Origin of the sequence: Vibrio proteolyticus NBRC 13287, assembly GCF_000467125.1 — a bacterium.
Lineage (GTDB): Bacteria > Pseudomonadota > Gammaproteobacteria > Enterobacterales > Vibrionaceae > Vibrio > Vibrio proteolyticus.
Genome location: NZ_BATJ01000004.1, coordinates 55,406 through 109,787, shown reverse-complemented (window position 1 = coordinate 109,787; position 54,382 = coordinate 55,406). Strand labels below are relative to the sequence as shown.

Genomic DNA, 54,382 nt, shown 5'->3' with positions numbered 1-54,382 from the left:
TAAACAGGCGTACTCGCGGCGTCAGGTGACGACGGCTGGGATACAGAATGTTCATGGTGGCATCCGGGAGGTGATAGTCCTCAAACAGTCGCACCAGACTGGGATCCTTGATCTCATCAGCGAGGAAGTTGGCAATCAAGCCTACGCCCATGCCTTGCTGGACCATTGACATCGCGCCCAGTGGGGCATTGCAGATGTGTTTCGGCCGAGTTTGGATTTCACAGCGCTGGCCTTGCGGGTTGGTCAGTGTCAGTCGATCCTGCGGCAGATTCAGCCGGGTTAGCGTGACCCAGGGGTGCTGCTCCAGATCTTTTAACTGTGTCAACGGCGGGGCGTCAGCCAGGTATGTCTGACTGGCGTACACGCCCATTTCAAACGGTGCCAGCTCGCGCCCGACCATGGAGCTGGACGTCAGTTCGCCCATACGAATGATCACATCCAACTGGGCGGCAACCGGATCCTGCAACCCGTCATCGAGCTGAATGTCGAATACCACATTCGGGTACTGCGCTGAAAAGCTGGAAATTAACGGGCTCAGCACATAACTGCCCACATCGATGGTGGTGCCAATCCGAATCACGCCAGCGACATCGCTGGACAAATGCTGGATGGCGGTCACGGCCTGCTCGGCCAGAGGCAACAGGCCATTACTGTGCTGATAAAAGGCGTGTCCTTCGGTGGTCAGGCTGATTTTACGTGTCGAGCGGTGCAGCAGGCGCACATTGAGGCGGCTTTCCAGGGAGCGGACCTGCTCGCTGACTTTAGATTTGGCCATGCCCAGTGACGCGCCGGCGGAAGTAAACGAGCCGCATTCGACCACTTTATTGAAGATGGCGATACGCTTTAACTCATTCAACATGTGATTGTTCCCTTCTTGGTAACCTTCGGTTCTTATTTTGTTATCTAGCCAACACCTGATATTCACCAAATAATGACAGCGCTATTTAGAGGGAAATAAACCATTTTGGTTTCCATGAATAGTCATCAAATAATAAATCGCCACCTCAATATGGTGGTATTGGGATATTTATTCCTAAAACCTACTGGAATTAATTATCAACTTAGCAATGTCAATCTTCTGAATATCAATATTGTGCAAATATTCTCGTTGTTTTTTGACCTTATCGCTCGGAAATAATGAGTACGGTGTTCTTTTATTTTTATAACGATGTGTAAAAGGAACGGGTGATGAATTATCAGGTGACCCAACTCAGTCCGTTTGGCGTCAAAATTGAGGCGGCCCAGGCAGGCCTACCCGTCAGCGTGGTGCCAATTTCGCTGTTGCGTGAACTGTTTATTGAGCATCAGCTGGTATTGCTGCGCGGTTTTAAAGCATTCGATCAAGCCGAGCAGTTTGCCGATTATTGTGAGCTGTGGGGCGAGATCAGCCTCTGGCCGTTTGGCAAGGTGCTGGATCTCGTCCAGCAAGCGCAGCCGGCTGATCACATTTTTGACAGCAGTTACATGCCGCTGCACTGGGACGGAATGTTCCGGCCTCAGGTACCGGAGTACCAGATTTTTCAATGTGTGCAGGCTCCACTCGCTGGTCAGGGCGGACGGACGACTTTCACCCATACCGCCAAAGTGCTGCAGCATGCGACCGAGCAGGAACGTGCGTTGTGGCAACGGGTAACCGGGCATTATCAACGTGAAATGGAATTTTACTCCAGTCATGCCGTGTCTGCGGTGATAGCCCGGCATCCTTACCGGGCGTATGAGGTGATCCGATACGCAGAGCCGCATTTTGCTGAGCGTGGCGAACTGATCAACCCGCCGGATGTGCGTTTTAGCGGCATTGAAGAGCAGCAACTGGCTGAGTTTCATTACAGCCTGCGTCAGGCTCTGTACGATCCGCGTCATTTCTATGCCCATGAGTGGTGTGGTGATGACGTGGTGATCACCGACAATTTTACCTTACTGCATGGCCGCGAGCGCTTTTTGTCCCACTCGCCGCGTCATATCCGCCGCGTTCAGGTGCTGAGCGATCCGCCGTTTGATAACCCGAATCTGGAGTCTTACCGATGAGCGACTATCACAGCGACATTCTGATCATTGGCGCCGGCCCGGTCGGACAGATGTGTCATTATCTGGCCCAGCGCTGTGGCTTGCGGTCAACCATCATCGATAAATCCGATGGTCCGCTGCAGGTCGGGCGTGCAGACGCCCTCAATGCCCGTACATTGCAACTGCTTGATATGGTGGATTTGTTTGCACCACTCTATCCGAAAGGCAAACCGTGCAACACCAGTTCAGTGTGGGCCGACGGGCAGTTTGTTTCGCGCCAATCACACTGGTGGACGGCGCTGCAGGGCTGTTTTTATCCCCATTTTCTGATGTTGGGACAAGCACATCTGGAGCAGTTGCTTGATGGCCTGGCGTTGGAACAGCACGCGGCGGTGTTGCGTGGTGTCTGTGTGCAGGATATTAAGCTTGACGAACAGGGCTGTGAGACTCAACTGAGTAACGGCGAACGTCTGCGCTCTCGTTACGTGATTGGCGCGGATGGGGGACGTTCGTTTGTACGACAGCATTTTGCGATTCCGTTTCAAATTGAACGGCCGCAAATTGTCTGGGCCGTGATCGATGGTGAGATTGAAACTGACTTTCCTAAGGTGCCGGAAATTATCGTGTTTCAGGCTGAAACCTCGGATGTGGCGTGGATTCCGCGCGAAGGAAAACTGGATCGTTTCTACATTCGCATGGATACCGAAGTCTTCACTCAACAAGAGGTGATCGTCCGCATCAATCGCGCCATGCACCCTCATTCGCTACGTTTTACACAGGTCGAATGGTTTTCGCAGTTCTCCGTCAAGGAGTCGGTGGCGGACCGCTACGATCATCAGCGACGCGTTTTTCTGGCGGGCGATGCCTGTCACATCCATTCGGTCAACGGGGGACAAGGGCTCAATACCGGTCTGGCGGACGCGTTTAACCTGATCTGGAAGCTGAATATGGTATTGCGTGGTCAGGCGGCTCCGGAGTTACTCGACAGTTATCAGGCCGAACGTCAGCCGGTGGCGCGCAGTGTGATTGACAGTTCCGGTGCGTTGGTGCGTGCGACCAAATATTCGGCTGGCGGTACTCACGCAGAAGATTATGTGCGCATCGTGGAGCAGCGTGCCGGCAACATCACCGGGATGGGCATCCGCTATGGTGACGAAGGTCTGAAAGGCACACGGGTGTATGACTTTGAGTTGCATTGCCCGCAGCACTCCTGCCGGCTTTATCAGTGGCTGGATTACCGCTCATTCACCTTGTTGCTGAGCGGTGACGCCGAACTGCCTTCTGAGTTGCCGCCACAGGTTCGCTGTTTGCGTGTTTACCCGCAGGCGATCGCTGATCATTACTGGAGCGACAGTCCCTATTATGCAGGGCTGGCTGTTTTGATCCGGCCCGATGGTTACATTGCTGCATCGGCACCTCTGACCCAGGCCGCCAAACTTCTGTCTGGTTTACCTGCTCTTTAATCGATGGCGAAGGGCACGGTGCAAACTGCCTTCGCTTTCTACAAGGAAACACTATGCTTGATCATCAACAGCAACAATGTGTGGATAACATTGCGTTTATTTTATTGGATCAGTTATTGGCACAAACCGACGCGACATTTCACGGCTATCAAACACTGAAAATGCAGATTAGCGATTGTGTCACGCAGCGTAAGCCCATTACGTTATTGTTACCTGCTTTTCCGTGTAAAACGAATAATTTGGATAAAGTATTGGGCCATCTGCCTGACCTGGGTGAATACCGGGTGTTACGCAAATTTATTCAAGCTATTCGCGATATTCAGTCGGTATATTCTCCTGGCGTCATGCTTTATATTTTTTCCGACTATCATACGTTTTCCGATTATATTCATGTCGATCTGGAGCATCATTATCGTTATTCCGATGGTTTACGTAATATGGTGGAAAATATGAACGCGAGTGACTGTGTGAAAATTATTAATTTTGAACACTTCCCCGCGTTCGATGACCTGAATGAATATCAGTATTTCAGTGGCTTAAAACAGCGTTTCGGTGATCCGGCTTACGAACAGGATTTTGCCCGCCTCAAGCAGCACGACCATGCCATGCACTGCACCTATCTGGGGCTGAAAAAGTTCATGCATCAGGATCAGAAACACGTATTGGTGACGCTGAGCCACAAAGCGCGCCGTGAGCGTCTGTCTGAGATGGCCAAGGGGATGATGGTGCAAGGGCGGGCGCTGGATAACTTCCTTAATGCGTATTTCAGCCACGCCATCCGGCTCAGCATTCATGAACATCCGATGCAGGGGCACAAATATTCGTTGTTTCTGTTCGAAGAGCGGGCGTTTAAAACGCCTTGGCACACGTGCGTACTGTTTGACGCCCGGCGTGGAGAGTTTGTGATCGATACCCAGCAGCAACATCGTCAGCAGGAAGGGGTCATTGTGCCTGTCACGTATCAGGGGACACTTTGGTGCCTGCTACGTTTGTACGTCAGTGATGCTGCTGACGCGCAGCTACTTGGATCGCTTCGTGCGACCTTGCAGGCAGAGCAATTCGGCCTGACACTGGAATGGCCTGATGAGATCGCACTGGCGTGCTTGCCACAGGCTCAGCTTCGCCAGTTGGCCCGTGCGTTTTCCGTGGTGCGTCTGCGCGGGGCTCGCCCGTTGTCCACGCCTGACCAGCTCGAACAGTGGTTGACGCCTAACGGAGAGTGCTTACCTGAGAAGGATGTTGCTTCGGCGCTGCAGGCGCAGTCTGCCTGGTTTGGTCTCAGTCTGCCATCGGACCATGCAGCGCGTGACTATTCGTACAGCGACACGACGCCGGATGAATGGGCGTTTTGTTGCACCGAGACGAGGGCGGAAGTGGCGTTGTGGGATGCCTCGCTGGCGGCGCTGCGCCTCAATGGTGCGCAGCGTGCGAGTTTGCAAACGACACTGGTCACCTACGCCGAGGCGCGGACATACCCGCTGGTGATGCGCGTTCCTCGCTATGGCTGGAGCCTGCGCTGGAGCCCGGCGTTGGTCACAGCGGTATCGTTCTCCGGTCAGAATCTGGATAGGGAATCGGTCACGGCGAGTCTGGCTCCGGCACTCGATCGCTCGGCGGCGCATCACGTGATGACGTTGCAAAGCGGGGACGTACTACTGGTGAACAATCACACCACTTTGATCGCAAGTGCTGTCGGGACCTGCGAAGGCGTGGTGGTCCGTCAGCCGATATCGGTCAATTCCCCCTGGCAAGCGCACAATCAGCCCACGGAAAGCCGGCTGCGGCAAACCAGCCCTGTCTGACTGGATTGAAAGCAACCAAAAAAACGAGCACTGGGTGCTCGTTGTTTCTCGGTGTGAGTGATCAAAACTCGTCGATACAGCGCTGCTGATCAAAGTAATCGACACGTCCGCGCTGGCCTTCAAATACCATTTTCACTACCATGCCACGGTCGACAAAGAAACGCAGGTCATCGCACGCAACCTGACGGCTGATTTTCTTGATTTCCACCGGTGCCCAGACGTAATCCATTGGCAGCGTGCGCGTAAACGTGATCAAGCCAGAGTCGTCCACGTTGATAAAATCGTCGTATTTTTCCAGTGCTTGTTGGGCCTGGGTGATCACAGCCTGATCCGCTGTGATGGCTGGGACGTGGCCCATGGTGGATTGACAGCCAGCCAGGATCAGACCGGCTGTGGCGCATAGAATGGCTTTTTTCATTAGATTACCCGACGTTGGTGGCAGACAATTAGTTAGCAAATCATCTGGTTATAATTAGGAAGCAAGGTATCATTTTTGGCATGAATGTTCAGGTGGTTACTGATTTTTTTGTGAAATGACGGCGGTTGCCGTGTATCGCGGCCAGCAGAATTGCACTGGCACACGCCAGTTTGGGCTTGCCTTTCCGTCTCGCTGTAGCACAATACCGCACCTGGCTGGCTCAGATAATGGATATCACTTTCACTATGCTGCTGATTATCGACAACTACGACTCGTTCACGTACAACCTCTACCAGTATTTCTGTGAGTTGGGGGCAGAGGTGAACGTCGTACGTAACGATGAGATTGATATTGCCGGGATCGCCGCCTTAAACCCAACCCATCTGGTGATTTCACCCGGCCCCTGCACGCCGAATGAAGCTGGCATCTCGCTGGCGGCGATTGAACACTTCGCTGGCCGTCTGCCCATACTGGGGGTTTGTCTGGGTCATCAGGCCATTGCTCAGGTGTTTGGAGGTAAGGTAGTGCGGGCACGTCAGGTCATGCATGGAAAAACCTCGCCGATTTGTCATACCGGTCGCAGCGTATTTCGCGGGCTCAATAATCCACTGACCGTGACCCGTTATCACTCGCTGGTGGTTGAACGGCACAGTTTTCCGGACTGTTTTGAACTGACCGCCTGGACGGAACATGACGATGGCCGTGTCGATGAAATCATGGGCTACCAGCATGTGTCGTTGCCAATTGACGCGGTCCAGTTTCATCCTGAATCGATCAAAACCGAGCAAGGCCATCAGCTTCTGGCCAATTTTCTGGCACGCTGAGGCAGGTGTCTTTCTGACCGCGATCACTTTTCTTAACATTTCTTTCATCAAAATTGCATCTGAATAAACACTGCAAATCTATTCGCCGCACATAGTGCGTCCCCACCTGAACGCCTGCTATCACTGAGTTGGCTGGTCTGCTGAGCCAGGGCGACGGAAAAAAAGCTTCATAAAAGCGGTGAGTTGATGCATAAATAATCATGAATAGTGACTGATAACGGGCGAAAGCGGCGTGAAAAAGAACAAATCACTATTGAAATGGTTAATTAAATGTAAATACAATGCTTCCGCAGCTTAAATGCAACACAAAATATGCTTTCAAGAAATTGATGGATAACACGCTGATCTGCTTGGCATGCGGTATCAAGAGGGAATGTGTAATGACTTTGGAAAATAAAGTAGAACGCGGTTTGTTTAATGAGGTAATGGTACCTTGTTATAACCCAATGGAGATGATTCCGGTTAAAGGTGAAGGTTCACGCATCTGGGATCAGGATGGTAACGAATACATCGATTTCGCTGGCGGTATTGCTGTGAGCTGTCTGGGGCATTGTCACCCGGCGATGGTGAAGGCATTGACGGAACAGGGCAATAAACTGTGGCACCTGAGCAATGTCATGACCAACGAGCCGGCGCTGCGTCTGGCGAAAAAGCTGACTGAAGTCAGCTTTGCGGAAAAGGTCTTCTTTGCCAACTCCGGGGCTGAAGCCAACGAAGCGGCGCTGAAACTGGCCCGCCGATACGCGGCGGATGTGTTTGGCCCGGAAAAATCAGAAATCATCGCCTTCAAACAAGGTTTCCACGGTCGTACCTTTTTCACGGTTACCGTCGGCGGTCAGGAAGCGTACTCAGACGGTTTCGGTCCGAAGCCAGGCGACGTAACGCACCTACCATACAATGACGTGGCGGCGCTTCAGGCCCACATCTCGGATCGTACTTGTGCCGTGATGATGGAGCCATTACAAGGTGAAGGCGGTATCGTGCCTCCGACGCCGGAGTTTGTTCAGGCAGTACGTGAACTGTGTGACAAGCACAACGCGCTGTTGATCTTTGATGAAGTGCAAACCGGTAATGGTCGTACTGGCCAGTTCTATGCTTACCAAGGGCTGGGGGTGACTCCGGATATTCTCAGCACCGCAAAATCACTTGGTGGCGGTTTCCCTATCGGTGCAATGCTGACGACCAGCAAACTGGCAGAGCACCTCAAAGTGGGCACTCACGGTTCAACTTACGGCGGCAACCCACTGGCGTGTGCGGTTGCGGAAGCGGTGGTTGATATCGTCAGTCAGCCTGACACCCTGGCGGGCGTCAAAGAGCGTGAAGCGCTTTTCCGCGACGGTTTAGCTAAAATTAATGATAAATACTCGCTGTTTAAAGAGGTTCGTGGTCAGGGCTTGCTTCTGGGCGCGGCACTCAACGATGAATGGCAAGGCCGTGCGCGTGACGTCTTGGTCGCGGCGGGCAAACAAGGATTGATGGTGTTGGTGGCTGGCGCGAATGTCGTGCGCTTTACACCATCACTCGTGATTACAAAACAAGAAATTGAAGAAGGCTTGGCACGACTGGAGAAAGCGATCGCTTCACTGGTTTAAGCCGGCTGATCGCCACATCGCTCTCATAGGATGAGGGGGTGTGGCGAATGCCTGGGGCCTAATGATTAGGCCCTGTTTGCATCTGGAGGGAATATTGATGCTAGTTGTTCGCCCTATTGCAATGTCAGACTACGATGCGCTGCACACCTGCGCGGTAGAGTCGGGTCATGGATTCACATCACTGCCGGTTAACGAAGAGCTGTTAACCAACCGCATTCAGCACTCAGAATACAGTTTCGCCAAACCGGACGTGTCCGGACCGGGGGATGAAGGCTACCTGATGGTTGGCTTTGACACCGACAGCGGCGAAGTGGCCGGGACGACTGGGATCGAAGCGTCGATCGGCTGGGATGTACCTTTCTACTCTTACCACATCAGTACCATTGTGCATTCGTCCCCGAAACTCGGGGTCAATAACGTAGTGAAACTGCTGACGTTTGGTAATAACTACACAGGTTGTTCGGAAATCTGCACCCTGTTTCTGCGTCCGCAATTCCGTCAGGGCTTGAATGGCCGTCTGATGTCTAAGTGTCGTTTTCTGATGATGGCGGAACATCCGCATCGTTTCTCGAAGACCATTTTCGCTGAAATGCGTGGCGTGTCCGACGCCGAAGGCAACTCGCCATTCTGGCAATGGTTGCAGGAACACTTCTTCTCCATCGATTTCACGATGGCGGATTATCTGACGGGCATTGGTAAAAAAGGCTTTATTGCCGACCTGATGCCGAAGCTGCCGATTTACGTCAATCTGCTGAGCAAAGAAGCGCAGCAAGTCATTGGTCAGGTTCACGAAAACACCCGCCCGGCCCTGCGTTTGCTGGAAAAAGAAGGCTTCACCTGTCGCAACTATGTCGACATTTTTGATGCCGGTCCAACGGTTGAGTGTGACCTGCGCAATATCGAATCGGTGCGTCACTCGATTCGCGCCAAAGTAACGATTGCGGAGCACGCCAGTTCACAGGACTTTCTGATCGCCAATACGTCATTTGAAAACTTCCGTGCCACGGCGGCAAAAGCGGCGTATGACAAAGAAAGCGAAAGCGTGATTCTGGCCCCGGATGTGGCCGAAGCGCTGCACTTGGCACCGGGCGATTATGTGCGCATGCTGGTGCAATAAAAGAGAAGGATAAACAAGATGACTCAATGGATTGCTGGAGAGTGGGTCGCCGGACAAGGCGAGCCGATGCATTCTCAAAGCCCATACAATAATGAAGTGATCTGGCAGGGCGACAGTGCGACGCCTGCGCAGGTAGACGCCGCGATCAAAGCGGCGCGTCAGGCTTTCCTGAGCTGGAAAAAACTCAGCTTTGAGCAGCGTGAAGCGATTGTGCTGGCGTTTGCCGAGCAAGTGAAGCAACACAGCGAAGAGATTGCCGAGATCATTGCCAAAGAAACCGGCAAGCCGTTGTGGGAAACGCGCACTGAAGCGGCGGCCATGGCCGGTAAAATCGCGATCTCGATCCGCGCTTATCATGATCGCACCGGTGAAGCGGCTCGCGAAGCGAACGGTAACCAGATTGTGCTGCGTCACCGTCCATTGGGTGTGATGGCGGTCTTTGGGCCGTACAACTTCCCGGGTCACCTGCCAAATGGTCACATCGTGCCGGCATTGCTGGCGGGGAATACGGTGGTATTTAAACCGTCAGAGCAAACGCCGCTGACCGGTGAGTTTGCCGTCAAGCTGTGGGAAAAAGCCGGCTTGCCTGCGGGCGTCATTAACCTGGTGCAGGGCGCGAAAGAAACCGGCATTGCGCTGGCGGATGCCAAAGGCATCGATGGCCTGCTGTTTACCGGCAGTGCCAATACTGGTCACTTGCTGCATCGTCAGTTTGCAGGCCAGCCTGGTAAGATGTTAGCGCTGGAGATGGGGGGCAACAACCCAATGGTGATTTCCGAGCACTACGGCGATCTGGACGCGACGGTGTACACCATCATTCAATCGGCGTTCATCAGTGCCGGTCAGCGTTGTACCTGTGCTCGTCGCCTCTATGTCCCGGTGGGAGAGAAAGGCGATGCGCTGATTGCCCGTTTGGTTGACGCAACCAAGAACATTCGTATCGATCAGCCGTTTGCCGAACCGGCACCGTTCATGGGGCCGCAGATTTCTCAGGCTGCGGCGAAAGTGATCCTGGACGCGCAGGCGAACTTACAATCGCTGGGCGGAGAAAGCCTGCTGGAAGCCATGCCGGGTGAAGCAGCGTTCGTCTCGCCAGGCATCATTGACGTCACTCACATCGCTGAGCTGCCGGATGAAGAGTACTTTGGCCCACTGCTGCAGGTGGTGCGCTACGCCACGCTGGAAAGCGCGGTTGAGATGGCCAACGATACCCGTTTCGGTTTATCGGCTGGCCTGGTGTCGACCGATGACGGCGAATGGGACTACTTTGTGGAGCACATCCGCGCCGGTATCGTGAACCGCAACCGTCAACTGACGGGCGCCAGCGGTGACGCGCCGTTTGGTGGTCCGGGCGCTTCAGGCAACTTACGTCCAAGCGCTTACTACGCCGCCGATTACTGCGCATACCCAATGGCATCAATGGAAGGTGGGGAAACGATCCTGCCGGCCACTCTGAGCCCGGGTTTAGAACTATAACGACAGTATTACACTCAGTTTCGTCACAGGTTGAAGGCTATCTGCGCGGCATTCTGGATATGCCGTCAGATAGCCTCCTTTCTATCTTGCCGGGCGATTAAATGGGCCGGTGAAGAGAGAGCACAATTCGATAACACGTTAACAACCCCGACAAGGAGGCGTTATGACGCCAGCTGTTTTATTTCAATCGCTGTGGAATGACTACATTCACCGTCTGTGTCCGTCCGCGGACAAAGTTCATCAACTGCTGCAGGAAGACGAGCCGTTGATCAATGATCACATAGCTCTGCGCACCTTTAATGTCGCACCACTTGGTATCGACACTCTGGCCAAACCGTTTCTGGCGCTGGGTTACACCCCGTGTGGCGACTATATGTTTGAGAGCAAGAAGCTGGTGGCCAAGCACTATGAACACCCGGATCCGCTGCAGCCAAAAGTGTTCATCAGCGAGCTGAAAGTGGAAGAGTGCTCGCCGGCGCTACAGGCCATCGTCGCCAATCTGGTTGCGCAGGTCGATGCTTCGGCGCTGGAAGGGGAAGCGTTTTTGTACGGTGGTCGCTTGTGGCAACTGAGTTATGCGGATTACCAAACGCTGGCGAAAGAGAGCGAGTATGCCTCCTGGCTGGCTGCGCATGGCTACGGTGCGAACCACTTTACCGTCAGTGTGAATCAGCTCAAGGCGTTCGATGAAGTGCAGCAGGTCAATGATCACCTGCGACAGGCAGGCTTTACCATCAATACCTCAGGTGGCGAAGTGAAAGGCTCACCGGATGTACTGCTGGAACAATCTTCGACCATGGCAGATAAAGTCGCGGTTCAGTTTAGTGAAGGCAGTGAGATCATCCCGGGTGGCTTTTATGAGTTTGCCAAGCGTTACCCGATGGCGGATGGTCAGTTGTATCCGGGTTTTGTGGCGGCTTCGGCGGATAAGATTTTCGAGAGCACCGACAGTCAGTCGTAACACGTTCGGCATGATAACAAAAAGCCACCTGACGGTGGCTTTTTTCAATTTGAACGTTGTTTTCTGGCGGGAAATTAACGCGTGCCGTATACCACGATGGTTTTACCGTGGGCAGAAATCAGATTCTGCTCTTCCAGCATTTTCAGGATACGACCAACCGTTTCACGTGAACAGCCGACAATCTGACCGATCTCCTGGCGAGTGATCTTGATTTGCATGCCGTCTGGGTGGGTCATCGCATCTGGTTGTTTGGCTAGGTTCAGCAGAGTCTGAGCAATACGACCGGTAACGTCTAGGAACGCCAGGTCACCCACTTTCTGACTGGTGACTTGCAGACGACGAGCCATCTGGGCTGACAGGCGCATCAGGATATCCGGATTGACCTGAATCAGCTGACGGAATTTCTTGAATGAAATTTCCGCGACTTCACAAGGAGATTTCGCGCGAACCCAAGCTGTGCGCTCCTGGTCTTCTTCGAACAAACCAAGTTCACCGATAAAGTCACCTTGGTTCAGGTAAGACAGGATCATCTCCTTACCTTCTTCGTCTTTAATAAGTACAGCAACAGACCCTTTGACGATGTAGTACAAAGTCTCTGCTTTCTCGCCCGCGTGGATCAGCGTGCTTTTTGAAGGGTACTTATGAATATGACAATGTGAAAGAAACCACTCTAGTGTTGGGTCGGTTTGAGGTTTACCTAGAACCATAATATCTCACTTCCTCTGCAGGGTACGCTTGCCGCTATCCATATTTTAGCCAAGCCTGAATTTGACTTACTAGAATAAGAGCACTTTACCAATGCTGCAAGCTATCTTGTGTTTCGGTTAAGAATAGTATCCTTTTTCGAAAACGATTTCTTGATTTTAATCGTGTCCGGGTTGTGATTATTTACGCAAAAATGTGCACATGATCACGGTATGAAAAGTAATCTTGCGCGCCGTGCGTTTCTAACCGATTTTTCCGGTTTCAATCAGCTGTTGCAGGATAGGCCGGACAATCAGTTCCATAGCAAAACTCATTTTTCCTCCCGGAACCACAATGGTGTTGTGGCGCGACATGAACGAGCCGTCAATCATGGCCAGCAGGTAGGGAAAGTCGACATTCTTGATGCCGCGCAGGCGGATCACCACAAAACTCTCATCCAGGCTCGGGATGCCTTTGGCATTGAGCGGGTTGGAGGTGTCGACGGTGGGGACGCGCTGGAAATTGATGTGCGTTCGTGAAAATTGCGGCGTAATGTAATTGAGGTAGTCGTCCATTGAGCGCACGATGGAATCCATCACCGCCTCGCGCGAGTGACCACGGTCGCGGGTGTCGCGCACGAATTTCTGAATCCATTCGAGGTTGACGATTGGCACCATGCCGATCAGCAGATCCACATGTTGCGCGACGTTGGTGTCGCCGTCGACCACGCCGCCGTGCAGCCCCTCATAAAACAGCACATCGGAGTTTTCCGGCAGTTCCTGCCACGGGGTAAAGGTGCCGGGCATCTGGTTGTAGGGCACGGCTTCATCAAATGTGTGCAAGTAGCGGCGCACTTTACCGACACCCTCATCGCCGTATTTATGGAAAAACTCTTCCAGTGCCGGGAAATCGTTGGCCTGAGGGCCGAAATAGCTGATGTGACGTCCTTGTTCACGCGCTTTACGGATTTCCACATCCATTTCCGGACGGGTAAAGCGGTGGAAACTGTCGCCCTCCACCCAGGCCGGGCGGATGTTCATCATGTTGAACATCTTGCGGAAAGCTTCCGAAGTGGTGGTCGTTCCGGCACCGGAGGAACCGGTCACCGCAATGATCGGGTGTTTTGCTGACATGACATTCCTTGTCTGTTTTGATTATGAAACCACTATATCATGGAAACGTGACAATTGTGGTGTGGCAGTTAAAGATGGCGGCGCAGCTGGATGTCCACCGTTTCGTGCAGTTCAGAGAAGACGATCACTGCTTCTCCGGACTCAAGCTGCGCTTTGACCTGGTCGACTTTGTGTTGCAGGGACGTTTCCACTTCACCGTAATCGGTGCCTTCGCGCAGTACGAATTCGCGGATCAGGTTGTCGAGTGTGTGCGCGTCAATCTGTTGCCATGGAACTATCATAAATACCTCTCTCTTTTATGATGCCGGCCTATTATGCCGTATCGCGGACACTTTCATAGTAGGCCGGTAAGGCTTCTTCCAACCAGAAATGAGGTTTCAGTGCGCTACCGCTGAGAAAGCCGACATGGCCGCCATGGTCAAACAGCCGGTAGTCAATGTTATCCGGCAGGACGAATTTCGGGATTACCGCCTCGGTCATGAAAGGGTCGTCTTTGGCGTGGATTATTTGAGTGGGAATCCGGATCTGTTTGAGACAATGGATACCTGAGCACTGCTGGTAGTAGTCGCGGGCGTCTTTAAAGCCATGCAACGGCGCTGTGATCAGATCATCGGACTCGTACAGTCGAGTGACCCGTTTGATGTGCTCATACGAGACATCCAGTTCGCCTTTCAACAGGTGGTGTTTACGCAGCGCATTGCGCTTGAGCGACGACAACAGGTACTTTTTGTAGACTTGGGAAAACCCTTGCTCGATCCGCTCTGAACAAGCGGCCAAGTCGAGTGGTGCTGAAACAATGGTCGCTGCTGAGAGGATCGGGTCGTCGTTGTAGCGCGCCAGGTAATTGGCCAGCATATTGCCGCCAAGAGAGATGCCGACGGCCACTTTCGGCTGATGCGGGAAGAGACACTGCAAGTGCTCGAGAAACAAACGCGCGTCTTCCACTTCACCGGAGTGGTAGGCGCGGGCGAGGTTATTGGGTTTGCCACTGCAGCCGCGAAAGTGCATCATCACCGCCAGCCAGCCGTCCTGAGTAAAGGCGTGCATCAGGCCATTGGCGTAAGGGCTGTAAAAGCACCCTTCCAGGCCATGAAACAGAATGAACAAGGGCTTTGTCTGCGCGGCGTCGCTCTGCCACGCCTCGCTCCAGGCCAAATCGAGAAAGTCTCCGTCTGGTGTGTCCAGCGTCTGCCAGAAGGGGTCAAACAGGGCTTTTTTGCGGATAAAGCGCGGTGCCAGTGTTTGCAGGTGTGGGTTTTTCAGTCCGGTAGCAGCGATAAATTGGGTCATAGCGTCATCAGTCCAGATTGTAGAGCGACGGTGCAGGCGCTGAAAACGCCTGAAACAAATGTTCTCCACCCAGCTGACGACAGTAACGTAAAGTAAGCGGCTCTCCGAGATTGTTTTCCAGTTGCAACGCGTTAATGCAATCGACCAGATCGGACTGCTGTTGTTTTTCGAGTTGCAGTTCAAACTGGAGCGATTCGCGATACAAGGTGTCCGGGAGATTCAGTTTCATCCGACGGCGCAGGTCGCGGAAGCTGTGCAGCAGTGTCTCGGATCGGCCGAGACACTCCTCGACCTTGTGCCAGTCTTCTTCCTGAAAGGTGACGCGCTGCTCATCAAGCCATTTGAGCAGCAGGAGCAGGTTGACGTTACCGCCAAAGTTGTTTTGCAGAGCCAGGCACGCTTCTTTCACCTCACGGGTGCCGTAATATTGCAGACTGAATTGCCACAATCGTTCTAGCGTCAGTGAAATGCGTACGTGCTCTTGGGTCATTGGCTATTGAACTCCTGCTCCATCTGTTCAAGGGACTCCTGCTGCGCCATCCACTCCATTTCAACGTCTTCCAGCTCGGATTTGCTGTTTGCCTGGAGTGCCAGTACTTCGGTAAGTTTAGCTTTATTTTCCGCATCATACAGTGAGGAGTCTGATAATTGCTCTTCCGCCTGCTCCAATGCAGCGCTTAACTTATCCATTTTTTGCTCCAGATTTGTCAGCGTTTTGCGAATAGGTGCGGTCTGTTTGCGAAACTCAGCTTCACGTCGCTTCTGCTCCTTTTTCGCCGCGGCGCTGTTGGTGCCCGCCTTTTCAGGCTGAGCGGCCTGCGCTTCCTTACGCTGCGCTTTTTGTTGTTCTGTCAGCCACTTGTAGTAGTCGTTGAGGTCACCATCAAATGGGGCAACCTGACGATCATTGACCAGATACAGATCATCGGTGGTCGCACGCAGCAGATACCGATCGTGCGAGACAATCACCATAGCGCCTTCGTAGGTTTGCAGTGCCAGGGTCAGGGCCTGGCGCATGTCAAGATCCAAGTGGTTGGTGGGTTCATCGAGCAGCAGCAGGTTGGGCTTTTGCCACACGATCAACGCCAACACCAGGCGAGCTTTTTCACCTCCGGAGAACGGCGCGACGGGTTCCAGCGCCTTATCGCCGTGGAAGCCAAAACTGCCAAGGTAGTTGCGCAGCTCCAGCTCGTTTTTATCCGGTGCAATCTGCATCATGTGCTGCAACGGGGTTTCTTCCGGATGCAGGGTTTCGAGTTGGTGCTGGGCAAAGTACCCGATCTTCACGCCCTGTGAATAGGTCAGATCGCCACCTTGGGCAGCCAGTTCCCCCGATAACAATTTGATCAGGGTGGATTTACCGGCACCGTTACGGCCAAGCAGACCAATGCGGCTGCCCGGTACCAGATTGAGGCGGATTTTATCCAGGATCAGGTGATCACCGTAACCGGCCGAAACCTCGTCCATCATCAGGATCGGGTTGGGCAACGCGGCAGGTTGGCGAAATTCAAAACTGAACGGGTTATCAAATTGCGCAGGCAGCACTTTTTCCAGCTTCTCCAGCGCTTTAATCCGGCTCTGAGCCTGGCGTGCTTTCGAGGCTTTGTAGCGGAAGCGGTCAATGTAGCTCTGCATGTGCGCCATCTGCTTCTGCTGTTTCTCAAACATCGCCTGCTGTTGCATCAGTTTTTGCGCGCGCTGATTTTCGAACGATGAATAGTTGCCGGTGTATTCGTTGAGCTGCTGATTTTCGATGTGAACGATACGACCAACAATCGGGTCGAGAAAGTCGCGATCGTGCGAGATCAGGATCAGGGTGCCCGGGTAGTTTTGTAGCCAGCGTTCCAGCCACATGACCGCATCCAGATCTAAGTGGTTGGTGGGCTCATCAAGCAACAGCAGGTCAGAGCGGCACAACAGCGCCTGCGCCAGGTTGAGGCGCATCCGCCATCCCCCGGAAAACTGGGTCAGGTTCCAGCTCATTTGATCTTGGCTAAAGCCCAGACCGTCCAGCAGCTCCGATGCCCGGGCACGGATGCTGTAGCCGCCGATGGTTTCGATTTTGCCGTGCAGTTCGGCCACCAATGTGCCGTTGTCGGCTTGCTCAGCCGCCGCCAATTGCTGTTCCAGATCCCGGTATTCACGGTCACCATCAATGACGTACTCCAGGGCACTGCGTTCCAGCGCCGGGGTTTCCTGCGCCACCCAGGCCAGCTCCCAATGGCTCGGCATGCTGAACGAGCCAGCGTCGATCGACAGTTCGTCTTTTAACAGAGCGAACAGGGTGGACTTGCCACAACCGTTTTTGCCGACCAGGCCGACTTTATCGCCCGGATGAATCGTGGCCGAAGCCTGCTCAAGCAGCGGTTTACCGCCGCGGAGTAACTGCATGTCAGAGAAGGTAATCATAGAAACTTTTTACACCGATGGTTGAACCCCGGAATAGTAGGGGCAACGACAGCAAATGTCGATGGCAGCGCGGCCAAAGGCGATGAAATCAGAGTGTTTTGCCATTTGCGTTATGGCGGGCAAGAACGTATAACAAACTGATAACTAAACTATCCAGTGCAGTTCAGGGAATGATGGATATTACGCGCAACAAGCCGCCGCCCCGCGTGTTGGTGATCTACGCCCACCCGGAGCCAGACAACTCCATTGCCAATCAGGTGATGATCAAAAAGATCACGTCGCTGGCGCACGTACGTGTGCACGATCTCTACGCCGCTTACCCCGATTTTTTTATCGATGTGCACGCCGAGCATCAATTATTGCTGGAATACGATGTGATTGTTTTCCAGCACCCGCTGTACATGTATTCCTGCCCGGCGTTACTCAAAGAGTGGATTGACCGGGTACTGGGCAAAGGCTTTGCCTTCGGCGACGGCAGTGCACTGGCGGGGAAATACTGGCGCAGTGTGATCACAACCGGAGGCAGCGAGGAGGCGTTCAGCGAACAGGGGTACAACCGCTATCCGCTTGACCAGATCCTGCAACCGTTTGAATTGACGGCGGCCTTATGCCGCATGCACTGGATCACACCCTTGGTGCTGTATTGGTCGCGCAATGTCGGTGATCTTGAACGCTATCAGCATGCTGAGCAATACCGTCAGTGGCTGAATAATCCGCTTGGTGCCCAGGGAGGTGGCGATGGCGCTGGAGAGTGATTTTCTGCAAAGCAGCGTGGTGTTTTTGGCGGCTGCGGTGGTGGCGGTGCCGATTGCCCAGCGCATGGGGCTGGGTTCGGTACTCGGCTACCTGCTCGCAGGGGTGGCCATCGGGCCTTGGGGGCTTGGGCTGATCAGCGATGTCGAAGCCATTTTGCATTTTGCGGAACTTGGCGTGGTGTTGCTGCTGTTTCTGATTGGTCTTGAGCTGAATCCGCGCAAGCTGTGGCAGATGCGCGGGCCGATCCTCGGCATGGGCGGTGCGCAGGTGGTAGTGACCACGGCGGTGCTGAGTGCGATCGTGCATTTGCTGGGGCTTAGCTGGCAAACCAGCCTGGTGATTGGCATGGGCTTGGCACTGTCGTCAACGGCGATCGCGTTGCGGGTGATCGAAGAGCAAGGACTGGACGGTACAGAAACCGGTCAGTCGGGTTTCGCCGTATTGCTGTTTCAGGACATTGCAGTCATTCCGATGCTGGCGATCCTGCCGGTACTGGCAGGTAACACGGCCGGTGACTGGCTCGACGCGTTATGGATGCTGGGCGGAGTGCTGGCGCTGCTGGTCGGCGGCCATTTTTTGCTGCGCCCGCTGTTTCGCTATGTGGTGCTGAGTGGGGTGCGCGAGCTGTTTACCATCGCGGCACTGCTGCTGGTGATTGGGATCGCTCTGGCGATGAAACAGCTTGGCCTGTCGATGGCCCTCGGGACGTTTCTGGCTGGCGTGCTGCTGGCAGAAAGTGAGTATCGCCACGAGCTGGAAATTGCCATTGAGCCGTTCAAAGGGCTGCTGTTAGGCCTATTCTTTATTGCGGTGGGTATGGCGGTCAACCTTGGTTTGTTGATTGCGGAGCCGCTGAGCATCCTGTTGGCGGTGGTGGCGCTGGTGGTGATCAAAGGTCTGTTGCTGTACTTCCTTGCCCGCGCGGCCGGGATCCGCGCTAAAGCGCGCAGCCGGATGGCAGCGATCCTCAGTCAGGGCGGCGAGTTCGCCTTCGTGATTTTTACCGCCGCTGCGACACAAGGGTTGCTCAGCCGGGAACACACCGGGTTCCTGTTGGTGGTGGTGAGCTTGTCGATGGTGACGACGCCGCTGCTGCTGATTGCTCAGCAACACTGGTTTGCCCGTACCCTTAATCCGGCCGAAGATAGCCGGGTTCGTTCGGACGTGGTTGACAAGCAGCCGCGGGTGATCATTGCTGGTTTTGGGCGTTTTGGTCAGATTGTTGGGCGGTTGATGTACGCCAACAAAATCAAGGTAACGATTCTGGAGAGTGACGCCAGCCAAATCCACTTACTGCGTAAATACGGTTATAAAGTTTTTTATGGTGACGCGACTCAGGTAGACTTACTGCGCGCGGCTGGCGCCGAGAGTGCCGAAGCGATGATCATCTGTACCGACTCACCGGATGAAATCATGAGCATTATCGCTTTGTGTCAGCAACATTTTCCGCACTTGAAACTGCTCGCGCGCGCGCGCAGCCGGGTTGAGGCGTATCAGTTGCTCAGTCATGGTGTTGACCGCTACTCGCGAGAAACGTTCCTGGGTGCCCTGGATCTCGGCCGGCAGGCGCTGGTTGAACTCGGCATGCATCCGTATCAGGCCAAGCGTGCGGAAGCGTACTTTCGCAAGCTGGATAATGCCATGCTTAAAGAGCTGTTGCCGCAGCACAATGAAGACAAGCAATTGGCCCAGAGAGCCAAAGAAGCCCGCAAGGAACTGGAAGAGATTTTTGGCCGCGAGATGGACAACGATCGCCAGTCCCGTCATTTCTGGGAACAGGAGTAAAATAACATGAAGCCCAAAAAAAGATTCATTGCCGGAGCGAGTTGCCCGCAATGCCAGAGCCAGGACACATTACGCTGGTGGATTGAGAACAATATCGAGCTGGTTGAGTGTGTTGAGTGTGATTATCACGACCAGCGCAAACCGCAGACCGTGGAAAAAAACCAGCACGCCGCTCAAGAGATGATCGGGATTTTTAAGCCGGATTGATTGTGTTTCTATAAATCATCCCCATAATACGGGGGTAATCAGATTTACCTTTTGGGCACAGCCCAATCCAACGCTCTGGAGCACTTATGAAGATTGAAAAGAACGTAGTGGTTAGCCTGGCTTACCAGGTCAAACTGGAAGATGGCGTAGTTGTTGATCAGTCAACAACCGAGGCTCCACTGGATTACCTGCACGGTCACAACAACCTGATCACTGGTCTGGAACGTGAACTGGAAGGCAAAGCGGCAGGCGATAAGTTCTCAGTAACTGTGTCTCCAGACGACGCGTACGGCGATCACAACGATGCACTGGTACAGCGCGTACCGGCCGAAGTCTTCCAGGGTGTGGATCAAATCGAAGTTGGCATGCGTTTCCTGGCAGACACCGATCAGGGACCAATCCCGGTTGAAGTCACTGAAGTGGATGGCGACGAAGTGGTGGTTGATGGCAACCACATGCTGGCTGGTCAAACTCTGACGTTCGACGTAGAAGTCGTGGCGACGCGCGCAGCAACAGAAGATGAAATCGAGCACGGTCATATCCACCAGGAAGGCGGTTGTTGTGGTGGTCACGACCATGACCACGATCATGATCACGACCACGGTGAAGGCGGTTGTTGCGGTGGCGGTAGCTGCGGTTCACACTAAGTCTTAGCCAGTCGGCGGCATGCCGCCAGACCAGTTACATGAGCGCAAAGCGATGCAGATCGGTTTGCGCTTTTTGTTGGCCGGGAGTAACTTGGGAGCAACCCTATGAGTACACGCTGGTCATGTTTCGCCCGCGATGATAAGGAATGAACATGAGCCAACCTTTTGCGATCGCCATTCATGGCGGTGCCGGAACCATACTGCCTCAGCAGATGAGTGAAACGCTGAAAGCGCAGATCCTGACGGATTTGGAGCGAGCTGTGCGGGCAGGTCATACGCTATTGGCTCAGGGGAGTGATGCGCTCGATGCGGTGGTGGCGGCGGTCCGGGTGTTGGAAGATTCGCCCCACTTTAATGCGGGAAAAGGCTCAGTTCTGACCCACAAAGAGATGGTAGAGATGGACGCATCGGTGATGCACGGTCGCCAGCGAGACGCCGGCGCTGTAGCTGGCGTGCGGCATATCCGCAATCCGATTGAGTTAGCGAAAGATGTGATGCAGCGGAGCGAACACGTGTTGCTGATCGGTGAGGGGGCGGAAGAGTTTGCGTTTGAGGTCGGCCACGCGTTTACCGAGCAGGATTATTTTTACACCGACCGGCGCTACGAACAGTTGCAATCGATGAAAGAGAAAGGTCTGTTTGCACTGTCGGAATCACGCTATCCCGACGATCGCAAGCACGGTACCGTGGGCGCGGTGGCCTTGGATCAGCACGGGAACCTTGCCGCAGCCACCAGTACCGGTGGCATTACCAATAAGCAATATGGCCGGGTTGGCGATTCGGCGCTGATTGGCGCGGGGACCTTTGCTGAAAACGGCAATGTCGCGGTATCCACCACGGGGATGGGTGAGTACTTTATTCGCCAGACCGTAGCGGGGGATGTGGCAGCGCGCATGCGTTACCTGAAGGAAGATCTCCATACCGCTTGCGAACACGTTATTCAGGGCGAGCTGAAGCAGATAGGTGGCGAAGGCGGGTTGATCGCTATTGACGCACAAGGAGAACTCCATTTTGCGATGAACAGTTCCGGCATGTACCGGGCTGGGATCGATCGCGATGGCCAGCTCAGCGTCAAAATCTATGCGCACGAGTAGCCAGGTGGCCACTGTCTAACTTAGTGCTATCCATCAATGAGTTATCTGGCGCTCTCCCCGGCGTGACCAAAAAATGACTGCATACGTACGGATTCAGTGCTAGAATCCATTTTTAACTAGCAATCAGACTTGGAAAGATGGGAAATAACGTAGTCGTTCTAGGCACCCAATGGGGTGACGAAGGTAAAGGTAAAATCGTAGACCTTTTAACTGAAGATGCAAAATACGTGGTTCGCTACCAAGGCGGTCACAACGCAGGTCACACTTTGGTCATTGACGGTGAAAAAACCGTTCTTCACTTAATTCCGTCAGGTATCCTTCGCGATAACGTCAAATGTATTATCGGTAACGGTGTCGTTCTGTCACCTGAAGCCCTTCTTAAAGAAATGAAGCCTCTTGAAGAGCGCGGCATCCCGGTCCGTGAGCGTCTTTTCATTTCTGAAGCTTGTCCTCTTATTCTGCCTTACCACATCGCGCTAGACCAAGCTCGCGAAATCGCTCGTGGTAAGAAAGCGATCGGCACGACTGGTCGTGGTATCGGTCCGGCCTACGAAGATAAAGTTGCCCGTCGCGGTCTGCGCGTTGGTGACTTGTTCGATATGGACGCGTTCGCAGAAAAACTCAAAGAAGTGATGGAATTCCATAACTTCCAGCTGGTGAACTTCTACAAAGCCGAAGCGGTGAGCTACGAAGATGTGCTGGAGCAGGCGAAAGGCTTTGCTGAGTTGTTGACCTCTATGGTGATTGACGTGACTGACGAGCTGGATGCAGCACGTAAACGCGGCGACAAGATCATGTTTGAAGGGGCTCAGGGTACGCTGCTGGATATCGACCACGGTACTTACCCATATGTGACCTCGTCGAACACCACTGCGGGTGGGGTTGCGGCTGGCTCAGGTTTTGGTCCTCGTCACATCGGTTATATCCTGGGTATCGCGAAAGCGTACTGTACTCGCGTAGGTGCGGGGCCATTCCCGACTGAACTGTACGATGGCCAGGATAAGCAAGATCCTATCGGTAAACACCTGGGTACTGTGGGTCACGAATTCGGGGCCACCACGGGGCGTCTGCGTCGTACGGGTTGGTTCGATGCCGTAGCGATGCGCCGTGCAATCCAAATCAACTCAGTGACGGGTTTCTGTCTGACCAAACTGGACGTTCTGGATGGTCTGGAAGAGCTGAAGATCTGTACCGGTTACAAGATGGAAGACGGTTCGGTGATGGAAGTGTCGCCAATGGCGGCGGAAGCTTTCGAGAAGGCGACGCCAATCTACGAAACCATGCCGGGTTGGTCTGAAAACACCTTTGGTGCTAAGTCTCTGGACGCGCTACCACAAGCTGCGCTGAACTACATCAAACGTATCGAAGAGCTGACGGGTGTGCCTGTTGACATTATTTCAACCGGCCCGGATCGCAACGAAACCATCATTAAGGTTCACCCATTCGAATCTTAATCGGCTTGCGCCACAGCTTCACAAAACCGGCCCTTCGGCCGGTTTTTTTCTGCCCGTCGACTGCTCATCTTTTATACTGACATGGCAAGCTTTTGCCTGTCGTGGCAAATTTTGTCTAAAGTCTGCCGGCGGCTTGCCGATAGGATTAACAAGTCCTCGCCGAATGGGTGAGAAAACTGAGTTTGCTGGTGTGGCCGTGAGCGGTGCATCAACGTGTGGATAGAGTGCGAGTATGAAGCTGCGACAAGTGGCTGCATCACTGGTGCTGGTATTGACCACTTCGCTGGCCAAAGCGGCCCCGAGTGTAGCGGATGTGGGCGAACCGGTGCCGATTTACAGTGAAGCAGAGCTGATAAAATTGGTTGAGCAGAATCAACATCTGGAGCGGATCAAAGCCGACAACTGCCAGCTGGTGGAAGACATTGTCGCGCGTGCTACCCGGATTAATCTGCCGTCCTACGAATTCCTGTATGGTGACATGCTGGCGTGGGGCGTGTGCGTCGATCAGGATGTTGAACTTGGCCTCTATTACATGGAAAGTGCCGCGCATCAAGGGTTGCCAGCGGCACTGGAGCAACTGGGCCGTTACTACTCGCGCGGTACACTGGTGCAGCAGGATAAAGAGCGCGCGATTCCATATTTGCGTGAAGCGGCCGCGATGGGTAATCTCAACGCCCGCATTCTGCTGGCCGAACTGCTGCTGCGGGATTACGGCAGCCCACTCGATTATGAAGACGCTTATCGCTGGCTGTACAACTCAGTGTCAGCGGACAAGCGTACCCACCGTCGCATCGCTATGCTGCGTCAGGGGCTGGAACTGCGTATGCCGGACAACATCATTGCCCGGGCGAAACGCCGCGAAACCTTCTGGTAACGCACTCTGGCCTGCCACTGATAAAACGTCCGTGTTTTGATACGGGCGTTTTTTTATTCTTTTTATATGCTTAACTGTAGGTTAACGAGCGAGTCAGATATACTAGCTCATATCCTTCCTTGCTTAATTAGGCGTGCCGATGTCAGACAATACCCATAACGATCCTTTTGCTGAGCGTGAATCGCAAAACTACGATAACCCGATCCCCAGCCGGGAGTTCATTCTCGACTTCCTCAAAAGCGCCGGTGTGCCGATGAACCGCAACGATCTGTTCGAGGCGCTGCATTTGAGCGGTGAAGAGCAGTATGAAGGGTTGCGTCGCCGTTTGCGTGCAATGGAACGTGATGGGCAGTTGGTGTTTACCCGCCGCCAGTGTTACGCCTTGCCGGAAAAACTCGAAATGATCAAAGGGTATGTGATCGGTCATAAAGACGGTCACGGCTGGGTGCGTCCGGAAGGCAGCCTGAATAAAGACGATGACATCCTGTTGCCGCATCATCAGATGCGTACGCTGATCCACGGTGATTACGTGCTGGTGCAGCCGACAGACAGCAGTAAGCGAGGCCGCAGGGAAGGGCGTCTGGTGCGTGTCTTGGAAGAACGCACCACGCAAATTGTCGGACGCTTTTTCCTCGAATATGGCTACTCGTACGTGGTGCCGGATGATTCGCGCATCAGCCAGGACATTCTGATCCCGAATGAACACAAAGCCGGCGCACGCATGGGGAATGTCGTCGTGGTTGAAATCACCGATCGCGGGGCGCGCAGTCGTGGTATGACAGGCAAAGTGGTGGAAGTGCTGGGCGAGAACATGGCGCCGGGAATGGAAACGCAAATTGCCATTCGCACCCACCAGATCCCGCACGAGTGGCCACAAGAGGTCGAAAAGCAGATCGCCGGCCTGGGCGAAGAGGTGCCGGAAGAGGCGAAAGCCGGTCGGGTTGATCTGCGAGAATTGCCACTGGTCACCATCGACGGCGAAGACGCACGAGATTTCGATGACGCGGTCTATTGTGAAGCAAAAAAAAGCGGAGGCTGGCGTTTGTGGGTGGCGATTGCGGATGTGAGTTACTACGTCCGTCCGGATTCGGCTCTGGACAAAGAAGCCATCAATCGCGGCAATTCGGTGTATTTCCCGTCACAAGTGGTGCCAATGCTGCCGGAAGTGCTGTCTAACGGACTGTGCTCGCTTAACCCACAAGTTGATCGCCTGTGTATGGTGTGTGAAATGACCATTTCAGACAGTGGTAAGCTGTCGGGTTATCGTCATTACGAAGCCGTGATGAATTCGCACGCACGCCTGACCTACACCAAAGTCGGTGCGATTTTGGATGGCGATGAAGAGCTGCGGGAGCGTTATCAGCCTCTGGTGCCGCACTTAGAAGAGTTGCACAAAATGTATAAGGTGCTTAAACACGCCCGCGATCAGCGCGGGGCGATTGAGTTTGAGACCGTCGAAACCAAATTTATCTTCAATGCGGAGCGCAAGATTGACCGGATTGAACCTGTGATTCGCAATGATGCGCACAAGATCATTGAAGAGTGCATGATCATGGCTAACATCGCATCGGCGTCGCTGGTGGAAAAAGCCAAAGAGCCGGCGCTGTACCGGATTCACGAAACGCCAGGGGAAGAGCGTTTACAGGGCTTCCGGGATTTTCTCGGCGAGTTGGGGCTGAATCTGGCGGGCGGGCTTGAACCGTCACCGACCGATTACGCCAACCTGGTCAAACAGATCGGTGAACGTCAGGACAAAGAGCTGATCCAGACCATGCTGCTGCGATCGATGAAGCAAGCGGTCTACAACGCCGACAATGCTGGTCACTTTGGTTTGGCGCTGAAGCGTTATGCCCACTTCACTTCACCGATCCGTCGCTATCCGGACTTGTTGCTGCATCGCGCGATCAAATATTTGATTGCCAAACACGAAGGCCGCAATCAGGATCGCTGGACGCCAACCGGCGGTTTCCATTACTCGTTTGACGATATGGATTTCTACGGTGAGCAGTGTTCGATGACCGAGCGCCGTGCCGATGACGCGACCCGCGAAGTCTCAGACTGGCTGAAATGTGAATACATGCAAGACCATGTCGGTGAAGAGCTGGATGGGGTGATTGCCAATGTGACCGGTTTTGGCTTCTTTGTCCGTCTGACCGAGCTGCACATTGATGGACTGGTGCACATATCCACTCTGGCCAACGATTACTACCAGTTTGATCCGATTGGCCAGCGTCTGATTGGTGAAAGTTTTGGTGCTATCTATCGCCTTGGTGATGCGGTCAAAGTGAAAGTATTGTCGGTCAATCTGAATGATCGCCAAATTGACTTTGAATTAGTCGAAACAAGTCGTAAGCTACGCGGCAAAGGCAAAACCGCCAAAAAACGAGTGGCGGAAGCGCAGAAAAAAGCCAAGAGCAAAAAGCGCGCATCGGTCAAAGCCCATGCGCCAGGGCAGAAAGCCAAGCCCCTGGTAGAGCCGACCGTTCGTCCGGACGGTGAGCGTGTCGAGAGTGATAAGCCGAAAAAGGCCAAAAAGGACAAAGCGCGCCATAAAAAGTCGCGGAGCAAGGGCAAAAAAGCCCAGGCGAAAAAGTAACAATTAGGTTAACTGATGAGTAATGAATTTATTTACGGTATCCATGCGGTCAAAGCCGTACTGGAACGTGAGCCGGAACGTTTCATTGAAGCGTTCGTACTGAAAGGGCGTCAGGACGACCGTCTGCTGCCCATTCTGAATCAACTGCAACACATCGGTGTGTCGATTCAGATCATGGGACGCAAAGCGCTGGATGATAAAGCGCATGGTGCCAATCATCAGGGCGTGATCGCCCGGGTGAAACCGGCCAAGCAGCTGAACGAACACGATCTGGAAACCATCGTGGCGCAACACGACGCGCCTTTGTTGTTGGTTCTTGATGGCGTGACTGATCCGCACAACCTCGGCGCTTGTCTGCGTAACGCAGATGCAGCCGGAGTGGCCGCAGTGATCGTGCCGAAAGACAAATCGGCGGCGATGAATGCCACGGTCAGCAAAGTGGCGTGCGGCGCAGCCGAAACCGTGCCTCTCGTGCGGGTCACCAACCTGGCGCGCACCATGCGTGCATTGCAGGAGCAGGGCGTGTGGTTTGTCGGCACGGCGGGCGAAGCCACTCACGACATTTACCAGGCTAAGTTGACGGGTCCTCTGGCGATTGTGATGGGCGCGGAAGGGGATGGCATGCGTCGTTTGACCCGCGAAACCTGTGATGACCTGATCAAAATCCCGATGGCAGGCAGTGTCTCAAGCCTTAACGTGTCAGTGGCATCCGGCATCTGTTTGTTTGAAGCGGTGCGTCAACGCCTCAGCATATGATGAGCGAGTGATAGCCCCCAAAGCGCAGCGGTAAACACCGCTGCGTTTTTGTTTCTGCGGCTTTGCTGTAGACCGCATTCGGGGGGCAATTTATGCGTTTATTTTTCCAGCAGCGCTTGCATGTCAAACTGTGATCTGTATAATGCAGCGCACTGGTTAAGCCAGTTGTGAACCAATGAGCAGCGAGGAGCTGACTGATCACTATGATTTGTCAGGTAATGTATACTCAGCTTATGTTCGCGGTTAATACAATTAGCTCCTCTACTTCGGTAGACACAGTTAATCGAAAATTAACTGACAATGCTTCCTAATTTTGGAGGCTACGGTTTCACATAAATCAATCGGCATTCTCTCGTCTTGACGAGTTTGAGTGGCGATATTGTTTGTGTAATTTATAACTATTGGAGCTCTGTCTCATGCAGAACCAACGTATTCGTATCCGCCTGAAAGCTTTCGATTACAAACTGATCGACGCTTCTACTGCGGAAATCGTTGAAACAGCTAAGCGCACCGGCGCACAGGTTCGTGGTCCAATCCCACTGCCTACTCGTAAAGAGCGTTTCACAGTTCTTATCTCTCCACACGTTAACAAAGATGCTCGTGATCAGTACGAAATCCGTACTCACAAACGTCTAATCGACATCGTTGAGCCAACAGACAAAACTGTTGATGCTCTGATGCGTCTAGACCTTGCTGCGGGCGTTGACGTACAAATTAGCCTAGGTTAAGGGAGATTAGAAGAATGATTGGTCTAATCGGTCGTAAAGTGGGCATGACCCGCGTATTTACTGAAGAAGGCGTTTCTATCCCAGTAACAGTTGTTGAAGTTGAAGCGAACCGCGTTACTCAAGTTAAATCTCTTGAGTCTGACGGCTACGCAGCAATTCAGGTTACTGCTGGCGCTAAGAAAGCTAACCGTGTTACTAAACCAGAAGCTGGTCACTTTGCAAAAGCAGGTGTTGAAGCTGGTCGCGGTCTTTGGGAATTCCGTTTGGAAAACGGTGAAGAGTTTGAAGTTGGTGCTGAACTGACTGTTGAACTGTTCAACGAAACTAAGAAAGTAGACGTTACTGGTACATCTAAGGGTAAAGGTTTCCAAGGCGCTGTTAAGCGTTGGAACTTCCGCACTCAAGATATGACTCACGGTAACTCATTGTCTCACCGTGCTCCTGGTTCTATCGGTCAATGTCAGACTCCAGGTCGCGTATTTAAAGGCAAGAAAATGGCAGGTCACATGGGTGCTGAGCGTGTAACGACTCAAAACCTGGAGATCGTACGTGTTGACGCTGAGCGCAACCTGCTTCTTATCAAAGGTGCAGTCCCTGGCTCAACTGGCGGTAACGTGATCGTCAAACCAGCTGTTAAAGCATAACGTCTAGGAGTAAGTAATGGAATTGATGGTTAAAGGTGCTGATGCACTAACTGTTTCCGAAACTACTTTCGGACGTGAGTTCAACGAAGCTCTTGTACACCAAGTAGTTGTTGCGTACGCATCAGGTGCTCGTCAAGGTACTCGTGCTCAAAAAACACGTTCAGAAGTTTCTGGCGGTGGCGCTAAGCCATGGCGTCAAAAAGGTACTGGCCGTGCACGTGCTGGTACAATCCGTAGCCCAATCTGGCGTACAGGTGGTGTTACTTTTGCTGCGAAACCACAAGATCACAGCGTTAAAGTAAACAAGAAAATGTACCGTGGTGCTATGAAGAGCATTCTTTCTGAGCTGGTTCGTCAAGAGCGTCTGATCGTTGTTGATAACTTCTCAGTTGAAGCGCCAAAAACTAAAGAGCTGGTAGCTAAGCTGAAAGAGCTTGAGCTAACGGACGCTCTAATCGTGACTAGCGAAGTAGATGAGAATCTATTCCTAGCTGCTCGTAACCTATACAAAGTTGACGCACGTGACGTTGCTGGTATCGACCCAGTTTCACTGATCGCGTTCGACAAAGTTGTAATGACTGCTGAAGCAGTTAAGCAAGTTGAGGAGATGCTAGCATGATTTCTGAAGAGCGTATCCTAAAAGTTCTACGTGCACCGCACATCTCTGAAAAAGCAACTATGGCTGCTGAGAAAGCGAACACTATCGTTTTCAAAGTAGCAAAAGATGCAACTAAAAAAGAGATCAAAGCAGCTGTAGAAAAGCTATTTGAAGTTGAAGTTAAGTCTGTAAATACTCTTATCACTAAGGGTAAGACCAAACGTCAAGGTCTACGCCAAGGTCGTCGTTCAGACGTGAAAAAAGCGTACGTTACTTTGAAAGAAGGTCAAGATCTTGACTTCGTTGGCGGCGCGGAATAACAGGAGTAGTTGAGAAATGGCTATTGTTAAATGTAAGCCGACTTCGGCTGGTCGTCGTCACGTTGTTAAAGTTGTTAACGCTGACCTGCACAAAGGTAAGCCTTACGCACCTCTTCTAGAGAAAAACTCTAAGAACGGCGGTCGTAACAACAACGGTCGTATCACAGTACGTCACATCGGCGGTGGTCACAAACACCACTACCGTGTAATTGACTTTAAACGTACTAAAGACGGTATCCCAGCGAAAGTTGAGCGTCTAGAATACGATCCAAACCGTAGCGCAAACATTGCTCTGGTTCTTTACAAAGACGGTGAGCGTCGTTACATCATTGCACCTAAAGGCATCCAAGCTGGTGATATGATCCAGTCTGGTGTTGATGCGCCTATCAAAGCAGGTAACACTCTGCCAATGCGCAACATCCCAGTAGGTTCAACTGTACACTGTGTTGAACTGAAGCCTGGTAAAGGTGCACAGCTAGCTCGTTCGGCTGGTGCTTACGCTCAAATCGTTGCTCGCGACGGTGCGTACGTAACTATCCGTCTACGTTCTGGCGAAATGCGCAAAGTTCTTGCTGAAGGCCGTGCAACAATCGGTGAAGTAGGTAACTCTGAGCACATGCTACGTGAACTGGGTAAAGCGGGTGCAAACCGCTGGCGCGGTGTTCGTCCAACCGTTCGCGGTGTGGTAATGAACCCGGTTGACCACCCACACGGTGGTGGTGAAGGCCGTACTTCTGGTGGTCGTCACCCAGTATCTCCTTGGGGTATGCCAACTAAAGGCTTCAAGACCCGTAAGAACAAACGCACTGACAAGTACATCGTACGTCGTCGTAACAAGTAATCTATATAAGAGGATAAGCCATGCCACGTTCTCTCAAGAAAGGTCCATTTATTGACCTACACTTGCTGAAGAAGGTAGAGAAAGCGGTGGAAAGCGGAGACAAAAAGCCTATTAAGACTTGGTCCCGTCGCTCAATGATCATTCCAACAATGATCGGTTTGACCATCGCTGTCCATAATGGTCGTCAGCACGTTCCAGTATTCGTAACTGAAGAAATGATCGGTCACAAACTGGGCGAATTCGCACCAACTCGTACTTACCGCGGTCACGCTGCGGATAAGAAAGCTAAGAAGCGTTAAGGAGTAGATGATGGAAGCAGTAGCTAAACATAACTTTGCTCGCATTTCGCCTCAGAAAGCTCGCTTAGTTGCAGATCAAATTCGTGGTAAATCAGTTGACCAAGCTCTGGAAATTCTGACGTTCAGCAACAAAAAAGCTGCTGAACTGATCAAGAAAGTTCTTGAGTCAGCTATCGCGAACGCGGAGCACAACGAAGGTGCAGATATCGACGATCTATCAGTCGCTAAAATCTTCGTAGATGAAGGCCCAACCATGAAGCGTATTATGCCTCGTGCAAAAGGTCGTGCGGATCGTATCTTGAAGCGTTCAAGCCACATCACTGTAGTTGTTGCAGATCGCTAAGAGACTAGGAGAGTAAGCAATGGGTCAAAAAGTACATCCAAATGGTATTCGTCTAGGCATCGTTAAGCCTTGGAATGCTACATGGTTTGCTAACACCAAAGATTTCGCTGACAACCTAGACGGCGACTTCAAGGTACGTCAGTTCCTAACTAAGGAACTACAAAAAGCGTCTCTGTCACGCATCGTTATCGAACGTCCTGCTAAGAGCATCCGTGTGACTATTCACACTGCTCGTCCAGGCGTTGTTATCGGTAAGAAAGGCGAAGACGTTGAGAAACTACGCGCAGCTGTAGCAAAAATCGCAGGTGTACCAGCGCAAATTAACATCGCTGAAGTACGTAAACCTGAGCTAGATGCACAGCTTGTTGGCGACAGCATCGCGTCTCAGCTAGAGCGTCGTGTTATGTTCCGTCGTGCGATGAAGCGCGCGGTACAAAACGCTATGCGTCTAGGTGCTAAAGGCATCAAAGTGGAAGTAAGCGGTCGTCTAGGCGGCGCTGAAATCGCACGTTCTGAGTGGTACCGTGAAGGCCGTGTGCCTCTACACACTCTACGTGCTGACATTGATTACGCAACTTCTTCGGCTCACACTCAATACGGTGTGATCGGCATTAAAGTTTGGATCTTCAAAGGTGAGATCCTAGGCGGTATGCCAGCAGCTAACGCTGTAGAGCCTAAAGGCGATAAGCCTAAGAAGCAGCGCAAAGGCCGTAAGTAAGGAGTCGACAGATGCTACAACCTAAACGCACTAAGTTCCGTAAGGTTCATACTGGTCGTAACCGTGGTCTGGCTAAAGGTACTGACGTAAGCTTTGGTACATTCGGCTTGAAAGCGGTAGGCCGTGGTCGTCTAACTGCTCGTCAAATCGAAGCAGCACGTCGTGCAATGACGCGTCACGTTAAGCGTCAAGGTAAAATCTGGATTCGTGTATTCCCAGACAAACCAATCACAGAAAAACCACTAGAAGTTCGTCAAGGCAAGGGTAAAGGTAACGTTGAGTACTGGGTAGCCCAAATCCAACCTGGTAAGGTTATGTACGAAATGGACGGTGTACCTGAAGAATTGGCACGTGAAGCGTTCCGCCTAGCGGCACGTAAACTGCCTTTCAAGACTACATTTGTAACTAAGCAGGTGATGTGATGAAAGCACAAGATCTACGCGAAAAGAACGTTGAAGAGCTTAACGCTGAGCTATTGAATTTGCTACGTGAACAGTTCAACCTGCGTATGCAGGCTGCGACTGGTCAACTGCAGCAGACTCATACTCTGAAAGCTGTACGCCGTGATATCGCACGTGTGAAAACTGTTTTGACTGAGAAGGCAGGCGCATAATGAGCGACAAAATTCGTACTCAACAAGGTCGTGTAGTTAGCGACAAGATGGACAAGTCTATCGTTGTTGCTATCGAGCGTTTCGTAAAGCACCCAATCTACGGTAAATACGTAAAGCGCACGACTAAAGTTCACGCACACGATGAAAGCAACGAGTGTGGCCTAGGCGACACTGTTGAAATTCGTGAGTGTCGTCCACTGTCTAAGACTAAGTCTTGGACTCTGGTACGCGTAGTAGAAAAGGCGAAGATTTAATCTCTTTTCTTCTATGAACTTAAGCGGCTCCAAAGAATTTTTGGGGCCGTTTATTTTTTGACTACCCAATCATAAAAAAGGGTGGTACAATTCGCGTCCCTTTTAAAGAGGCAGCCCGACCCGAGATGGGTCTAGTTTTAATATTTAGCGGAGCACTAACATGATCCAAATGCAAAGTATGCTGGATGCTGCTGATAACTCAGGCGCTCGCAGCGTAATGTGTATTAAGGTTCTGGGTGGCTCTCACCGTCGTTATGCACACATCGGTGACATCATCAAAGTTACTGTTAAGGAAGCAATTCCACGCGGTAAAGTTAAAAAAGGTGATGTACTGAAGGCGGTGGTAGTTCGCACCCGTAAAGGCGTACGTCGTCCAGACGGTTCTGTCATTCGCTTCGACCGTAATGCTTGTGTATTGTTGAACAACACTACTGAGCAACCAGTCGGTACACGTATCTTTGGTCCAGTGACTCGTGAACTTCGTAATGCGAAATTCATGAAGATTGTCTCACTGGCTCCAGAAGTTCTGTAAGGAGCACGCAAAGATGGCAGCTAAAATCCGTCGTAACGACGAAGTGATCGTTCTTGCCGGTAAAGATAAAGGCAAGAAAGGTAAAGTAACTAAGGTTCTAGCAACTGGTAAAGTTATCGTTGAAGGTATCAACCTTGTTAAGAAACACCAGAAACCTGTTCCTGCTCTAGGTATCCAAGGCGGTATCGTTGAGCAAGAAGCAGCAATCGATGTTTCTAACATTGCGATTTTCAACGCAGCAACCGGTAAAGCGGACCGTATCGGTTTCCGTTTTGAAGACGGCAAAAAAGTTCGTTTCTTCAAGTCTAACGGTGAAACCGTTTCTAACTAATTAGAAGTAATTTGGAGTTCTACTATGGCGAAACTGCATGATTACTACAAGTCGTCTGTAGTCGCTGAACTGACCAAACAGTTCGGTTACTCAAGCGTCATGCAAGTCCCTAGAATCGAAAAGATCACCCTGAACATGGGTGTGGGTGAAGCAATCAACGATAAGAAACTGCTGGAAAACGCAGCTGCTGATATGGCAACGATCTCTGGTCAAAAGCCACTTATCACTAAAGCGCGTAAATCTGTTGCAGGTTTCAAAATCCGTGAAGGCTACCCAATCGGTTGTAAAGTAACCTTGCGTGGCGAACGCATGTGGGATTTTTTGGAGCGTCTGATCTCAATCGCTCTTCCACGTGTACGTGACTTCCGTGGTGTTAGCGCTAAGTCTTTTGACGGTCGCGGTAACTACAGCATGGGCGTTCGCGAGCAAATCATCTTCCCGGAAATCGACTTTGATAAAGTTGATCGTGTCCGCGGTCTTGATATTACTATCACGACGTCTGCTGGTTCCGATGAGGAAGGCCGTGCTCTGCTGGCTGCCTTTAACTTCCCATTCCGTAAGTAAGGTGAAGGGTTACTGTTATGGCTAAACAATCAATGAAAGCACGTGAAGCTAAACGTGCGAAGCTTGTAGCTAAGTTCGCTGAAAAGCGTGCTGCTCTTAAAGCTATCATCAGCGATGTAAATGCATCTGAAGAAGATCGTTGGAATGCGGTTCTGACACTGCAATCTCTTCCACGTGATTCAAGTGCGTCACGTCAGCGCAACCGTTGTAACCAAACTGGTCGTCCACACGGTTACCTACGTAAATTCGGTCTGAGCCGTATCAAAGTTCGCGAAGCTTGCATGAAAGGCGAGATTCCTGGACTTCGTAAGGCTAGCTGGTAATTGCCACTTAATCATTTGGAGTAAATCATATGAGCATGCAAGATCCGATTTCGGATATGCTGACCCGTGTTCGTAACGGTCAGGCAGCAAACAAAGTTGCTGTAAAAATGCCTTCTTCAAAGCTTAAAGTTGCAATTGCTGCACTGCTAAAAGCTGAAGGTTACATCACTGATTTCGCTGTTGAAGGCGACGTAAAACCTGAGCTAGAAGTTACTCTTAAGTACTTCCAAGCGAAACCAGTAATCGAGCAACTAAAGCGTGTTTCACGCCCAGGTCTGCGCGTCTATAAGAAAAAAGACGAGCTGCCATCTGTAATGGGTGGTCTAGGTGTTGCTATCGTTTCAACTTCCAAGGGTCTGATGTCAGACCGTGCTGCACGTAAAGCAGGTCTTGGTGGTGAAATCATCTGCTACGTAGCGTAATAGGAGTAGAATATGTCTCGTGTTGCTAAAGCACCTGTCGCTATTCCAGCTGGCGTAGAGGTGAAACTAAACGGCCAAGAAATCACTGTTAAAGGTGCCAAAGGCGAACTGACTCGCGTTGTTAACGATGCAGTTGTGATCGCTCAGGAAGAAAACAACCTTACTTTCGGTCCACGCGAAGGTGTTGCTAACGCTTGGGCACAGGCAGGTACTGCTCGTGCACTAGTGAACAACATGGTTATTGGTGTTACTGAAGGCTTTACTAAGAAGCTAGTACTGAAAGGTGTTGGTTACCGTGCTGCTATCAAAGGCAACGCTGTAGGTCTGACACTGGGCTTCTCTCACCCTGTTGAGCACGAGTTGCCAGCGGGTGTTAAAGCTGAATGTCCAAGCCAAACTGAAATCGTACTGACTGGTGCTGACAAGCAGCTAGTTGGTCAGGTTGCGGCTGACATTCGTTCTTACCGTGAGCCTGAGCCTTACAAAGGTAAAGGTGTTCGTTACGCAGATGAAAATGTGCGTACTAAAGAAGCTAAGAAGAAGTAAGGTAACACTATGGATAAGAAAGCATCTCGCATCCGTCGTGCTACACGCGCACGTCGTAAGATTGCAGAACTGGGTGCAACTCGCCTAGTAGTACACCGTACTCCTCGTCACGTGTACGCTCAGGTTATCGCATCAAACGGCTCTGAGGTTATCGCAGCAGCTTCTACTGTAGAAAAAGCGATCCGTGAGCAAGTTAAGAACACTGGTAACGTTGATGCAGCTAAAGCGGTAGGTAAAGCTATTGCTGAGCGCGCTCTTGAAAAAGGCGTGGAAACAGTTGCATTTGATCGTTCTGGTTTCCAATACCACGGTCGAGTAGCGGCGCTGGCAGAATCTGCTCGCGAAGCTGGTCTGAAATTCTAAGGTAGGGTTGGAAGATGGCTAAAGAACAACAAGTTCAAGCGAATGATTTGCAAGAAAAGCTAATCGCTGTTAACCGTGTATCTAAGACGGTTAAAGGTGGTCGAATCATGAGCTTTACTGCACTGACTGTAGTTGGTGACGGTAACGGTCGTGTAGGTTTCGGTTACGGCAAAGCTCGTGAAGTACCTGCAGCGATCCAAAAAGCAATGGAAAAAGCGCGTCGTAACATGACTACGATCGCTCTGAACGAAGGCACTCTTCACCACCCAGTGAAAGGTCGCCACTCGGGCTCTAAAGTTTACATGCAGCCTGCTGCAGAAGGTACTGGTGTTATCGCAGGTGGTGCGATGCGTGCAGTACTAGAAGTTGCTGGTGTACATAACGTACTGTCTAAAGCGTACGGTTCTACTAACCCAATCAACATCGTTCGTGCAACGATCGATGCTCTGGGTAGCATGAAGTCACCAGAAATGGTTGCTGCTAAACGTGGTCTAACTGTTGAAGCTATTTCGGAGTAAGAACCATGGCAACTATTAAAGTAACTCAAACTAAAAGCTCAATTGGTCGCCTGCCTAAGCACAAAGCTACTTTGCGCGGTCTAGGCCTTCGTAAAATCAACCACACAGTAGAACTTGAAGATACTCCGTGCGTGCGCGGCATGATCAACAAGGTTTACTACATGGTTAAAGTTGAGGAGTAATCAGAATGCGTTTGAATACTCTATCACCTGCTGCTGGATCTAAACCTTCTAAGAAGCGTCTAGGTCGCGGTATTGGTTCTGGCCTTGGTAAAACTGGTGGCCGCGGCCACAAAGGTCAAAAGTCACGTTCTGGCGGTAAAGTTCGTCCAGGTTTTGAAGGCGGTCAAATGCCTCTGAAACAACGTCTGCCTAAGTTCGGCTTCACTTCTCGTAAGAGCCTAGTGTCTGCTGAAGTTCGTCTAGCTGAGCTGGCGAAAGTTACAGGTGACGTGGTTGATCTGAACAGCCTGAAAGCTGCTAACATCGTTACTAAGAACATCGAATTCGTTAAAGTTGTTCTTTCTGGCGAAATCAACAAAGCAGTGACTGTTAAAGGTCTACGCGTGACTAAAGGCGCTAAAGCTGCAATCGAAGCTGCAGGCGGTAAAATCGAGGAATAATCTCGAGGAACGAGGTACAGATGGCTAAGAAACCAGGACAAGATTTTCGTAGTGCTAAGAGCGGCTTGAGTGAGCTGAAGTCGCGCTTACTATTCGTAATAGGTGCACTTTTAGTATTCCGAGCGGGCTCTTTCGTGCCGATTCCTGGTATTGACGCAGCTGTACTTGCCGATTTGTTCGAACAGCAAAAAGGCACCATCGTTGAAATGTTTAACATGTTCTCCGGTGGTGCTCTTGAGCGTGCATCTATCTTGGCACTGGGCATCATGCCGTATATTTCGGCGTCGATTGTTGTCCAGTTGCTGACTGTAGTTCATCCAGCGTTAGCGGAACTCAAGAAAGAGGGTGAAGCAGGCCGTCGTAAGATCAGCCAATATACACGCTACGGCACGCTTGTACTTGCAACATTCCAGGCAATAGGTATCGCAACTGGCCTACCAAACATGGTCGACAATCTGGTTGTTATCAACCAAACCATGTTTACGCTAATTGCAACCGTAAGTTTAGTAACCGGCACCATGTTCCTGATGTGGTTAGGTGAACAAATTACAGAGCGTGGAATTGGTAACGGTATTTCGTTACTGATCTTTGCAGGTATTGTTGCTGGATTGCCAAAAGCAATCGGTCAAACAATTGAGCAAGCGCGTCAAGGTGAATTGCATGTACTTCTTCTGCTGTTGATTGCTGTACTGGCTTTTGCGGTTATTTACTTTGTTGTTTTCATGGAACGTGGTCAGCGTCGTATCGTCGTGAACTACGCGAAGCGTCAACAAGGTCGCAAAGTATTTGCTGCACAAAGCACTCACTTGCCACTGAAAATTAACATGGCAGGTGTCATTCCAGCGATTTTTGCATCAAGCATTATCCTGTTCCCAGGAACACTGGCTCAGTGGTTCGGTCAGAACGGTGAGAGCAGCACATTCGGTTGGTTAACTGATGTGTCTTTGGCTCTAAGCCCGGGTCAACCTCTGTATGTCATGCTTTATGCAACAGCGATTATTTTCTTCTGTTTCTTCTACACGGCGTTGGTTTTCAACCCGCGTGAAACAGCAGATAACCTGAAGAAGTCCGGTGCATTCGTACCCGGTATCCGCCCAGGTGAACAGACAGCGAAATACATTGATAAAGTAATGACACGTCTTACCCTAGTTGGTGCACTGTACATTACCTTTATCTGTCTGATTCCAGAGTTTATGATGGTCGCGTGGAACGTACGTTTCTACTTCGGCGGTACTTCACTACTTATCGTAGTGGTAGTAATCATGGACTTTATGGCACAGGTACAGACTCATCTGATGTCACAACAGTATGATTCTGTGTTGAAGAAGGCAAATCTGAAAGGCTACGGCCGTTAATTCAGATTTCATTTACGGAGTTTAGCAATGAAAGTTCGTGCTTCCGTTAAAAAAATCTGCCGTAACTGTAAAGTAATCAAGCGTAACGGTGTTGTTCGCGTAATTTGCAGTGAGCCAAAGCACAAGCAGCGCCAAGGCTAATTGAGCAGAAATTTTTACTTGAAATATAAGGTAGTGTCGAGTATATTCCTCGGCCTACCTTTTGCGTGCAAAAGAAGTAGTATCCCGCAGCGTATCCTCTACGGGCTTTGCTGCGGCTAATTCTTTTATAGAAACACTTAGGAGTGAATAATGGCCCGTATTGCAGGCATTAACATTCCTGATCAGAAACATGCTGTTATCGCATTAACTGCGATCTACGGCATCGGTAAAACTCGCTCTCAAGCTATCCTAGCTGAAGTGGGTATTGCTGAAAATGTTAAGATCAGTGAACTAACTGAAGAGCAGATCGATCAACTGCGTGATGGTGTAGCTAAGTACACTGTAGAAGGTGATCTACGTCGTGAAGTATCTATGAACATCAAGCGTCTTATGGACCTTGGCTGTTACCGTGGTCTTCGTCATCGTCGCAGTCTACCACTACGTGGACAGCGTACTAAAACCAACGCTCGCACCCGTAAGGGTCCGCGTAAGCCGATCAAGAAATAATCGGGAAGGTAGAGTACAATGGCTAAACAACCAACTCGCGCTCGTAAGCGCGTACGCAAGCAAGTTGCAGATGGCGTTGCGCACATCCATGCTTCTTTCAACAACACAATCGTAACTATCACTGACCGTCAAGGTAACGCTCTTGCATGGGCGACTGCAGGTGGTTCAGGTTTCCGTGGTTCTCGTAAATCTACTCCATTCGCTGCACAGGTTGCTGCTGAGCGTTGTGCTGAAATGGCTAAAGAGTACGGTCTAAAGAACTTGGAAGTTATGGTTAAGGGTCCAGGTCCAGGTCGTGAATCTACTGTTCGCGCACTGAACGCTGCTGGTTTCCGCATCACAAACATCGTTGATGCTACACCAATCCCTCATAACGGTTGTCGTCCACCTAAGAAACGTCGCGTATAACGTTTCTGGGAAGATTGGAGAAAGATCATGGCAAGATATTTGGGTCCTAAGCTGAAGCTTAGCCGTCGCGAAGGCACTGACTTGTTCCTTAAGTCAGGTGTACGCGCGATCGATACCAAGTGTAAAATTGATAACGCACCAGGTGTACACGGCGCTCGTCGCGGTCGTCTATCTGAGTATGGCGTTCAGCTTCGTGAGAAGCAAAAAGTACGTCGCATGTACGGCGTTCTAGAAAAACAATTCCGTAACTACTACAAAGAAGCTGCTCGTCTGAAGGGCAACACAGGTGAAAACCTGCTTCAGCTTCTTGAAGGTCGTCTTGATAACGTAGTTTACCGCATGGGCTTTGGCGCAACTCGCGCAGAAGCACGTCAGCTGGTTAGCCACAAAGCTATCCTGGTTAACGGTAAAGTTGTAAACGTTCCTTCTTTCAAAGTTGCGGCAAACGACGTTGTTTCTATCCGCGAGAAAGCGAAAAAGCAAGCTCGTGTTAAAGCGGCTCTGGAAGTTGCAGAACAACGCGAAAAACCAACTTGGATTGAAGTAGATGCTGGTAATATGGAAGGTACTTTCAAGCGTATGCCTGAACGTTCTGACCTGTCTGCTGACATCAACGAACAATTGATCGTCGAGCTTTACTCTAAGTAAGGTTTAAACTAAAGAGAGGACACAATGCAGGGTTCTGTAACAGAATTTCTTAAGCCACGTCTTGTTGACATCGAACAGATCAGCACGACTCACGCAAAAGTAACTCTTGAGCCGTTAGAGCGTGGTTTTGGCCATACTCTGGGTAATGCACTTCGCCGTATTCTTCTGTCTTCTATGCCGGGTTGTGCGGTAACAGAAGTAGAGATTGAAGGCGTACTACACGAGTACAGCACTAAAGAAGGCGTTCAGGAAGATATCTTAGAGATACTTCTTAACCTGAAAGGTCTGGCTGTTCGCGTTGCCGAAGGCAAAGATGAAGTGTTCATTACACTAAACAAATCAGGCTCGGGCCCTGTGGTTGCAGGTGACATCACCCATGATGGTGATGTAGAGATCGCAAACCCTGAACACGTTATTTGTCACCTAACGGATGACAACGCTGAAATCGCTATGCGCATTAAAGTGGAACGTGGTCGTGGTTATGTTCCGGCTTCTGCTCGTATCCATACTGAAGAAGATGAGCGTCCTATCGGTCGTTTGCTTGTTGATGCTACTTACAGCCCAGTAGACAAAATTGCCTACTCTGTTGAAGCAGCACGTGTTGAGCAGCGCACTGACCTGGACAAGCTTGTTATCGATATGGAAACGAACGGTACTCTTGAACCTGAGGAAGCAATCCGTCGTGCAGCAACAATCCTTGCTGAACAACTGGATGCATTCGTAGATCTGCGTGATGTACGAGTTCCTGAGGAGAAAGAAGAGAAGCCAGAGTTCGATCCGATCCTACTGCGTCCTGTAGACGATCTTGAACTAACAGTTCGCTCTGCTAACTGTCTGAAAGCAGAAGCGATTCACTACATCGGTGATCTTGTACAGCGTACTGAGGTTGAGCTACTTAAAACGCCTAACCTGGGTAAAAAATCTCTTACTGAGATTAAAGACGTACTTGCATCACGTGGTCTGTCACTGGGCATGCGCCTAGAAAACTGGCCACCAGCATCTATCGCTGAAGATTAATCGATACTAGTTAGAAGGATTAGGTCATGCGCCATCGTAAGAGTGGTCGTCAACTCAACCGCAACAGCTCACATCGTAAAGCGATGTTTAGCAACATGGCTAGCTCTCTAGTACGTCATGAAGTTATCAAGACTACTTTGCCAAAAGCAAAAGAGCTACGTCGCGTAGTTGAGCCTTTGATTACACTAGCTAAGACTGACAGCGTTGCTAACCGTCGTCTGGCATTTGCACGTACTCGTGACAACGAAGTAGTTGCGAAACTATTTAACGAACTAGGTCCACGTTTTGCTGCTCGTCAGGGCGGTTACACTCGTATCCTAAAAGCTGGCTTCCGTGCTGGCGACAAAGCTCCAATGGCTTACATTGAGCTTGTAGATCGCCCAGAAGTTGCAGAAGCAGCTGCTGAGTAATCAGAGTTCGTAAGAACACAAAGCCGGGCAATCGCCCGGCTTTTTGTTTATTTGGCCTTTGGCTCCGCTCAGAATTGCCAGATTTTCTCAAGCTGAGTCAGCAGCGTTGCCGATGCCCCTTTGTGCTGTAAGTACTCCAGTATCAAAGGCGCGAAGACCTCCGCCATGGCACTGTCCAACCCCTCATTGACAAAGACCTCTGCGACCTTTAACCGATAGGTGTCGCGAGCGTAATACGCTTCTTCTAAATCCAGGCTGGGTAACAAGTGATTCAATTCATCAAGCTGCTTCAGATCCAGTTGCTGGCTGGCCTGTAATAGCAGTGCAATACTGCCCATTGCGGCCTGACGATTGGTCAGGGGGAGATGTGAGCGCAGTTCGGTCAATAACCCATGCTCTTCGCGGTTTTGCAGATTGCGGGCGATGAGTTCATCCAGTTCATCCGCAGCGGGCGTACTCATCGGGCCGAGCAGACTGAGGGCGGACAGGATGATGAGGTAGGTTTTTTTCACAGACACTTCCCTTCACACAATAAAAAACGGCGCCGTGGCGCCGTTTCATCATAATTGAAGTAATGAGATTACAGGATGTCCAGTAGCTCAACTTCAAAGACAAGTGCTGCAAACGGTGGGATTGCTGCACCAGCACCACGTTCACCGTAAGCCAGATCCTGAGGAATGTACAGTTTCCACTTCGAGCCAACAGGCATCAGTTGCAGTGCTTCTACCCAACCTTTGATCACGCCAGTTACTGGGAATTCAGCTGGTTGGCCACGTGATACCGAGCTGTCGAAAACAGTACCGTCGGTCAGTTCACCGTGGTAGTGCACGCGAACTTGCTTGTCTGCTGTTGGGATTTCACCGTTACCTTCAGTCAGGACTTCATATTGCAGACCTGATTCCAGTACCGTCACTTCTGAACGCAGAGCGTTGTCCTTCAGGAACGCTTCACCGTCTGCCGCCGCTGCTTTCGCCGCTTCCTGACGAGCTGCTTCGGCGCGTGTGTGCATTTCTTGCAGTGCCTGGTTGATATCATCGATTTCAATCGCTGGCATCTCGCCAACCAGAGCTGTCGCAATACCGGCGGCGATTGCATCAACGTTCAGGCCTTCCAGACCGCTGCCAGCCAGTTGCTGACCCATTTGTAGACCGATGCCGTAGCTTGCTTTTTGCTCGACAGTTTCAAATTTAACTTCAGACATGAATGTCGCTCTTTTTTCGCTTGAGAATGAACCTGACAGGATACCAGCATTAGATCGAGGATCAAATCCCGCAGTGGTCAAAGGGGCAGCAATCGGAAACAGTGTGATGATTCTCTTACTCCGGTAGAAAACTGGTAAGATTTTGCGAAGGTATGACGTAGGAATCTCAATATGCCTATACTAGTCGGCTGACTTTTTTTACACTGTGCACATAGGATTTAGGAGGCGGATAAGCAATGAATCGTCGCAAGAGAAAGCAACCGAAAACGGACTATGTCGCGCTGGCGAAAGAAAAATGGTCTCAGATTGACTGGCACGCTTATCTGCAAAAAATCAATCTGAAACAGATCGATTGGCAACAATGGAATCGACAGCGGCTGAGCGCCTGCTGGCAGCGTTTGCCTAAGTTACATCAACGGGCGCTGATGGTATTGGTGCCTGTGGTGCTGATCTTAATGCTGGTGCCGGTTCCCGAGCCTAAGCCGCAAACTGAACCGGAAAGTCAGCGTATCGAACTGAATATCAATACCACCGGTTTGAGTGAGCAGAGCGGACAGACGGCATCTGATGCGGCGCGTCAGGACGCCGCCAAGCGTACAAGCGGTGAAATCTGGAAAGAGTACACGGTCAAAAAGGGCGACACTCTGGCACAGGTCTTTCGCAATATTGGTTTGCCGATGGCTGACTTGAATGCACTGGTGCAGGTTGAAGGCAGCGATAAGCCGCTCAGTCAGATCAAAGTGGGTCAGTTGATCCGCTTTAAACTCGAAGCCGATGGCCAGTTGGACATGCTGCAACTGGAAAAATCATCCGGTGCGGTGATGTTTTTCCGTCTGTCTAGCGGTGGGTTTGGCCGCAGTAAATAACCTTGGCCGGCGAATGCCATTGCGCAGCAGGCGCAGTGGCATCAATGGCAACACAATCAAAGCAATTCCCAGTAGTGTGATCCCATCCAGCCGTTCCGCAAACCACACCCAGCCGATGACGGCGACAAAAATCAATCCAGAATATTCGGCCAGCGCAATGTGATTCGCTGGTGCACGCTGATACGCCATCACGGCCAGGCCATTGTACGTCAGTACAAAAGCGGCACTGGCGGCCACCAAGATCAAGGCGTCAACTGAAAGTGGTTGCCACTGCACCCAGGCCAGCAGCGCGGCACTGGGCAGCGACAGCAGGCTGGTCCAGAACAAGGTGGTGATGACGGGTTGATCGGCGGGGAGCTTTCGTACCAGTACGTTGAACAGCGCCAAGGTCGTGGCGGTGCCAAGCGCAAACAGCGCCGCCCAGTGAAATTGCGATGGACGCAGGACCACCAGTACGCCGATAAAGCCGAACACGGTTGCCAGCACTTTACCCAGCCCGGGACGTTCGTTGAGGAGCCAGATTGATAATGGCAGCATCAGCAGCGGCGCTGCGTAAAAGACCGCGTTGGCGGTCGCCAGGGTCATGTGGGTAATCGCCACCATCATGCAACCGCTGCCAATCAAGATCAAATGGGCGCGGATCAGCGTGACGCCCACTTGCTGTAACCGTCGCTGTGCACGTGGCTGACGCCACCACAATGGGGCGATGAGCAGCACGGCGAACAACTGGCGGACGAACATATACTGCAGTGGTGAGATACTGCCTTCGAGCAGTTTGACCATCACATCGGACAACGATGCAGCCAGATTACCGAAGATAAGCAGCCCCAGAGCCAGGGCGGTCGGTGTACGCCCCAAGATCTTAACCTGCTCGCTTCATGTCAATATGGGGAATGCCGTCTTCCAGATAGGTCTCGGAGGTGCGGGCAAACCCGTATTGCTGATAGAAGCTTTGTAAATGCTCTTGGGCACCTATTTCAATCGCTTCGCCCGGCCACAATTGTGCGCAGTGTGTGAGGGCTTGTTGCAGCAGTTGATGGCCCAGTCCGTGGCCACGTGCATTGGCGGCAGTGGCAACCCGGCCAATACTGATGCTCGGATAACTGATGCCAGCGGGCAGTAGCCGTGCGCAGGCAACGAGTTGATCGTCAAAGTAGCCGAGCAGGTGGTGAACTCCTGGCTGGCGGTCTTTACCATCCAGTTCGGGATAGGGGCAGGTTTGCTCGACGACAAATACGTCGACGCGCAGTTGCAGCAGCTGATAGAGCTGCTCAGTCGTGAGTTGGGAAAACGTCAGGCAGTGCCAGGTGATCATGGCGGGTACTCAATTATTCATCATGCGTCGACTGTAGCAAGTGGTGCCTGCGTCGGCATTAACAATTGTTAACTACCGGCGCGTTTTTTTATCCGGCTCAGGCTGATAGGAGTAATGCCCAGATACGCGGCGATTTGGTAGTCGTTCAAGCGGGCGAGCAGGTTCGGGTAATGGACGCAAAACAGGCGATACCGCTCTTCCGGAGTGTACAACAGCATAAAGCGTTCTTTATTTTCTTTGTACATCAGCTGAGTTTCCAGCAGTTTGAGATAGATGGAGTGTTTCTCTGCGCGCCAGCGAAGCAGCGTGGCCAACGGCAGACACATCAGCTCGCTGGGCGTCAGCGTTTCCAGCAAGTAAGGTGACGGAGCATCCTGGATCAGGCTTTCAAAGCCGATCAGCCAGTCGTTCTCCCAATAGAATTCTTTGCTGTACTGACGGCCATTTTCAGTCAGGTAACTGGCATGACACACGCCACTCAGCAGAAAGTAAATCTCGTTGGCGCGTTCGCCCTGATTGACCAGAATATGGCGGGTGGGCAGTTCAAGCAATGAAGCGCTGAGTTGCAACTGGTCAATTTCCTCAGCGGTGAAGTGATGCTGTTGCAACTGGTGGCGAAACGCGTGAGTCATGATGGATTCTCCGATAACAAAACAGCCACAGAGTGTGCTCTGTGGCTGTTTAATCTACCCAACTTGGCGCTATTTTTGTAGATCCAACTGATAAACCGCAAAGCCGTTGTCGTCCTTGCCAATACGCCTCATCGGAGACTGGCCTTTTGCTTGAATAAACTGTGCCGCTTTGTCGCTGGGTGAAGTTTCAAAGCGAATATCGAGTTTCTGCGTACTGTGGATCGGAGCAAATGACCAGTTGTTATCGGCATTGGGTGTCACTTCGCCCTGTTCTTTGCTGACCCGGGAGATGTAGTCTGCCACGACACTGCGGTTCTCATCCGGCGCATCGAACGCCACGTACTGGCTGCCGGTGCCCGGAAGCTTATTGCTGTACGCGCGGTAGTTATTGGTCGCGATCAGGAAGGTCTGCTGAGGATCCAATGCTTTGCCCTGGTAGCTCAGACCGACAATACGCTGCGAGTCGGGGTGGATCAGCTGGCAGTCTCCGTCGTAACGAGCGGGCTGGGTGACGTCAATCTGATACGAGACGCCGTCCATAACGTCAAAATTGTAGGTACGGAAACCGTCCCAGTTGATCAGGCTCTGAGGCTGGCTGCTGTTGACGTCAATCTGGTTGAACTGGCCCGCACTGCACTCCAGCCACTCTTTGACTTGCTGACCGGTGACTTTCATCGTGACCAGGGTGTTGGGATAGAGGTAGAGATCGGCGGCGTTGCGGAAAGTAAGCTGACCGGCTTCCACTTCGGTAAAGTTAGCCGGATCATTTTTACGTCCACCGACTTTAAACGGAGCGGCAGCAGACAGTACCGGCAGACCATCTAAGTCTGGGTCGCCTTGAATAAAGCGTTCGACATAATCTTTCTGCGCCAGGTTGACGATTTGCACCGTCGGATCATCTTGTACCAGCGCCAGGTAACTGTACATCACATCACTGGCCTGACCGATCGGCTGGTTGACGAAGGTACGTGTACCGTCGTGATCCGCTTGCAACGCTCTGACGATGCCCGGATCGGCGCTTGCCAGCGAGGTGTTGCTGGTTTTGTCGAAAATCGGCCGGGCCTGAGACTGACCGGCGACCACCTGCCACTGATTGCCTTTCTGTTTCAGCGTCAAATCCATCACACCGACATGGCTGCCCCAGCGCCCCGGCATCACCGCGGTCACGCCGTTGATGGTGCCTTGCTGAAGATCGGCACCCGGCAGGGACGCAAAATCCTTGCTCGGGAACACCGCGTGCGAGTGACCAAACGCAATGGCGTCAATACCGGCGACCTGAGTCAGGTAGTAAACCGAGTTTTCCGCGCCCACTTTGTACGGATCCGAAGAGACACCCGAGTGTGGGATGGCCACGATCACGTCGGCGCCCTGAGCTCGCATTTCCGGCACCAGCTTTTCTGCGGTGGCTTTAATATCTTGTGCGACCACTTTGCCATCGAGGTTTTTCTTATCCCACACTAGGATCTGCGGTGGCACAAAACCGATGTAACCCACTTTCACCTGATGCGCTTGGCCATCGGTGTCTTTAAAGGTGTGAGTTTTGATCAGATACGGCGTGAAGGCATGCTCACCGGATTTGGCGTCATACACATTGGCATTGACGTACGGGAAGTTAGCATCATTGAGCGACTCTTTGAGAAAGTCTAAGCCATAGTTAAATTCATGATTACCGATGTTACCCACATCGTACCCCAATAGGTTCATGGCTTTGTACACCGGGTGCACTTCACCTGGCTGGAGCCCTTTGGCCGCCATGTAATCGCCCATCGGACTGCCCTGGATCAGGTCACCGTTGTCAACCAATACGCTATTGGTCACTTCGGCCCGTGCCTGTTTGACCAAGGTTGCGGCGCGGGACAGACCGATTTTTGGTGACGGCTGATCTTTGTAGTAGTCGTAATCCATCACATTGGTATGGATATCCGTGGTTTCGATAATGCGCAGTTTGATGGTGTCTGCCATTGCCGGGCCGGCTAAGGTCAGCATACCGCCTAAAACAGCGGCGGTGATCGGTTTGATTGCCAGGTGCATGTTGCGTGAGCTCCACTGAATGAAGAAAGAAACCCGTTTAATGTAACAAATTGCTGTGAAACCTGAATGACGGCTTACTGAAAAATGTGACCGGGTGGTATGACGATGGCGGTATTTGTTCTGCATCTCTCAGAAATTGGTCGGAAATTGGCGAACTTATCGACAAAAGTTAATTTGCTTATCAGTTATTCGAATAAAAAATGAAATTTTAGAATTTCAGGTAATAACAGCGCAGCGCCATAATGCTTGCATCAATCGGAAACGGAATGCAGATATGGCGGATAAGGACATCGTTTCACCACTTCCCGTTAAGGGACCGCGTTTAGTACGTAACAGCGTGTTGCCCTCTTCACTGGTGAAACGTCAGCTACAGCCAGGCGAAGTTGCCCTGGTCGGTGCCGGGCCCGGAGACGCCGAGCTGTTGACGGTCAAAGCACTCAACTGCCTGCAACAAGCCGATGTGGTGTTGTATGACTACCTGGTTTCGGACGAGATCATGGCGTTGGTACCGGATGACACAATTTTGGTGTGTGTCGGTAAACGCGCGGGTCATCACAGTGTGCCGCAGGAAAAAACCAATCAGCTGTTGGTCGACTTTGCTCGTCAGGGCCACCGGGTTGTGCGTATCAAAGGCGGCGATCCGTTTGTGTTCGGCCGTGGCGGTGAAGAGCTGGAAGTGCTGTTTGAAGCTGGGATTGCCTTTCAGGTGGTTCCGGGAATCACCGCGGCAGCAGGCGCAACGGCGTACGCCGGCATTCCACTGACACACCGTGATTACGCCCAATCGGCGATGTTCATCACCGGACACCTTAAGGCGGAGAGTGATGACATGGACTGGTCAACGCTGGCCCGGGGGCAGCAGACACTGGTGATCTATATGGGTTTGATGAAATCCAGCTATATCCAGCAACAATTACTCGCGCACGGACGGGGAGCGGACACGCCGATTGCCATCATTGAACGCGGCACGCAAGCGTGTCAGCAAGTATTCAGAGGTCAGTTGTCGCAACTGGCGCAACTGGCGCAGGGCGCCGAGTCCCCATCACTGATTGTGGTGGGGGAAGTCGTGGGGTTGGCCGATAAGCTCAGCTGGTTCGGCACCGCCACTCAACCTCAGGCGCAACTGAATTTCGCCTAATTAACACCGCCTGAACAGGCAGTAAAGGAAGCAAGCACATGGATCAACAACGCTTAACTCACTTAAAGCAGCTTGAGGCGGAGAGTATTCACATCATCCGCGAAGTGGCCGCTGAGTTTGATAACCCAGTCATGATGTACTCGATCGGTAAAGATTCGTCGGTGATGCTGCATCTGGCTCGCAAAGCCTTTTATCCGGGGAAGATCCCATTTCCACTGTTGCACGTCGATACTGATTGGAAATTCCGTGAAATGATCGAGTTTCGTGATCGCACGGCGAAAAAGTACGGGTTTGATCTGCTGGTGCACAAAAACCCTGAAGGGTTAGCGATGGGCATCAACCCTTTTGAACACGGCTCTTCAAAGCATACAGACATCATGAAGACGCAGGGCCTTAAGCAGGCGCTGAACAAATACGGCTTTGATGCCGCTTTTGGTGGGGCGCGTCGGGACGAAGAAAAATCACGCGCGAAAGAACGGGTGTACTCCTTCCGAGACAAAAACCACACTTGGGATCCGAAGAATCAGCGTCCAGAGTTGTGGCGCACCTACAACGGACAGGTCAACAAAGGTGAGAGCATCCGAGTGTTCCCGCTGTCGAACTGGACCGAGCTGGATATCTGGCAATACATCTACCTGGAAAACATTGAGATTGTGCCATTGTACCTGTCGGCCAAGCGCCCCGTGGTAGAGAGGGACGGCATGTTGATCATGGTGGATGATGAGCGCATGAAGCTGCAGCCTGGTGAAGTGATTGAAGAGAAGAGTGTGCGTTTCCGTACTCTTGGTTGTTATCCACTGACTGGAGCTATCGAGTCTGAAGCGAACACTTTGACTGGCATCATCGAAGAGATGCTGGTGGCCACATCGAGTGAGCGTCAGGGACGGGCGATCGACCACGATCAGTCAGGATCGATGGAGCTGAAAAAGCGCCAGGGCTACTTCTAAAGGATCTTAAGGAAAGCATATGAACAGTGCAGTTGCAGCTCAGCTGGCCGAGCTTGGTATCGAAGGCTACCTAAACCAGCATCAACATAAATCCCTGCTTCGTTTCCTCACCTGCGGGTCGGTGGACGACGGCAAAAGTACTCTGATCGGCCGTCTGCTTCATGACTCTAAGCAGATTTATGAAGATCAACTGGCGGCGGTTCACTCTGATAGCCAGCGCGTGGGCACCACAGGTGAGCGTCCGGATCTGGCGTTGCTGGTGGATGGTTTGCAAGCCGAGCGTGAACAGGGCATCACCATTGACGTGGCGTACCGTTACTTCTCGACGCAAAAACGTAAGTTCATCATTGCCGATACTCCGGGACATGAGCAGTACACCCGTAACATGGCAACTGGTGCGTCAACCTGTGACCTGGCGGTGATCCTGATTGATGCGCGCAAAGGCGTACTGGATCAGACCCGTCGTCATTCGTTCATCTCTAACCTGCTGGGGCTGAAGCATTTTGTCGTGGCGGTCAACAAAATGGATCTGGTCGATTACTCCGAAGAGCGTTTTGAGCAAATCCGGGCTGAATATTTGGCGTTTTCTGAGCACCTGCAGGGCGAAACGGACATTCAGGTGATCCCGCTCTCGGCACTGGAAGGCGACAACGTGGTGGATAAGAGCCGCAATATGGCCTGGTATCAGGGACCGTCACTGCTGGAGTTGTTGGAGTCGGTGGACGTGGACCGCGAAAAAGGCAGCGGTGAGTTCCGTTTCCCAGTGCAGTACGTCAGCCGTCCGAACCTCGATTTCCGCGGTTTTGCCGGTACGGTGGCCTCTGGTCAGGTTCAGGTTGGCGATGAGATTGAAGCTCTGCCGTCTGGCAAGCGTTCGAAAGTGGCACGTATTGTGACATTTGACGGCGATCTTGACGTTGCACAAGCCGGTCTGGCAGTAACTCTGACACTGGAAGATGAAATCGACATCAGTCGCGGTGATTTGATTGTGCTGCACAATGCCGAGGTGGAGTCCAGCAACCATCTGCTTGCCGATGTGGTGTGGATGACCGAACAGCCTCTGCAACCGAGGCGTGAATACGACATCAAGCTGGCAGGGAAGAAAACCGTTGGCAGGGTGGAGGCGATCCGCCATCAGTATGACATCAATAATCTGGCGACCCACTCGGCAGCAGAGCTGCCATTGAACGGCATCGGCTTATGTGAGTGGTCACTGACAGAGTCGGTTGCGCTGGACAAATACCTCGATTGTGCAGACACCGGTGGCTTCATCATTATCGACCGTCTGAGCAACGTGACGGTGGGCGCTGGTTTAGTACGTGAGAGCCTGACTCAGGTGTCGCGTCCGGCAGGTGATGTCTCCGCGTTTGAACTCGAACTGAACGCACTGATCCGCAAGCATTTCCCACACTGGGATGCCAAAGATCTGAGCCAATTACTGAAATAACAACAAAAAAGTAAGTCATTACTTCGCTTTAAGGACGAGTTATGTGGGAACAAGGGTTTGTGTTGGCGATCTTGCTGGGCATTATGACCTGCCTGATTGTAACTCGTATTAAACCGAGCTTTATTTTTGCCGGCGCGGCGTTTATCGCCTTTATCGCCGGCATGGTTGAGCTCAATACCTTAGCGTCGAATTTCACTAACTCGTCACTGCTGACTTTGGTGCTGCTGATCCTGGCGTCCTGTGCGCTGGAGAAAACCCGGCTGATCAGCTGGGTCAGCAGCAACATTTCACGCGGCCGGCTGGGTACGGTCGTGGCCAAACTCGGTGTTTCGACCGCACTGCTGTCTTCGTTTACCAACAATACGGCAGTGGTGGTGTCGTTGATTGGCGCGATCAAGCGCAATCAACAGCACGCGCCTTCCAAGCTGCTAATTCCCCTCTCTTACGCGGCGATTTTTGGCGGCACGCTGACGCTGATTGGCACTTCCACTAACCTGATCATTAACAGCTTCGTGGAAGACGCCGGTTTACCCAGCTTGAGCTTTTTCGCGCCAACGCTGATCGGACTGGCGGTGCTGGTGGGCGGAGTGCTAATTCTGGTGCCGCTCAGTTACCTGTTGCCCAGCTACGATGATCACGGTCAGGATGACCTGCCGTATTTCCTTGAAGCGCGGGTGGAAGCCGGCTCGCCCCTAGTGGGACGCAGCATTGCGGAGAACAACCTGCGCGCGCTGCGCAAACTGTTTCTGGCAGAAGTGATCCGGGATGGCCATAGCTTGCCATCGGTCGACCCTGACTTTGTGTTGCAGGCGCGTGACCGGTTGCTGTTCTGTGGCGACGTGGAAAGTGTCGCGACTTTGCAGGAAATTCATGGCCTGACTTTATTTGGCCAGCATCACCTCAATGGCCAGAACTTGGTGGAAGTGGTGGTCAGCTCCTCGTCCAGTATCTGCGATAAAACCCTCAAATCGAGTCATTTCCGTGACCGCTTTGATGCGGTGGTGGTGGCCATTCGCCGCGGCCATGAACGTCTGGAAGGCGGGTTGGGTAACATTCGTCTGACGGCGGGCGACACCCTGGTCCTGGTTCCCGGAAAACGCTTTGATGCGGAGCGCAGTGCTCACCGACGCGAATTTGTTCAGGTCAATGATCTGGACTCCAGCGCACGCCTGGACGCCAACAAATCAACGCTGGTGTTGCTCGGCTTTGCGGCGGTGATCGCGCTAGGGCTGACCAATATAGTACCAATTATCAAAGGGTTGGCGGTATACCTGATTGCCCTGCTGGCACTTGGCATCATCCAAATCAGCGAGCTGAGACGTCGTTTCCCGGTCGATATTGTGGTGATTGTGGGCTCGGCACTGACCATAGCCCAACTGATGATTTCATCTGGTTTGTCGATGCGGATGGGAGAAATGTTCATCCACGCATTCAATGGCTGGGGTGTATTTGGTGCGCTGGTGGCGACTTATCTGATCACCCTGCTGCTCACCGAGCTGGTGACCAACAATGCGGCCGCGGCTCTGGCATTCCCGATAGGCTACAGTATGGCCGTCGGTTATGGTGTCGATCCGATGCCGTTCATTATGGCGGTGTTGTTTGGTGCCAGTGCCAGCTTTATCTCGCCTTACGGCTATCAAACCAATCTGCTGGTGTACAGCGTTGGCAACTACAAATTAACGGATTATGTGCGGATCGGGATCCCGATTTCGATCGTGTATTCGGTGCTGGTGCTGGCATTGATCCCCCATTTTTTCCCGTTCTGACAGCACGGTTTAACAAGGAATATGACTATGACAGCAACGTCCCGACAAGATGAAAACATTGTGTGGCATTCACATGCGGTGGACAAAACCTTTCGCGCCGGGCTGAAACAACAGCAGCCTGCGGTCTTGTGGTTTACCGGTTTGTCCGGTGCCGGCAAGTCGACGGTTGCCGGTGCACTGGAGCAGCGTCTGGCAGAGCTGGGTTACCATACTTATCTGCTTGATGGGGATAATGTGCGCCACGGTTTGTGCAGCGATTTGGGCTTTTCAGAGCAGGATCGCCGCGAAAACATTCGTCGCATTGGTGAGCTGTCCAAGCTGATGGCCGACGCGGGGCTGATTGTGCTGTCGGCGTTTATCTCACCGCACCGGGCGGAGCGCCAACTGGTACGTGACATGTTGCCACCAGGCGAATTCCTTGAAGTGTTTGTGAACACCTCATTAGAAGTATGCGAGCAGCGCGATCCCAAAGGGTTGTATAAGAAAGCCCGAGCGGGAGAGATCCGCAATTTTACCGGGATCGATGCCGAGTATCAGCCACCGCTGGAGCCTGAGATCGACTTACCGGCGGGTGAGTTGCCGCTGGAGCAGTTGGTGGATCAGTGTCTCGCTGCGTTGCGTACGCGTCAGATCATCGCCTAATCACACCGTGTGATGCATCTGGCTCTTCACATCGGTGTGCACCAAGAATTTGTGATTGAGCAGAGCCACCAATTGATCGTAATAGGCCATATTGGGTTTATTGCCCAGTAGCTGACACAACTCGTTGCCGGTCGGGGTAAAGCGGTAGTAGAGCAGACGCACACCTTTGGTGTTGGTCTGCAGCGACAGGTGCTTGCCTTGGTAGCTGAGCGTCAGTGGCGGTTCTGCTTCGATTTCACCCGACTCCAGTTCGCTGGCGTGCAGCAACCCAAGTTCAATCAGGACCAGCAGGCTGGAATAGGGCAACTGAAACGTCCCCATGTTGAGGTTCTGGGTAGTGTTACGCCGACCGAAACTGAATAATCCGCCTTGCGCTTTGTAGCCCAGCAGCAGTTTTCGGCTGTGATCGCCGCCAAAACTGCACCCCAGCGATGCGGCGCGTTGCAGGATCTGCGCCTCTTTCGGGGTCATGTCATGCAGGATTTTCAAGGCTTTCATGGAGGTGGAGCCGGGATTGGTGACTTCCCGCTTCAGCACTTGGGCCCATAAGCGCTGCATTGAGCTGTTGTGGATCTCATGTGCCAGGTCAAAAAAGCGATACAACCAGTCCTGATCCGGCTCGCCAGCGGTTTCGTCTTTGCAGGACACATGCGCCAGCTTAACGATCTGTTCGAGGTTTTTTTGTCGTTGTTCACGACGTTTTCGCTCGCGTACCAGCGCTCGTTCAAGGGCATTTTTTTCCGGCGATTCTTTTTGCAACAGGGCATCCAGGCCATGAGCCTGAGCGATGCTCAGAATCCGGTTGGCGCTGTCCTTTATGTAACTGGATTTACGATCGCGTGCGTTCGCAGCATGATCATGTTCAATCACTACAGGTTTGCTTGCTTCTGCCATGAGGTGTCCATTCGTCGCCTGAATATTCCAAAAGTAAAATGTACCCCGAACCGGGCAGAGCCGCCATAAAAATTGTTCCGAGCGGTTTGATAAAAT

65 protein-coding genes and 1 pseudogene (1 of these 66 only partly in view) are annotated in these 54,382 nt (G+C 51.9%); 51 read left to right on the top strand and 15 right to left on the bottom strand.

Translation table 11 applies throughout. The features are described from left to right. Positions 1–859, bottom strand: partial view of a LysR family transcriptional regulator gene (locus VPR01S_RS06495; RefSeq protein ID WP_021704502.1) — the 5' portion only. It extends 32 nt beyond the left edge of the window; the window shows 859 of its 891 coding nt (coding positions 1–859); the start codon lies at positions 857–859; its stop codon lies off the left edge, out of view. A gap of 329 nt (positions 860–1,188) precedes the next feature. On the opposite strand from VPR01S_RS06495, the gene VPR01S_RS06490 reads away from it, so the two are divergent. Genes VPR01S_RS06490 through VPR01S_RS06480 form a run of 3 tightly spaced genes read left to right on the top strand, consistent with a single transcriptional unit; the run spans position 1,189 to position 5,269 of the window. After that, a complete protein-coding gene (locus tag VPR01S_RS06490; protein ID WP_021704501.1) occupies positions 1,189–2,025 on the top strand; it encodes a TauD/TfdA dioxygenase family protein in 837 nt (278 codons plus the stop codon). Then, entirely contained in the window at positions 2,022–3,467 is a 1,446-nt protein-coding gene (locus VPR01S_RS06485; RefSeq protein ID WP_021704500.1) for an FAD-binding protein, read from the top strand. Before VPR01S_RS06490 ends, VPR01S_RS06485 begins: the two co-directional genes overlap by 4 nt. A 53-nt stretch (positions 3,468–3,520) precedes the next feature. Then, entirely contained in the window at positions 3,521–5,269 is a 1,749-nt protein-coding gene (locus VPR01S_RS06480; RefSeq protein WP_021704499.1) for an L-tyrosine/L-tryptophan isonitrile synthase family protein, read from the top strand. Between the two features lie 61 nt (positions 5,270–5,330). On the opposite strand, the gene VPR01S_RS06475 is transcribed toward VPR01S_RS06480, so the two are convergent. Beyond that, the gene (locus VPR01S_RS06475; RefSeq protein ID WP_021704498.1) at positions 5,331–5,687 is read right to left on the bottom strand and encodes a hypothetical protein; all 357 of its coding nucleotides are present in this window, start codon (positions 5,685–5,687) and stop codon (positions 5,331–5,333) included. A gap of 245 nt (positions 5,688–5,932) precedes the next feature. Here VPR01S_RS06475 and VPR01S_RS06470 point away from each other — a divergent pair, with 245 nt between their 5' ends. From VPR01S_RS06470 to VPR01S_RS06450, 5 genes are all read left to right on the top strand, one after another. Beyond that, positions 5,933–6,511, top strand: coding sequence for an aminodeoxychorismate/anthranilate synthase component II (locus VPR01S_RS06470; RefSeq protein WP_021704497.1), 579 nt, complete (start codon positions 5,933–5,935; stop codon positions 6,509–6,511). A gap of 380 nt (positions 6,512–6,891) precedes the next feature. Continuing rightward, complete coding sequence (locus VPR01S_RS06465) at positions 6,892–8,103, top strand: aspartate aminotransferase family protein (RefSeq protein WP_021704496.1); 1,212 nt, start codon at positions 6,892–6,894, stop codon at positions 8,101–8,103. Positions 8,104–8,200: 97 nt separating this feature from the next. Beyond that, a complete protein-coding gene (gene astA / locus VPR01S_RS06460; RefSeq protein ID WP_021704495.1) occupies positions 8,201–9,220 on the top strand; it encodes an arginine N-succinyltransferase in 1,020 nt (339 codons plus the stop codon). Positions 9,221–9,238: 18 nt separating this feature from the next. Further along, a complete protein-coding gene (gene astD, locus VPR01S_RS06455) occupies positions 9,239–10,696 on the top strand; it encodes a succinylglutamate-semialdehyde dehydrogenase (protein WP_021704494.1) in 1,458 nt (485 codons plus the stop codon). A 163-nt stretch (positions 10,697–10,859) separates the two neighbouring features. Continuing rightward, complete coding sequence (locus VPR01S_RS06450) at positions 10,860–11,657, top strand: DUF1338 domain-containing protein (protein WP_021704493.1); 798 nt, start codon at positions 10,860–10,862, stop codon at positions 11,655–11,657. Positions 11,658–11,731: 74 nt separating this feature from the next. Here VPR01S_RS06450 and crp read toward each other — a convergent pair whose 3' ends face one another. The 6 genes from crp to VPR01S_RS06420 all read right to left on the bottom strand — a co-directional run bounded on the left by crp (position 11,732) and on the right by VPR01S_RS06420 (position 17,173). Further along, positions 11,732–12,364: a cAMP-activated global transcriptional regulator CRP gene (crp, locus tag VPR01S_RS06445; RefSeq protein WP_005381432.1), complete on the bottom strand. Its 633-nt coding sequence runs from the start codon at positions 12,362–12,364 to the stop codon at positions 11,732–11,734. A gap of 240 nt (positions 12,365–12,604) precedes the next feature. Continuing rightward, entirely contained in the window at positions 12,605–13,474 is an 870-nt protein-coding gene (locus VPR01S_RS06440) for a phosphoribulokinase (protein ID WP_021704492.1), read from the bottom strand. A gap of 68 nt (positions 13,475–13,542) precedes the next feature. Continuing rightward, on the bottom strand, positions 13,543–13,755 hold the full coding sequence (locus VPR01S_RS06435) for a YheU family protein (protein WP_021704491.1): 213 nt from the start codon (positions 13,753–13,755) through the stop codon (positions 13,543–13,545). 31 nt (positions 13,756–13,786) lie between these two features. After that, a complete protein-coding gene (locus VPR01S_RS06430) occupies positions 13,787–14,764 on the bottom strand; it encodes a hydrolase (RefSeq protein WP_021704490.1) in 978 nt (325 codons plus the stop codon). Between the two features lie 7 nt (positions 14,765–14,771). Next, positions 14,772–15,254, bottom strand: coding sequence for a TIGR02444 family protein (locus tag VPR01S_RS06425; RefSeq protein WP_021704489.1), 483 nt, complete (start codon positions 15,252–15,254; stop codon positions 14,772–14,774). Beyond that, positions 15,251–17,173 carry an ABC transporter ATP-binding protein gene (locus VPR01S_RS06420; RefSeq protein ID WP_021704488.1) on the bottom strand — a complete coding sequence of 641 codons (1,923 nt, stop codon included), beginning with the start codon at positions 17,171–17,173 and terminating at the stop codon, positions 15,251–15,253. The genes VPR01S_RS06425 and VPR01S_RS06420 overlap by 4 nt, the downstream gene beginning before the upstream one ends. A gap of 173 nt (positions 17,174–17,346) precedes the next feature. Between VPR01S_RS06420 and kefG the strand changes: the two genes are divergently transcribed. The 37 genes from kefG to rplQ all read left to right on the top strand — a co-directional run bounded on the left by kefG (position 17,347) and on the right by rplQ (position 41,407). Then, positions 17,347–17,928, top strand: coding sequence for a glutathione-regulated potassium-efflux system ancillary protein KefG (gene kefG, locus VPR01S_RS06415; RefSeq protein WP_021704487.1), 582 nt, complete (start codon positions 17,347–17,349; stop codon positions 17,926–17,928). After that, a complete protein-coding gene (kefB, locus tag VPR01S_RS06410; RefSeq protein WP_021704486.1) occupies positions 17,912–19,714 on the top strand; it encodes a glutathione-regulated potassium-efflux system protein KefB in 1,803 nt (600 codons plus the stop codon). Before kefG ends, kefB begins: the two co-directional genes overlap by 17 nt. Before the next feature lie 6 nt (positions 19,715–19,720). After that, positions 19,721–19,921 (top strand): YheV family putative zinc ribbon protein, encoded by a 201-nt coding sequence (locus VPR01S_RS06405; RefSeq protein ID WP_021704485.1) that lies wholly within the window; start codon positions 19,721–19,723, stop codon positions 19,919–19,921. Between the two features lie 86 nt (positions 19,922–20,007). After that, entirely contained in the window at positions 20,008–20,568 is a 561-nt protein-coding gene (gene slyD / locus VPR01S_RS06400) for a peptidylprolyl isomerase (protein ID WP_021704484.1), read from the top strand. Positions 20,569–20,720: 152 nt separating this feature from the next. Then, on the top strand, positions 20,721–21,662 hold the full coding sequence (locus VPR01S_RS06395; RefSeq protein WP_021704483.1) for an isoaspartyl peptidase/L-asparaginase family protein: 942 nt from the start codon (positions 20,721–20,723) through the stop codon (positions 21,660–21,662). Between the two features lie 137 nt (positions 21,663–21,799). Next, complete coding sequence (locus VPR01S_RS06390) at positions 21,800–23,116, top strand: adenylosuccinate synthase (protein ID WP_021704482.1); 1,317 nt, start codon at positions 21,800–21,802, stop codon at positions 23,114–23,116. A 232-nt stretch (positions 23,117–23,348) separates the two neighbouring features. Continuing rightward, complete coding sequence (motX, locus tag VPR01S_RS06385) at positions 23,349–23,990, top strand: flagellar protein MotX (protein ID WP_021704481.1); 642 nt, start codon at positions 23,349–23,351, stop codon at positions 23,988–23,990. A 139-nt stretch (positions 23,991–24,129) separates the two neighbouring features. Next, positions 24,130–26,586: a ribonuclease R gene (gene rnr, locus VPR01S_RS06380; RefSeq protein ID WP_021704480.1), complete on the top strand. Its 2,457-nt coding sequence runs from the start codon at positions 24,130–24,132 to the stop codon at positions 26,584–26,586. Between the two features lie 15 nt (positions 26,587–26,601). Then, positions 26,602–27,342 (top strand): 23S rRNA (guanosine(2251)-2'-O)-methyltransferase RlmB, encoded by a 741-nt coding sequence (rlmB, locus tag VPR01S_RS06375; protein ID WP_021704479.1) that lies wholly within the window; start codon positions 26,602–26,604, stop codon positions 27,340–27,342. Positions 27,343–27,758: 416 nt separating this feature from the next. Continuing rightward, a complete protein-coding gene (gene rpsJ / locus VPR01S_RS06370; RefSeq protein WP_001181007.1) occupies positions 27,759–28,070 on the top strand; it encodes a 30S ribosomal protein S10 in 312 nt (103 codons plus the stop codon). 14 nt (positions 28,071–28,084) lie between these two features. Then, positions 28,085–28,714 carry a 50S ribosomal protein L3 gene (gene rplC / locus VPR01S_RS06365; protein WP_021704478.1) on the top strand — a complete coding sequence of 210 codons (630 nt, stop codon included), beginning with the start codon at positions 28,085–28,087 and terminating at the stop codon, positions 28,712–28,714. A gap of 16 nt (positions 28,715–28,730) precedes the next feature. Beyond that, on the top strand, positions 28,731–29,333 hold the full coding sequence (gene rplD / locus VPR01S_RS06360; protein ID WP_021704477.1) for a 50S ribosomal protein L4: 603 nt from the start codon (positions 28,731–28,733) through the stop codon (positions 29,331–29,333). After that, positions 29,330–29,632, top strand: coding sequence for a 50S ribosomal protein L23 (rplW, locus tag VPR01S_RS06355; protein ID WP_021704476.1), 303 nt, complete (start codon positions 29,330–29,332; stop codon positions 29,630–29,632). The genes rplD and rplW overlap by 4 nt, the downstream gene beginning before the upstream one ends. Before the next feature lie 16 nt (positions 29,633–29,648). Next, positions 29,649–30,473: a 50S ribosomal protein L2 gene (rplB, locus tag VPR01S_RS06350; protein ID WP_021704475.1), complete on the top strand. Its 825-nt coding sequence runs from the start codon at positions 29,649–29,651 to the stop codon at positions 30,471–30,473. 20 nt (positions 30,474–30,493) lie between these two features. Continuing rightward, positions 30,494–30,772, top strand: coding sequence for a 30S ribosomal protein S19 (gene rpsS / locus VPR01S_RS06345; RefSeq protein ID WP_005435078.1), 279 nt, complete (start codon positions 30,494–30,496; stop codon positions 30,770–30,772). 10 nt (positions 30,773–30,782) lie between these two features. Further along, entirely contained in the window at positions 30,783–31,115 is a 333-nt protein-coding gene (gene rplV, locus VPR01S_RS06340) for a 50S ribosomal protein L22 (protein WP_021704474.1), read from the top strand. 19 nt (positions 31,116–31,134) lie between these two features. Next, positions 31,135–31,833 (top strand): 30S ribosomal protein S3, encoded by a 699-nt coding sequence (rpsC, locus tag VPR01S_RS06335; RefSeq protein WP_021704473.1) that lies wholly within the window; start codon positions 31,135–31,137, stop codon positions 31,831–31,833. Between the two features lie 11 nt (positions 31,834–31,844). Beyond that, the gene (gene rplP, locus VPR01S_RS06330; protein WP_021704472.1) at positions 31,845–32,255 is read left to right on the top strand and encodes a 50S ribosomal protein L16; all 411 of its coding nucleotides are present in this window, start codon (positions 31,845–31,847) and stop codon (positions 32,253–32,255) included. Next, a complete protein-coding gene (gene rpmC, locus VPR01S_RS06325) occupies positions 32,255–32,446 on the top strand; it encodes a 50S ribosomal protein L29 (protein WP_004736737.1) in 192 nt (63 codons plus the stop codon). Before rplP ends, rpmC begins: the two co-directional genes overlap by 1 nt. After that, positions 32,446–32,700, top strand: a complete 255-nt coding sequence (gene rpsQ, locus VPR01S_RS06320; RefSeq protein ID WP_021704471.1) for a 30S ribosomal protein S17 — start codon at positions 32,446–32,448, stop codon at positions 32,698–32,700. The genes rpmC and rpsQ overlap by 1 nt, the downstream gene beginning before the upstream one ends. A 160-nt stretch (positions 32,701–32,860) precedes the next feature. After that, entirely contained in the window at positions 32,861–33,232 is a 372-nt protein-coding gene (gene rplN / locus VPR01S_RS06315) for a 50S ribosomal protein L14 (RefSeq protein ID WP_021704470.1), read from the top strand. Positions 33,233–33,245: 13 nt separating this feature from the next. After that, complete coding sequence (gene rplX, locus VPR01S_RS06310; protein WP_021704469.1) at positions 33,246–33,563, top strand: 50S ribosomal protein L24; 318 nt, start codon at positions 33,246–33,248, stop codon at positions 33,561–33,563. 24 nt (positions 33,564–33,587) lie between these two features. Then, positions 33,588–34,127 (top strand): 50S ribosomal protein L5, encoded by a 540-nt coding sequence (gene rplE, locus VPR01S_RS06305; protein WP_021704468.1) that lies wholly within the window; start codon positions 33,588–33,590, stop codon positions 34,125–34,127. 17 nt (positions 34,128–34,144) lie between these two features. Then, positions 34,145–34,450 carry a 30S ribosomal protein S14 gene (gene rpsN / locus VPR01S_RS06300; RefSeq protein WP_005455658.1) on the top strand — a complete coding sequence of 102 codons (306 nt, stop codon included), beginning with the start codon at positions 34,145–34,147 and terminating at the stop codon, positions 34,448–34,450. Positions 34,451–34,479: 29 nt separating this feature from the next. Continuing rightward, on the top strand, positions 34,480–34,872 hold the full coding sequence (rpsH, locus tag VPR01S_RS06295; RefSeq protein WP_021704467.1) for a 30S ribosomal protein S8: 393 nt from the start codon (positions 34,480–34,482) through the stop codon (positions 34,870–34,872). Between the two features lie 12 nt (positions 34,873–34,884). Beyond that, the gene (gene rplF / locus VPR01S_RS06290) at positions 34,885–35,418 is read left to right on the top strand and encodes a 50S ribosomal protein L6 (protein ID WP_021704466.1); all 534 of its coding nucleotides are present in this window, start codon (positions 34,885–34,887) and stop codon (positions 35,416–35,418) included. 9 nt (positions 35,419–35,427) lie between these two features. Beyond that, positions 35,428–35,781, top strand: coding sequence for a 50S ribosomal protein L18 (gene rplR / locus VPR01S_RS06285; protein ID WP_021704465.1), 354 nt, complete (start codon positions 35,428–35,430; stop codon positions 35,779–35,781). Positions 35,782–35,795: 14 nt separating this feature from the next. After that, on the top strand, positions 35,796–36,299 hold the full coding sequence (rpsE, locus tag VPR01S_RS06280; protein ID WP_005435090.1) for a 30S ribosomal protein S5: 504 nt from the start codon (positions 35,796–35,798) through the stop codon (positions 36,297–36,299). Between the two features lie 5 nt (positions 36,300–36,304). Beyond that, positions 36,305–36,481 (top strand): 50S ribosomal protein L30, encoded by a 177-nt coding sequence (gene rpmD, locus VPR01S_RS06275; protein WP_000201159.1) that lies wholly within the window; start codon positions 36,305–36,307, stop codon positions 36,479–36,481. A 5-nt stretch (positions 36,482–36,486) separates the two neighbouring features. Further along, the gene (gene rplO / locus VPR01S_RS06270) at positions 36,487–36,921 is read left to right on the top strand and encodes a 50S ribosomal protein L15 (protein WP_021704464.1); all 435 of its coding nucleotides are present in this window, start codon (positions 36,487–36,489) and stop codon (positions 36,919–36,921) included. A 20-nt stretch (positions 36,922–36,941) separates the two neighbouring features. Next, positions 36,942–38,276 carry a preprotein translocase subunit SecY gene (gene secY, locus VPR01S_RS06265; protein ID WP_021704463.1) on the top strand — a complete coding sequence of 445 codons (1,335 nt, stop codon included), beginning with the start codon at positions 36,942–36,944 and terminating at the stop codon, positions 38,274–38,276. Positions 38,277–38,303: 27 nt separating this feature from the next. After that, entirely contained in the window at positions 38,304–38,417 is a 114-nt protein-coding gene (rpmJ, locus tag VPR01S_RS06260; RefSeq protein WP_000868186.1) for a 50S ribosomal protein L36, read from the top strand. 150 nt (positions 38,418–38,567) lie between these two features. Continuing rightward, positions 38,568–38,924 (top strand): 30S ribosomal protein S13, encoded by a 357-nt coding sequence (gene rpsM / locus VPR01S_RS06255; RefSeq protein ID WP_005383154.1) that lies wholly within the window; start codon positions 38,568–38,570, stop codon positions 38,922–38,924. A gap of 18 nt (positions 38,925–38,942) precedes the next feature. Next, a complete protein-coding gene (gene rpsK, locus VPR01S_RS06250) occupies positions 38,943–39,332 on the top strand; it encodes a 30S ribosomal protein S11 (RefSeq protein WP_001118870.1) in 390 nt (129 codons plus the stop codon). A gap of 27 nt (positions 39,333–39,359) precedes the next feature. Continuing rightward, complete coding sequence (gene rpsD, locus VPR01S_RS06245; RefSeq protein ID WP_021704462.1) at positions 39,360–39,980, top strand: 30S ribosomal protein S4; 621 nt, start codon at positions 39,360–39,362, stop codon at positions 39,978–39,980. A gap of 24 nt (positions 39,981–40,004) precedes the next feature. Further along, positions 40,005–40,997 carry a DNA-directed RNA polymerase subunit alpha gene (locus VPR01S_RS06240; RefSeq protein ID WP_021704461.1) on the top strand — a complete coding sequence of 331 codons (993 nt, stop codon included), beginning with the start codon at positions 40,005–40,007 and terminating at the stop codon, positions 40,995–40,997. Between the two features lie 26 nt (positions 40,998–41,023). After that, a complete protein-coding gene (rplQ, locus tag VPR01S_RS06235; protein ID WP_021704460.1) occupies positions 41,024–41,407 on the top strand; it encodes a 50S ribosomal protein L17 in 384 nt (127 codons plus the stop codon). Positions 41,408–41,475: 68 nt separating this feature from the next. Here the strand turns inward: rplQ and VPR01S_RS06230 are convergent, their stop codons facing one another. Both VPR01S_RS06230 and bamJ read right to left on the bottom strand, forming a co-directional pair. Then, on the bottom strand, positions 41,476–41,919 hold the full coding sequence (locus tag VPR01S_RS06230) for a DUF2780 domain-containing protein (protein WP_021704459.1): 444 nt from the start codon (positions 41,917–41,919) through the stop codon (positions 41,476–41,478). A gap of 68 nt (positions 41,920–41,987) precedes the next feature. Beyond that, entirely contained in the window at positions 41,988–42,608 is a 621-nt protein-coding gene (bamJ, locus tag VPR01S_RS06225) for a BamJ family beta-barrel-assembly machinery protein (RefSeq protein ID WP_021704458.1), read from the bottom strand. 236 nt (positions 42,609–42,844) lie between these two features. On the opposite strand from bamJ, the gene VPR01S_RS06220 reads away from it, so the two are divergent. Continuing rightward, complete coding sequence (locus tag VPR01S_RS06220; protein ID WP_021704457.1) at positions 42,845–43,474, top strand: LysM-like peptidoglycan-binding domain-containing protein; 630 nt, start codon at positions 42,845–42,847, stop codon at positions 43,472–43,474. Here VPR01S_RS06220 and VPR01S_RS06215 read toward each other — a convergent pair. From VPR01S_RS06215 to cpdB, 4 genes are all read right to left on the bottom strand, one after another. Then, complete coding sequence (locus VPR01S_RS06215; RefSeq protein ID WP_040902310.1) at positions 43,415–44,335, bottom strand: DMT family transporter; 921 nt, start codon at positions 44,333–44,335, stop codon at positions 43,415–43,417. The genes VPR01S_RS06220 and VPR01S_RS06215 overlap by 60 nt on opposite strands. A 1-nt stretch (position 44,336) precedes the next feature. Next, a complete protein-coding gene (locus VPR01S_RS06210) occupies positions 44,337–44,789 on the bottom strand; it encodes a GNAT family N-acetyltransferase (RefSeq protein WP_021704455.1) in 453 nt (150 codons plus the stop codon). A 68-nt stretch (positions 44,790–44,857) separates the two neighbouring features. Further along, the gene (locus VPR01S_RS06205; RefSeq protein ID WP_021704454.1) at positions 44,858–45,421 is read right to left on the bottom strand and encodes a Crp/Fnr family transcriptional regulator; all 564 of its coding nucleotides are present in this window, start codon (positions 45,419–45,421) and stop codon (positions 44,858–44,860) included. A gap of 69 nt (positions 45,422–45,490) precedes the next feature. Continuing rightward, positions 45,491–47,452, bottom strand: a complete 1,962-nt coding sequence (gene cpdB / locus VPR01S_RS06200) for a 2',3'-cyclic-nucleotide 2'-phosphodiesterase (RefSeq protein ID WP_021704453.1) — start codon at positions 47,450–47,452, stop codon at positions 45,491–45,493. Positions 47,453–47,726: 274 nt separating this feature from the next. Between cpdB and cobA the strand changes: the two genes are divergently transcribed. The 5 genes and pseudogenes from cobA (at position 47,727) to cysC (ending at position 53,392) form a co-directional block, all read left to right on the top strand. Next, positions 47,727–48,590 (top strand): uroporphyrinogen-III C-methyltransferase, encoded by an 864-nt coding sequence (cobA, locus tag VPR01S_RS06195; protein WP_021704452.1) that lies wholly within the window; start codon positions 47,727–47,729, stop codon positions 48,588–48,590. Positions 48,591–48,613: 23 nt separating this feature from the next. Then, positions 48,614–49,537: pseudogene (cysD, locus tag VPR01S_RS06190) on the top strand (sulfate adenylyltransferase subunit CysD); the annotation flags it as partial. 19 nt (positions 49,538–49,556) lie between these two features. After that, positions 49,557–50,984: a sulfate adenylyltransferase subunit CysN gene (gene cysN, locus VPR01S_RS06185; RefSeq protein ID WP_021704450.1), complete on the top strand. Its 1,428-nt coding sequence runs from the start codon at positions 49,557–49,559 to the stop codon at positions 50,982–50,984. Between the two features lie 41 nt (positions 50,985–51,025). After that, positions 51,026–52,750: an SLC13 family permease gene (locus VPR01S_RS06180; RefSeq protein WP_021704449.1), complete on the top strand. Its 1,725-nt coding sequence runs from the start codon at positions 51,026–51,028 to the stop codon at positions 52,748–52,750. Positions 52,751–52,777: 27 nt separating this feature from the next. Further along, positions 52,778–53,392, top strand: coding sequence for an adenylyl-sulfate kinase (gene cysC, locus VPR01S_RS06175; RefSeq protein WP_021704448.1), 615 nt, complete (start codon positions 52,778–52,780; stop codon positions 53,390–53,392). Here cysC and VPR01S_RS06170 read toward each other — a convergent pair whose 3' ends face one another. Next, positions 53,393–54,286 (bottom strand): TIGR03899 family protein, encoded by an 894-nt coding sequence (locus tag VPR01S_RS06170; RefSeq protein ID WP_021704447.1) that lies wholly within the window; start codon positions 54,284–54,286, stop codon positions 53,393–53,395. Between the last annotated feature and the right edge of the window lie 96 nt (positions 54,287–54,382).

Excerpts from the sequence above, each read along its gene's own strand:
- VPR01S_RS06490 (WP_021704501.1), top strand. The coding sequence starts at position 1,189 with ATGAATTATCAGGTGACCCAACTCAGTCCGTTTGGCGTCAAAATTGAG.
- VPR01S_RS06485 (WP_021704500.1), top strand. The coding sequence starts at position 2,022 with ATGAGCGACTATCACAGCGACATTCTGATCATTGGCGCCGGCCCGGTC.
- VPR01S_RS06480 (WP_021704499.1), top strand. The coding sequence starts at position 3,521 with ATGCTTGATCATCAACAGCAACAATGTGTGGATAACATTGCGTTTATT.
- VPR01S_RS06475 (WP_021704498.1), bottom strand. The coding sequence starts at position 5,687 with ATGAAAAAAGCCATTCTATGCGCCACAGCCGGTCTGATCCTGGCTGGC.
- VPR01S_RS06470 (WP_021704497.1), top strand. The coding sequence starts at position 5,933 with ATGCTGCTGATTATCGACAACTACGACTCGTTCACGTACAACCTCTAC.
- VPR01S_RS06465 (WP_021704496.1), top strand. The coding sequence starts at position 6,892 with ATGACTTTGGAAAATAAAGTAGAACGCGGTTTGTTTAATGAGGTAATG.
- astA (WP_021704495.1), top strand. The coding sequence starts at position 8,201 with ATGCTAGTTGTTCGCCCTATTGCAATGTCAGACTACGATGCGCTGCAC.
- astD (WP_021704494.1), top strand. The coding sequence starts at position 9,239 with ATGACTCAATGGATTGCTGGAGAGTGGGTCGCCGGACAAGGCGAGCCG.
- VPR01S_RS06450 (WP_021704493.1), top strand. The coding sequence starts at position 10,860 with ATGACGCCAGCTGTTTTATTTCAATCGCTGTGGAATGACTACATTCAC.
- crp (WP_005381432.1), bottom strand. The coding sequence starts at position 12,364 with ATGGTTCTAGGTAAACCTCAAACCGACCCAACACTAGAGTGGTTTCTT.
- VPR01S_RS06440 (WP_021704492.1), bottom strand. The coding sequence starts at position 13,474 with ATGTCAGCAAAACACCCGATCATTGCGGTGACCGGTTCCTCCGGTGCC.
- VPR01S_RS06435 (WP_021704491.1), bottom strand. The coding sequence starts at position 13,755 with ATGATAGTTCCATGGCAACAGATTGACGCGCACACACTCGACAACCTG.
- VPR01S_RS06430 (WP_021704490.1), bottom strand. The coding sequence starts at position 14,764 with ATGACCCAATTTATCGCTGCTACCGGACTGAAAAACCCACACCTGCAA.
- VPR01S_RS06425 (WP_021704489.1), bottom strand. The coding sequence starts at position 15,254 with ATGACCCAAGAGCACGTACGCATTTCACTGACGCTAGAACGATTGTGG.
- VPR01S_RS06420 (WP_021704488.1), bottom strand. The coding sequence starts at position 17,173 with ATGATTACCTTCTCTGACATGCAGTTACTCCGCGGCGGTAAACCGCTG.
- kefG (WP_021704487.1), top strand. The coding sequence starts at position 17,347 with ATGGATATTACGCGCAACAAGCCGCCGCCCCGCGTGTTGGTGATCTAC.
- kefB (WP_021704486.1), top strand. The coding sequence starts at position 17,912 with ATGGCGCTGGAGAGTGATTTTCTGCAAAGCAGCGTGGTGTTTTTGGCG.
- VPR01S_RS06405 (WP_021704485.1), top strand. The coding sequence starts at position 19,721 with ATGAAGCCCAAAAAAAGATTCATTGCCGGAGCGAGTTGCCCGCAATGC.
- slyD (WP_021704484.1), top strand. The coding sequence starts at position 20,008 with ATGAAGATTGAAAAGAACGTAGTGGTTAGCCTGGCTTACCAGGTCAAA.
- VPR01S_RS06395 (WP_021704483.1), top strand. The coding sequence starts at position 20,721 with ATGAGCCAACCTTTTGCGATCGCCATTCATGGCGGTGCCGGAACCATA.
- VPR01S_RS06390 (WP_021704482.1), top strand. The coding sequence starts at position 21,800 with ATGGGAAATAACGTAGTCGTTCTAGGCACCCAATGGGGTGACGAAGGT.
- motX (WP_021704481.1), top strand. The coding sequence starts at position 23,349 with ATGAAGCTGCGACAAGTGGCTGCATCACTGGTGCTGGTATTGACCACT.
- rnr (WP_021704480.1), top strand. The coding sequence starts at position 24,130 with ATGTCAGACAATACCCATAACGATCCTTTTGCTGAGCGTGAATCGCAA.
- rlmB (WP_021704479.1), top strand. The coding sequence starts at position 26,602 with ATGAGTAATGAATTTATTTACGGTATCCATGCGGTCAAAGCCGTACTG.
- rpsJ (WP_001181007.1), top strand. The coding sequence starts at position 27,759 with ATGCAGAACCAACGTATTCGTATCCGCCTGAAAGCTTTCGATTACAAA.
- rplC (WP_021704478.1), top strand. The coding sequence starts at position 28,085 with ATGATTGGTCTAATCGGTCGTAAAGTGGGCATGACCCGCGTATTTACT.
- rplD (WP_021704477.1), top strand. The coding sequence starts at position 28,731 with ATGGAATTGATGGTTAAAGGTGCTGATGCACTAACTGTTTCCGAAACT.
- rplW (WP_021704476.1), top strand. The coding sequence starts at position 29,330 with ATGATTTCTGAAGAGCGTATCCTAAAAGTTCTACGTGCACCGCACATC.
- rplB (WP_021704475.1), top strand. The coding sequence starts at position 29,649 with ATGGCTATTGTTAAATGTAAGCCGACTTCGGCTGGTCGTCGTCACGTT.
- rpsS (WP_005435078.1), top strand. The coding sequence starts at position 30,494 with ATGCCACGTTCTCTCAAGAAAGGTCCATTTATTGACCTACACTTGCTG.
- rplV (WP_021704474.1), top strand. The coding sequence starts at position 30,783 with ATGGAAGCAGTAGCTAAACATAACTTTGCTCGCATTTCGCCTCAGAAA.
- rpsC (WP_021704473.1), top strand. The coding sequence starts at position 31,135 with ATGGGTCAAAAAGTACATCCAAATGGTATTCGTCTAGGCATCGTTAAG.
- rplP (WP_021704472.1), top strand. The coding sequence starts at position 31,845 with ATGCTACAACCTAAACGCACTAAGTTCCGTAAGGTTCATACTGGTCGT.
- rpmC (WP_004736737.1), top strand. The coding sequence starts at position 32,255 with ATGAAAGCACAAGATCTACGCGAAAAGAACGTTGAAGAGCTTAACGCT.
- rpsQ (WP_021704471.1), top strand. The coding sequence starts at position 32,446 with ATGAGCGACAAAATTCGTACTCAACAAGGTCGTGTAGTTAGCGACAAG.
- rplN (WP_021704470.1), top strand. The coding sequence starts at position 32,861 with ATGATCCAAATGCAAAGTATGCTGGATGCTGCTGATAACTCAGGCGCT.
- rplX (WP_021704469.1), top strand. The coding sequence starts at position 33,246 with ATGGCAGCTAAAATCCGTCGTAACGACGAAGTGATCGTTCTTGCCGGT.
- rplE (WP_021704468.1), top strand. The coding sequence starts at position 33,588 with ATGGCGAAACTGCATGATTACTACAAGTCGTCTGTAGTCGCTGAACTG.
- rpsN (WP_005455658.1), top strand. The coding sequence starts at position 34,145 with ATGGCTAAACAATCAATGAAAGCACGTGAAGCTAAACGTGCGAAGCTT.
- rpsH (WP_021704467.1), top strand. The coding sequence starts at position 34,480 with ATGAGCATGCAAGATCCGATTTCGGATATGCTGACCCGTGTTCGTAAC.
- rplF (WP_021704466.1), top strand. The coding sequence starts at position 34,885 with ATGTCTCGTGTTGCTAAAGCACCTGTCGCTATTCCAGCTGGCGTAGAG.
- rplR (WP_021704465.1), top strand. The coding sequence starts at position 35,428 with ATGGATAAGAAAGCATCTCGCATCCGTCGTGCTACACGCGCACGTCGT.
- rpsE (WP_005435090.1), top strand. The coding sequence starts at position 35,796 with ATGGCTAAAGAACAACAAGTTCAAGCGAATGATTTGCAAGAAAAGCTA.
- rpmD (WP_000201159.1), top strand. The coding sequence starts at position 36,305 with ATGGCAACTATTAAAGTAACTCAAACTAAAAGCTCAATTGGTCGCCTG.
- rplO (WP_021704464.1), top strand. The coding sequence starts at position 36,487 with ATGCGTTTGAATACTCTATCACCTGCTGCTGGATCTAAACCTTCTAAG.
- secY (WP_021704463.1), top strand. The coding sequence starts at position 36,942 with ATGGCTAAGAAACCAGGACAAGATTTTCGTAGTGCTAAGAGCGGCTTG.
- rpmJ (WP_000868186.1), top strand. The coding sequence starts at position 38,304 with ATGAAAGTTCGTGCTTCCGTTAAAAAAATCTGCCGTAACTGTAAAGTA.
- rpsM (WP_005383154.1), top strand. The coding sequence starts at position 38,568 with ATGGCCCGTATTGCAGGCATTAACATTCCTGATCAGAAACATGCTGTT.
- rpsK (WP_001118870.1), top strand. The coding sequence starts at position 38,943 with ATGGCTAAACAACCAACTCGCGCTCGTAAGCGCGTACGCAAGCAAGTT.
- rpsD (WP_021704462.1), top strand. The coding sequence starts at position 39,360 with ATGGCAAGATATTTGGGTCCTAAGCTGAAGCTTAGCCGTCGCGAAGGC.
- VPR01S_RS06240 (WP_021704461.1), top strand. The coding sequence starts at position 40,005 with ATGCAGGGTTCTGTAACAGAATTTCTTAAGCCACGTCTTGTTGACATC.
- rplQ (WP_021704460.1), top strand. The coding sequence starts at position 41,024 with ATGCGCCATCGTAAGAGTGGTCGTCAACTCAACCGCAACAGCTCACAT.
- bamJ (WP_021704458.1), bottom strand. The coding sequence starts at position 42,608 with ATGTCTGAAGTTAAATTTGAAACTGTCGAGCAAAAAGCAAGCTACGGC.
- VPR01S_RS06220 (WP_021704457.1), top strand. The coding sequence starts at position 42,845 with ATGAATCGTCGCAAGAGAAAGCAACCGAAAACGGACTATGTCGCGCTG.
- VPR01S_RS06210 (WP_021704455.1), bottom strand. The coding sequence starts at position 44,789 with ATGATCACCTGGCACTGCCTGACGTTTTCCCAACTCACGACTGAGCAG.
- VPR01S_RS06205 (WP_021704454.1), bottom strand. The coding sequence starts at position 45,421 with ATGACTCACGCGTTTCGCCACCAGTTGCAACAGCATCACTTCACCGCT.
- cpdB (WP_021704453.1), bottom strand. The coding sequence starts at position 47,452 with ATGCACCTGGCAATCAAACCGATCACCGCCGCTGTTTTAGGCGGTATG.
- cobA (WP_021704452.1), top strand. The coding sequence starts at position 47,727 with ATGGCGGATAAGGACATCGTTTCACCACTTCCCGTTAAGGGACCGCGT.
- cysN (WP_021704450.1), top strand. The coding sequence starts at position 49,557 with ATGAACAGTGCAGTTGCAGCTCAGCTGGCCGAGCTTGGTATCGAAGGC.
- VPR01S_RS06180 (WP_021704449.1), top strand. The coding sequence starts at position 51,026 with ATGTGGGAACAAGGGTTTGTGTTGGCGATCTTGCTGGGCATTATGACC.
- cysC (WP_021704448.1), top strand. The coding sequence starts at position 52,778 with ATGACAGCAACGTCCCGACAAGATGAAAACATTGTGTGGCATTCACAT.
- VPR01S_RS06170 (WP_021704447.1), bottom strand. The coding sequence starts at position 54,286 with ATGGCAGAAGCAAGCAAACCTGTAGTGATTGAACATGATCATGCTGCG.